The 57,671-nt window shown below is 46.3% G+C and carries 39 protein-coding genes (1 of these 39 running past the window's edge); 22 read left to right on the top strand and 17 right to left on the bottom strand.

Annotated elements, in window-relative coordinates; genetic code table 11:
* The 3 genes from ACNKW2_RS11770 to ACNKW2_RS11760 form a co-directional block, all read left to right on the top strand.
* Positions 1–293: the end of an alpha-amylase gene (locus tag ACNKW2_RS11770; RefSeq protein ID WP_419148741.1), read on the top strand. Its footprint begins 1,711 nt before the window's first position; 293 of the gene's 2,004 nt are visible here — the last part of the coding sequence; its start codon lies off the left edge, out of view; its stop codon occupies positions 291–293.
* A gap of 217 nt (positions 294–510) precedes the next feature.
* Positions 511–1,053 (top strand): type 1 glutamine amidotransferase domain-containing protein, encoded by a 543-nt coding sequence (locus ACNKW2_RS11765; protein ID WP_419148740.1) that lies wholly within the window; start codon positions 511–513, stop codon positions 1,051–1,053.
* Positions 1,054–1,061: 8 nt separating this feature from the next.
* Positions 1,062–1,523, top strand: a complete 462-nt coding sequence (locus ACNKW2_RS11760) for a pyridoxamine 5'-phosphate oxidase family protein (RefSeq protein ID WP_419148739.1) — start codon at positions 1,062–1,064, stop codon at positions 1,521–1,523.
* A gap of 62 nt (positions 1,524–1,585) precedes the next feature.
* Here ACNKW2_RS11760 and cspE read toward each other — a convergent pair whose 3' ends face one another.
* The 7 genes from cspE to ACNKW2_RS11725 form a co-directional block, all read right to left on the bottom strand.
* On the bottom strand, positions 1,586–1,798 hold the full coding sequence (cspE, locus tag ACNKW2_RS11755; RefSeq protein ID WP_336565264.1) for a transcription antiterminator/RNA stability regulator CspE: 213 nt from the start codon (positions 1,796–1,798) through the stop codon (positions 1,586–1,588).
* Between the two features lie 326 nt (positions 1,799–2,124).
* A complete protein-coding gene (locus tag ACNKW2_RS11750; protein ID WP_419148750.1) occupies positions 2,125–2,979 on the bottom strand; it encodes an MBL fold metallo-hydrolase in 855 nt (284 codons plus the stop codon).
* 60 nt (positions 2,980–3,039) lie between these two features.
* Entirely contained in the window at positions 3,040–3,840 is an 801-nt protein-coding gene (locus tag ACNKW2_RS11745; RefSeq protein WP_419148738.1) for a substrate-binding periplasmic protein, read from the bottom strand.
* Positions 3,841–3,978: 138 nt separating this feature from the next.
* Entirely contained in the window at positions 3,979–5,931 is a 1,953-nt protein-coding gene (locus ACNKW2_RS11740) for a methyl-accepting chemotaxis protein (protein ID WP_419148737.1), read from the bottom strand.
* Positions 5,932–6,069: 138 nt separating this feature from the next.
* Positions 6,070–7,398, bottom strand: coding sequence for a sigma-54-dependent transcriptional regulator (locus tag ACNKW2_RS11735; protein WP_419148736.1), 1,329 nt, complete (start codon positions 7,396–7,398; stop codon positions 6,070–6,072).
* Positions 7,399–7,411: 13 nt separating this feature from the next.
* Complete coding sequence (locus ACNKW2_RS11730; RefSeq protein WP_419148735.1) at positions 7,412–7,915, bottom strand: hypothetical protein; 504 nt, start codon at positions 7,913–7,915, stop codon at positions 7,412–7,414.
* Complete coding sequence (locus tag ACNKW2_RS11725; RefSeq protein ID WP_419148734.1) at positions 7,912–9,282, bottom strand: HAMP domain-containing sensor histidine kinase; 1,371 nt, start codon at positions 9,280–9,282, stop codon at positions 7,912–7,914. Before ACNKW2_RS11725 ends, ACNKW2_RS11730 begins: the two co-directional genes overlap by 4 nt.
* A 318-nt stretch (positions 9,283–9,600) precedes the next feature.
* Between ACNKW2_RS11725 and ACNKW2_RS11720 the strand changes: the two genes are divergently transcribed.
* From ACNKW2_RS11720 to ACNKW2_RS11695, 6 genes are all read left to right on the top strand, one after another.
* Positions 9,601–9,960: a hypothetical protein gene (locus tag ACNKW2_RS11720; RefSeq protein ID WP_419148733.1), complete on the top strand. Its 360-nt coding sequence runs from the start codon at positions 9,601–9,603 to the stop codon at positions 9,958–9,960.
* Between the two features lie 164 nt (positions 9,961–10,124).
* Positions 10,125–10,553, top strand: a complete 429-nt coding sequence (locus ACNKW2_RS11715) for a DUF411 domain-containing protein (protein ID WP_419148749.1) — start codon at positions 10,125–10,127, stop codon at positions 10,551–10,553.
* Positions 10,553–11,680: a TolC family protein gene (locus ACNKW2_RS11710; protein ID WP_419148732.1), complete on the top strand. Its 1,128-nt coding sequence runs from the start codon at positions 10,553–10,555 to the stop codon at positions 11,678–11,680. Before ACNKW2_RS11715 ends, ACNKW2_RS11710 begins: the two co-directional genes overlap by 1 nt.
* A gap of 192 nt (positions 11,681–11,872) precedes the next feature.
* On the top strand, positions 11,873–13,603 hold the full coding sequence (locus ACNKW2_RS11705; RefSeq protein WP_419148731.1) for an efflux RND transporter periplasmic adaptor subunit: 1,731 nt from the start codon (positions 11,873–11,875) through the stop codon (positions 13,601–13,603).
* A gap of 13 nt (positions 13,604–13,616) precedes the next feature.
* Positions 13,617–16,733, top strand: coding sequence for an efflux RND transporter permease subunit (locus ACNKW2_RS11700; protein ID WP_419148730.1), 3,117 nt, complete (start codon positions 13,617–13,619; stop codon positions 16,731–16,733).
* A 149-nt stretch (positions 16,734–16,882) separates the two neighbouring features.
* Complete coding sequence (locus tag ACNKW2_RS11695) at positions 16,883–17,530, top strand: hypothetical protein (protein WP_419148729.1); 648 nt, start codon at positions 16,883–16,885, stop codon at positions 17,528–17,530.
* A 12-nt stretch (positions 17,531–17,542) separates the two neighbouring features.
* Here the strand turns inward: ACNKW2_RS11695 and ACNKW2_RS11690 are convergent, their stop codons facing one another.
* Positions 17,543–18,451, bottom strand: a complete 909-nt coding sequence (locus ACNKW2_RS11690) for a phytanoyl-CoA dioxygenase family protein (protein ID WP_419148728.1) — start codon at positions 18,449–18,451, stop codon at positions 17,543–17,545.
* A gap of 162 nt (positions 18,452–18,613) precedes the next feature.
* Here ACNKW2_RS11690 and ACNKW2_RS11685 point away from each other — a divergent pair, with 162 nt between their 5' ends.
* On the top strand, positions 18,614–20,791 hold the full coding sequence (locus tag ACNKW2_RS11685; protein ID WP_419148727.1) for an OsmC domain/YcaO domain-containing protein: 2,178 nt from the start codon (positions 18,614–18,616) through the stop codon (positions 20,789–20,791).
* 89 nt (positions 20,792–20,880) lie between these two features.
* On the opposite strand, the gene ACNKW2_RS11680 is transcribed toward ACNKW2_RS11685, so the two are convergent.
* From ACNKW2_RS11680 to ACNKW2_RS11665, 4 genes are read right to left on the bottom strand one after another with little or no spacing between them, the layout of a single operon-like run.
* Positions 20,881–21,801: a hypothetical protein gene (locus ACNKW2_RS11680; protein ID WP_419148726.1), complete on the bottom strand. Its 921-nt coding sequence runs from the start codon at positions 21,799–21,801 to the stop codon at positions 20,881–20,883.
* A gap of 22 nt (positions 21,802–21,823) precedes the next feature.
* Complete coding sequence (locus tag ACNKW2_RS11675) at positions 21,824–22,069, bottom strand: hypothetical protein (RefSeq protein WP_419148725.1); 246 nt, start codon at positions 22,067–22,069, stop codon at positions 21,824–21,826.
* Positions 22,062–23,543 carry a hypothetical protein gene (locus ACNKW2_RS11670; RefSeq protein ID WP_419148724.1) on the bottom strand — a complete coding sequence of 494 codons (1,482 nt, stop codon included), beginning with the start codon at positions 23,541–23,543 and terminating at the stop codon, positions 22,062–22,064. The genes ACNKW2_RS11675 and ACNKW2_RS11670 overlap by 8 nt, the downstream gene beginning before the upstream one ends.
* The gene (locus ACNKW2_RS11665) at positions 23,536–27,408 is read right to left on the bottom strand and encodes a TOMM system kinase/cyclase fusion protein (RefSeq protein ID WP_419148723.1); all 3,873 of its coding nucleotides are present in this window, start codon (positions 27,406–27,408) and stop codon (positions 23,536–23,538) included. The genes ACNKW2_RS11670 and ACNKW2_RS11665 overlap by 8 nt, the downstream gene beginning before the upstream one ends.
* A 391-nt stretch (positions 27,409–27,799) precedes the next feature.
* Between ACNKW2_RS11665 and ACNKW2_RS11660 the strand changes: the two genes are divergently transcribed.
* From ACNKW2_RS11660 to ACNKW2_RS11635, 6 genes are all read left to right on the top strand, one after another.
* Positions 27,800–28,819, top strand: coding sequence for a phytanoyl-CoA dioxygenase family protein (locus tag ACNKW2_RS11660; protein ID WP_419148748.1), 1,020 nt, complete (start codon positions 27,800–27,802; stop codon positions 28,817–28,819).
* Positions 28,820–29,196: 377 nt separating this feature from the next.
* Complete coding sequence (locus ACNKW2_RS11655) at positions 29,197–30,435, top strand: SAM-dependent methyltransferase (RefSeq protein ID WP_419148722.1); 1,239 nt, start codon at positions 29,197–29,199, stop codon at positions 30,433–30,435.
* Positions 30,436–30,443: 8 nt separating this feature from the next.
* Complete coding sequence (locus ACNKW2_RS11650; RefSeq protein WP_419148721.1) at positions 30,444–31,373, top strand: formyltransferase family protein; 930 nt, start codon at positions 30,444–30,446, stop codon at positions 31,371–31,373.
* Between the two features lie 144 nt (positions 31,374–31,517).
* Positions 31,518–32,012: a hypothetical protein gene (locus tag ACNKW2_RS11645; RefSeq protein ID WP_419148720.1), complete on the top strand. Its 495-nt coding sequence runs from the start codon at positions 31,518–31,520 to the stop codon at positions 32,010–32,012.
* 107 nt (positions 32,013–32,119) lie between these two features.
* Positions 32,120–32,734: a phage tail protein gene (locus ACNKW2_RS11640; RefSeq protein WP_419148719.1), complete on the top strand. Its 615-nt coding sequence runs from the start codon at positions 32,120–32,122 to the stop codon at positions 32,732–32,734.
* 167 nt (positions 32,735–32,901) lie between these two features.
* Positions 32,902–45,372: an Ig-like domain-containing protein gene (locus ACNKW2_RS11635; protein WP_419148718.1), complete on the top strand. Its 12,471-nt coding sequence runs from the start codon at positions 32,902–32,904 to the stop codon at positions 45,370–45,372.
* Positions 45,373–46,036: 664 nt separating this feature from the next.
* On the opposite strand, the gene ACNKW2_RS11630 is transcribed toward ACNKW2_RS11635, so the two are convergent.
* Together ACNKW2_RS11630 and ACNKW2_RS11625 are read right to left on the bottom strand one after the other, a co-directional pair.
* On the bottom strand, positions 46,037–48,100 hold the full coding sequence (locus ACNKW2_RS11630) for a DUF6351 family protein (protein WP_419148717.1): 2,064 nt from the start codon (positions 48,098–48,100) through the stop codon (positions 46,037–46,039).
* 181 nt (positions 48,101–48,281) lie between these two features.
* Entirely contained in the window at positions 48,282–49,031 is a 750-nt protein-coding gene (locus ACNKW2_RS11625; RefSeq protein ID WP_419148716.1) for a substrate-binding periplasmic protein, read from the bottom strand.
* A 485-nt stretch (positions 49,032–49,516) separates the two neighbouring features.
* Here ACNKW2_RS11625 and ACNKW2_RS11620 point away from each other — a divergent pair, with 485 nt between their 5' ends.
* The 3 genes from ACNKW2_RS11620 to ACNKW2_RS11610 are packed head-to-tail and all read left to right on the top strand — an operon-like array spanning position 49,517 to position 52,151.
* Positions 49,517–49,837, top strand: a complete 321-nt coding sequence (locus ACNKW2_RS11620) for a hypothetical protein (protein ID WP_419148715.1) — start codon at positions 49,517–49,519, stop codon at positions 49,835–49,837.
* Positions 49,834–51,474 carry a PepSY-associated TM helix domain-containing protein gene (locus tag ACNKW2_RS11615; protein ID WP_419148714.1) on the top strand — a complete coding sequence of 547 codons (1,641 nt, stop codon included), beginning with the start codon at positions 49,834–49,836 and terminating at the stop codon, positions 51,472–51,474. Before ACNKW2_RS11620 ends, ACNKW2_RS11615 begins: the two co-directional genes overlap by 4 nt.
* Positions 51,475–51,524: 50 nt before the next feature.
* Positions 51,525–52,151: a LysE family translocator gene (locus ACNKW2_RS11610; protein WP_419148713.1), complete on the top strand. Its 627-nt coding sequence runs from the start codon at positions 51,525–51,527 to the stop codon at positions 52,149–52,151.
* Here ACNKW2_RS11610 and ACNKW2_RS11605 read toward each other — a convergent pair.
* Positions 52,146–52,760, bottom strand: a complete 615-nt coding sequence (locus tag ACNKW2_RS11605; protein ID WP_419148712.1) for a hypothetical protein — start codon at positions 52,758–52,760, stop codon at positions 52,146–52,148. The genes ACNKW2_RS11610 and ACNKW2_RS11605 overlap by 6 nt on opposite strands.
* A gap of 275 nt (positions 52,761–53,035) precedes the next feature.
* On the opposite strand from ACNKW2_RS11605, the gene ACNKW2_RS11600 reads away from it, so the two are divergent.
* The 3 genes from ACNKW2_RS11600 to ACNKW2_RS11590 all read left to right on the top strand — a co-directional run bounded on the left by ACNKW2_RS11600 (position 53,036) and on the right by ACNKW2_RS11590 (position 55,191).
* Positions 53,036–53,668: a hypothetical protein gene (locus ACNKW2_RS11600; protein WP_419148711.1), complete on the top strand. Its 633-nt coding sequence runs from the start codon at positions 53,036–53,038 to the stop codon at positions 53,666–53,668.
* Positions 53,669–53,731: 63 nt separating this feature from the next.
* Entirely contained in the window at positions 53,732–54,760 is a 1,029-nt protein-coding gene (locus tag ACNKW2_RS11595; protein WP_419148709.1) for a S66 family peptidase, read from the top strand.
* A complete protein-coding gene (locus tag ACNKW2_RS11590) occupies positions 54,757–55,191 on the top strand; it encodes a GNAT family N-acetyltransferase (protein ID WP_419148708.1) in 435 nt (144 codons plus the stop codon). The genes ACNKW2_RS11595 and ACNKW2_RS11590 overlap by 4 nt, the downstream gene beginning before the upstream one ends.
* On the opposite strand, the gene ACNKW2_RS11585 is transcribed toward ACNKW2_RS11590, so the two are convergent.
* The gene (locus tag ACNKW2_RS11585; protein ID WP_419148707.1) at positions 55,188–56,057 is read right to left on the bottom strand and encodes a DMT family transporter; all 870 of its coding nucleotides are present in this window, start codon (positions 56,055–56,057) and stop codon (positions 55,188–55,190) included. The two genes, ACNKW2_RS11590 and ACNKW2_RS11585, sit on opposite strands and share 4 nt — an antisense overlap.
* A gap of 404 nt (positions 56,058–56,461) precedes the next feature.
* Entirely contained in the window at positions 56,462–57,595 is a 1,134-nt protein-coding gene (locus ACNKW2_RS11580) for a low temperature requirement protein A (RefSeq protein WP_419148706.1), read from the bottom strand.
* Positions 57,596–57,671 lie beyond the last annotated feature (76 nt).

Genomic DNA, 57,671 nt, shown 5'->3' with positions numbered 1-57,671 from the left:
ATCAATGGCCCAGTAGTTGGGGGGAAGTCAAAAGTTATGCCACAGACGGCTTTGGTGTGATGGCGCTGAACACTTGGGGACCACATTACTGGTTACTTGAAATGGACGTGGACTGTAGCCAAACCCATCAGGGCTGGTTTGAAGTGAAAGCCTTTATTAAAAATGGTGTTGGTTGGGAGGGGGACATCGCACAAGCCGATAGACCCTATAACAGTAATAACCACTTTGCGCAGTGTGGCAAAGTGAATGTCTTTGAGTTTGGTGAAAATAGTTACATCAATCAGCCACTTTAACGGTGATGCGCCTAGTACTGCTGCTGGCAGCTAGGCGCAGCGCAAAGCAAGTTATGGTAAATCTTCAGAAGTTACCTTGGCAAAGTTACACAGAAGACATGTAATCCTTACATTCAAAAAAAACAAATCACCATAAAAACAAATAAAAACAATGACCTATATGTGGCATTAATAGTGCTTCATAGCTCATAACAAGCGTTATGAGAGGAGCGTTATTATGACAAACAGCAATCAACAGTCGGTGGCTATTTTGGCCACCGATGGCTTTGAGCAAAGTGAACTCTTAGAGCCAAAACGCGCACTTGAGCAAGCCGGCTATAATGTTGACGTTATCTCCTTGCAAGCCGGAAAAATCATCGGCTGGGATAAAGACGACTGGGGCGAGCAGGTGAGCGTGGATCTGACCCTAGACAATGCATACGCCAGTCAATATCAAGCACTTGTGTTACCCGGTGGCTTAATCAATCCAGATACTCTGCGCCAAGATAAAGCTGCGATTGAGTTTGTTCGCGCCTTTTCTGAGTATGGCGATAAGCGCCCGATCGCCGCAATATGTCATGGCCCTTGGTTATTAGCCGAAGCCAATATTGTTGAAGGTAAACGTCTGACTTCCTTCGCCAGTATTCAAACGGACTTAAAAAACGCAGGGGCTCAGTGGGTTGATGAGCAGGTGGTACAAGACGATAACGTGATCACCAGTCGCACGCCCGCAGACTTAGAAGCCTTCAACAACGCATTAATCCAAGCAATGAGTGCATAGGAGTAAACATGGCAGACATTAAGAAAAATTTTTGGTTGGCACTGAGTGATAGTCCTAACGTCATGATTGGGCTGAGTGAAGATAATCACCATCATGAGCCAATGCGAGCACACCTTGATAAAGGAGCCAATGGCGAGTTCTGGTTTTTCACCACTAAAAGTAACCGTATTGCTAAGTGTGGTAAGGCCTCAGCACAATTTTCTAGTAAGGATCATAAGGTGTTTGCAAGTCTCCACGGACAACTTGTTGAAGAAACGCGGCAAGAGTTAATTGATCAACATTGGTCGCGGCAAGTTGAAAGCTGGTATGAAAAAGGCAAAGACGATCCAGAGCTCATTATGTTGCGCTTTGAACTAGAAGACATCGAATTATGGCACGTTGACCCTGAGGTAAAAGGGTTAGTGAAATTAGCGATGGGTAAAAATGTGAGCCCCGAGGAAATGGGTGAACACAGTAAAGTAGAGTTTTAGAAAAGCGTATTTAACAGGATTTGTAAGAGCTAGAGTAGACTCTAGCTCTTGCGTATTAGTTATTAGCTAACTACTACGTTGCTCGCTTGAGGGCCTTTTTGACCTTCTTCAACGGTAAACGATACAGTTTGACCTTCTGTAAGCGTTTTGAAACCATCAGAAACGATTGAACGGAAGTGTACGAATACATCTTTGCCGCCATTTTCTTGAGTGATGAAACCAAAACCTTTTTCTTCGTTAAACCATTTTACTACGCCAGTAACTGTATTAGACATAATTGAAACCTTTTTAAAAAATAATGTATGTGGTGGAAAACCACCGGTAAAGCGATAGATAAAACTTAGCTAGTAACGCAGGTGTATATCTATAAACGACTTTAAAAAAAGGTGTGTAAAGAGAAACAGTGCAGCAGTAGTAAGTGCTTTAAATATCTAAAGCGTGCACATAGTAACTGGGTTGTAGTGTCTTGTCTATCAATGATTTAGTTTATTTTACCTGTTTGCTTTTAAGTTGATGAAAATCAGTAGGCTAGAGGTCAAACATTTTAAAAGTTAGGCCGGGCATTTAGGCTAAAGCCCTCACCCGGACTAATACAGCGGCGCTACTTTTGTACTAAACTACGATAAAACAGTCGAGTTACGCGCTCTTGTGGTAGCCAATTTGCGTAGTTAAGTGCCAACTTGTCTAGCGGCTTTGCGGCAACGACCGTCTCTAGATCTGCGCCATCTTTCATCGCCTCAAGCATGATCTCCCTTGCTTGATTCAGTAGCGCTAAGTAGGCCATTAACCCTTGTTTATCTGTGATTTTACCATGACCCGGTATCACAGTCGTTTTATCATCGATGCGACTTAGAACGTCTTCAACCGCAGCGATAACGCCATCTAAAGAGCCACCGCTGTCGACATCAACAAACGGTAAGCTGCCAAGGTTGAAGTAAATGTCTCCCATGTGCACAGCATTGGCGTTGTTATAAAAAATGACGGCATCACCGTCGGTATGGGCATGATGATAATGCCATAAATGGGCATGCTCATTGTTGAAATGCAATTTCATACCACTACCAAAAGATAAGGTCGGGAGAAAATCAGACCCTTGCCCATGTTTTTGCTCAAGACGTTGGTAGACATTGTGATGAGCTATAACATGACTGCCAGCCTGGGCAAAGTTCTCGTTGCCACCGGTGTGATCGCCATGGTGATGAGTATTAATAACAAACTCTGGAGTATCAGGTTGGATCTCGCTTATTTTGCTTTTAATTTGTTTACTAAGCTTGGCAAACTGGTCATCGACGATATAAACACCATCTTCACCGGAGCTAATGGCAATATTGCCGCCTCGACCATACAAAACATGCAGGCCATCTGTAACCTTAACGAGTTCGAAATCGACTTCATCCGCCCATGAAGACATGGAAATTGCAGCCAGTGTGATGAGTGAAAAGAGTGCTTTGTTGATGAGTGTGTGCATGTTATAGCCTTATTTTATTTAAACTGTGCTCCGCATTGGGATCGTGGACTATTGATTGTAGTTACTGTCTTCTTGCCTATCGATCACTTGCTGAAGCGCCTTATCCATTTTTTTTATAAAGTCGTGCTTAAATGGGTAGCGGTCGTCATACCCTTTTAAATAACCAATGTGGGCAGTACGTCGCATCAGGACTTTGTCCTCTACAAATTGGCTAGTATCCAAATCTGGCGCTATGTTCACCAATTTATTAATACCCAAAAAGGTAGAGAGGCGATCATTAACGTAGCAATCTATTCTGGCCATCGCCAACTTTTCTATGTTTGAGCGCGTGCTTTTATTCTCCCAAATTTTAATGTAGCCCAGCTTTTGTGACTGCATCAGCTCTTCGTCTAGGATCATATAGCCGGCATTGATGCCAATATTGTAACTGCGCTCAGGTTTAATATGCGGCAAGCTTTTTAGGCTCACCCCTTGATTACAAAAAGCAACCACGACTTCTTCTTGCAGTGCCACAGAGTATGGCCAGATAAACGGGCGCTTTTTAATATGGATATAAGGGGGCATCAGCGCAAAGGCTTCACCTGACTCTAGGGATGACAGTCCGCGTTTCCAAGGCACGGCTTGCAGTGTAATGGCATAATCGGGCTCTAACAGGCGTGCCGCTTGGCGCACAATATCGACATAAATGCCGTACAGTTTACCATTGGCTTGATAGGTGTAAGGTGGGTAGCTGTCATCCACCAAAATGGTCACGCGAGCAGGGCTTTCTAATTGTGGCTTATGCGGACTAGAGTTTGCCACTGCGGAAACAAACAGAATGGTGAGCAATACCAAGCGCACTAAGAGCATGAAATGAAAACCGCTAGTTGACCATACATTTACTATAGCGGGTTACTGGCAAATATCTAATGGCGGCAACATCGAGCAAATAACAGCGAATGACGCGCTGTTATTTGCTAATTTCGTCATTTCAGAACGCTAACGTGATTATTCAATATCAAAGCGGCCAACTAATCTTTCTAAATCTTTAGCTAAGCTCACCAGTTGCTCTGCACCGGCGTTTAAGGCTGCGGTTTCATCGCCCACTTGACGGGCCGAGCTGTCTACCGAAGCGATAAGCTCCCTGGTTTGACCAGCATTATCACCTTGCAATGACGCCTGATCGGCGATGTTGGATATTGCCGATTTTATGCGTGATACGGCATCGGCGATGTCCGAAAACGCCTGCTGTGCGCTTTGCGATTCGGTAATGGTGGATTCGGACTCCGTGACACTTGAAGTCATTTGCTCCGATACTTTGCGTGTTTGTGAAATTAAATTGGTGAGTACTTGCTCAATTTCTTGAGTGGCGTCATGAGAGCGCTGGGCTAAAGTTCGGACTTCGTCGGCTACTACCGCGAAACCACGCCCTTGCTCACCGGCTCGAGCTGCCTCAATGGCGGCATTTAAAGCGAGCAGATTCGTTTGCTCTGCAATGGCACGGATCACGCCGAGTATGTTGGTGATATCTTGGCTTTCTGTTTCCAGTTGACTCATAGCACTGGCCGATTCCGCTAAGGAGTGATTTAACCTCGCAACCTGCTCAACGGTACTCTCAATGGTACTGTTACCGCGCTTGGCGTGGTCATCGGCACTCATTACGTCTTCTAAAGTTTGTTTGCAACTGTCGCTAATTTCCACGGCAAGTTGCTCTACCGTAGCGGTTGTGGTGGCGGCATTGTTGGAATTGTCAGCTTGCGTTGCGCACTGAGCTTGAATATCACCAATACTTCGCTGTGAATCCAACGCGGCACCATTGAGGGTGACTGCGTTGTTCTGGATGTCTTTAACTAAGACATTGATGGAATCGAGAAACTTATTAAACCAAGTTGCTAACTCACCGATTTCGTCTTTTGTTACAACTTGCAAGCGCTTGGATAGATTACCTTCTCCTTGAGCGATTTCTTTTAAGCCTTCGGATACCATTTCTATGGGTTCGACAATTTTGTTGGCCAGCACCACTGCAATCACCACAAACAGAAGTAACATTACAATAGCAATCACTACGATGCTAATGGTCATGTCGTAGGCTGAGGCTAATATTTCTTCTTCATCAATGACCGCAATAAATTGCCAGCCAAGCTCTGAAGAGTGGTATTTCTTTGCATTATAGGTCTTGTCGTCAGTTTTGATGGTGAGAAAAGACTTGCCGTCATCGTTCTTAATCGCTTGATAAAGAGGACTGGCTAACTTGTTTATATTTTTAAAGTTATTATTTTTGTTCTTAGGGTCGGCCAATACGGTGCCATCGCCATCCAGTAAGATCAGATAACCGGACTCGCCAAGCTTAATGCTGCTAACGATGTCGGTGAGTGTTGACAGGGTGACGTCTAATGATTGTACGCCAATGAATTGGCCATTACGTTTTATGCCAGTGGCAACAGAAACCATGGCCTGCCCTGTAACACCTTGATAAGGTTCGGTTAAAATGACTTCATTAGGCTGCTTCGAGGCTTTTTGGTACCAAGGCCGCTTTCTTGGGTCATAGCCTCCCAATGGCTCTGCAGGATATTGAATAAACCCGCCGCTTTCTGTGCCCAAGTATACAAATAGCAGCTCTTCATGGGTTTTACCAAAGGCGCTGTAAAGTTCGAAAATACTCGTCTCTGATGGCCCATTACTGAGTGGGGTCATGGGCTTTTCGCTGCCAAAATAGGTGGTTGTATTGTCAGCGACATTAACCACTGCTTGGCTTTGGGCTAAAAAGCGAGCATTTTTTTGCATTTGATCAAAAAACAACACAAAAGACCGCTCAGCTTGCCTTATCTCATTTCCAGAGGCCTCTAAAAACTTGGCTAAGGAATCGCTTTTGGTCTGTGAGATGCTCACAAAGGAAATTGCAATAATCGGAATAATGACCGTAAGAACAAAGCTGATAATGAGCTTTTTGCGCATTTTCATATAGTTAAACCCCTAGCCAGTGCTTTTATTATTGGTATTATTGTCAGTTACTGCACGCCGTAATGCGGTAGTGCAGAGAAATTAACCAGTATTTGCCAACACAATGTGACTTTGATAAATACTGGTCACTTCTTAGTTTTAGCACTGAATCTCGTGTTTTTTAAGTAATTTATAAAAATCAGAGCGATTTCTTTGCGCCAGCTTCGCTGCTTCAGAGACATTTCCCTGACAAAGTGCTAACACTTTTTGAATATAATCGTACTCAAATTGCCGCTTGGCTTCATTGAGTCCGGTAAAGGCATTACTCGAAGCATCGTTAGGCAGGGCTTTTTGTGCAATATCCGAGGTGATAAGTTTACCTGGCGTAATCGCTATACAGTGCTCAACCACATTATGGAGCTGACGAATATTGCCTGGCCAATGGTAGTTCAGCAGCGCGGTAATGCATTGTTGATTAAACTGCTTTTCTCCCCCACTGAGGGAAGCAAGGAAGCGGTTTGCTAATAGGGGGATATCTTCAACTCGCTCGCGTAAACTGGGGATGGTTACTGAGACAACATTTAACCGATAAAATAAATCCTCGCGAAATAACCTATCTGCTACGGCCGTTTGAATATCCTTATGGCTGGCAGAAACAAAGCGGACATTGACTTTTTCTTCGTTTTGGCTACCAACCGGCCTGACGGTTTTTTCTTGTAGCACGCGTAACAATTTAACTTGTAGGTCAAGGGGCATATCGCCGATTTCATCTAGGAATAAGGTGCCGCCGTCGGCTGCTTTTACCAGCCCCTCCTTATCACTAACCGCGCCTGTGAAAGCTCCTTTTTTATGGCCAAATAATTCAGATTCCAGTAATTGAGCGGGCATAGCACCGCAGTTTATTGCGATAAAAGGGCCATGTGCTTGGTTACTGGCTAAGTGGATCGCCTTGGCGGTAACTTCTTTACCTGTGCCGCTTTCACCTTGGATTAGAATATTGGCATTGCTACTGGCGAGGGCTTGGATTTGCTGTACTAACTGACGCATGGCGCTACTTTGGAATAACAGACCATGGAAGTTGTTGGGATCGGACTGTTGGCTCGCTGCGCTTTTTCCTGCTAAGGCTTCAGTGATGACCTCGAGCATCTTTTGGCTGTCGATGGGCTTGGTTAAAAAGCTGACAAAACCTTGCTGCATGGCATCTACGGCGTCGGGAATAGAACCGTGCGCGGTCATCATGATAACCGGCATGCCAGTGTAATGCTGTTTGATTTTGTCATTCAGTTCAAATCCATCCATGTGCGCCATTTTCAGGTCGGTAATGACCAAGTCGATGGCCGTTTGTTGTAATATATTGAGCGCCTGAGTGCCACGGTGGGCGACCTCAACTTCATAATCATGACTTTCTAAGCGTATAGCGAGCAGTTCAGTTAATGCAGTATCGTCATCCACCAATAACAAACGGGCTTTTGGGCTGTTGTGCGTCATTTTTTCCTCCACCTTAGAGATCGCTTTCTAGGCGTTGTTTTTCAATATTCGCCAACTTTTGTTTTAATTCACTGAGCTGTTTTTGGGTTTTCAGTAACTGTTGCTGATGTTGCTTTGCCGCATTATTGGAATAGTAGTTGTCGATTTTTTGCGCACGCAATTGTTGTGTGTGCCAAGCAAGTGCATCGAGCCACACCAGGTATTCATCTGGCCAAGTATGTTGTTGCTTGGTGTTTGCGATGAGCTTAAGCTGAGCAGTGGTTGAATCGGTACCGCAGTAGCGACGAATAAATTGTTGCAGCTGTTGAGCGCCTTTAAAGTGGGCGCCGATAATGGCTTCGTTACTGTCTTCACAGCGTTTTAGCTGCGCGTTGATCACAGTTGCCAAGGGGGCATAATTCGCTCCTTGATGCGATTTGATGGGACCCACAAACTCGCCACTTAGGTGAGCTTGTTTAGGGCTGGATTGGCAACCCAATAATGCCGTTATCAATAGACCTAAAATCAGTAATTTCATGACGTTTTCCTGGTTGGGAAAGTAACTTGAATACAAGCGCCATGGCGCACGTTGAGCCAAGTTACGGTTCCTTTTAATTGTTTTACGCACTCAGATACGATGGCTAAACCTAGGCCACTGCCGTTAACGGTTTTGTTATTGCTGCCACGTACAAAGGGCTGAAACATGGCTTGCGCTTGACTGCTGTCGATACCCGCACCATCATCATGCACTAGCATGGAAAACTGTTGCTGCGATTGTTTTATTTCAACATCAATTTTGCTGTTGGCGTGCTCAATGGCATTATTGATAAGCTGAGTTAACACCAATTTGCAAGGCAGATAGGGCAGCTTGCAATGATCATCAATATACCAATTAAGATGCACTTGACGTTGTTGGATTTTATCTTCGAGGTGGCTGAGTAACTCGGCTTTAATCTCGCTTAACTGTGCCTCGTGATGCAAGCTGTCCGGGTGACTGGCGGCACTGTAACTGAGTAAGTCGTCAATTAAACTGCCTAGTTTAGTCACGGCATCGGCCATAATGGTGATTATACGCTGCTGCTTTTGATTTACAGGCCCCAATAAGCTACTACCAAGCAAACTACTGCCTTCGTTTAAGGACGCCAGCGGGGTTTTTAATTCATGGGTAACATGGCGTAAAAAAGTTTCTTTTTGCTGTTGCACCCGTTTCAATTCAAGGCGTAACCAATTGAGTCGGTCATTCAGTTGCCCTAGCTCAAAACTTCCCTTGAGCTCTACGGTTTTATCTAGATTGCCTTTTCCCACTTCAGCCACCGCAGCACCGACTTGATTAAGTTGTTGGCAAATACGGTGAATGAGAAAAATACTGATGGCCACCAAAGTGGGGAGCAGCAGTACTAAGCCAAACACAAACACGGTTTGCAACTCCGAGAAACGGTTTTCTTGCTGTGCTAAGCGCGTTTTAAGGCTTTGCTGGAAATTAGGCTCTTGTTGATTGAGTAAGGTAATGAGCTGCTGCAAATTTGTGGCTGTTGCTTGTGCACTGAGATTTTGTGTCATTGATTGCTGTAACTTGGCAACAACGGTGGAGCTTGGCAGGCTTGCTTGCAAAGATTGCAAGCGGGTTTGAGTGTTTTGCCATTTTTGTTCAATACTTCGCTGTAGCGCTTCACTTTGTAACAATTCGTTATTTTGCAGGGCTTTCTCAATGGCAATGACATCTCCCTTGATAGCGTTAAATTCTAGAATAAGCGCTTGATTTTGGTTGTAGGCTGCTTGGGTGTGTTGTTGGTTCTGTGACAGTGCTTGGGCATACCAAAGGGTTAACGTAAGGATCGGTAAAACGCCGATAAACATGGCAATCAGTGCTTGCTTTTGTAATGACTGCGAAAAAATAGTTTTCATTGCACGACTTCCTATCCCTAACGGCCTCGGGGCTCAGTGATGTTGGCGTTTGCGCGAGTGTTGCTATTTAGCAACAGTATGGCTTAATCGGCCCTTAACCATACTGGTTTGCTGATGTTGTCTGAGAAAAGGTAAACCCATCAACCAGTGCGGGTAGAATAATAAAACGCTTCATAAATCTTTTCCTTAAGAGGTCAAATGCTATAACGCCGCTATGTAGCAATGACCATATAAAAATAACCCTGACGATGACTTGCGTGCTTGCATTTGCTGCACGGGCTTTTTATCATTAGCAAAGTTATCGTTTGGGATTAAACCTTGAAAGCAATTATTCGCCTAGTTATCACAGTACTGATTGTAGCGCTGATGAGCGGACCCAGTGTCGCTGCATCTGTGGCTGCCTGTGACACTCATGGTGAAAGTCATCAAACAGCAAGTCATCAAATGCACCAGTCAATGACCGCTGAAATGATTAATATGGATTGCTGCGATCCCGACAACCCCAGTCAATGTGGTGATTGTACTTGCCCAACCCACATGTGTTCTTCAAGTGTGGCGGCGTTTTCACCCGATAACAACATAGTTGCACTGAACCATCAAAGCGAACAATCAAACTTCGCTTCAGGGCCATTGTCACAGCGCCCCAACTCGTTATTTAGACCCCCAATACACAGCTAACCCCAGGACAGATCCGTCCGTTTAAATTGGTTTTTACTACACAGTTTCTGTGTACGTGTTGATTGAAAATTAATTATTGAGCTGCTTTTAATGATATAGGCAGCAATGACGAGGTTAGTGTGAAACAACTAGTTGTTATTACTCTGCTGTGGTTTTCTAGCCACATGGCGCAAGCAAACCAAGATATTAATTTGCAAGTATATAAATCTCCCACTTGCGGCTGTTGTGAGCTGTGGCTAAACCATTTACAGGCACAGAACATTCATTATCAAGCCACCGACCTAGACTATTTAGGTTCGTTAAAGAACAAGTATGGCATCCGCCATAACTACCAGTCGTGCCATACCGCTGTTTCAAAAGCGGGTTTTATCTTTGAAGGTCATGTACCAGCAAAATTCATTAAACAGTTTTTAGCGAACGAAAATCTTACCGCCAATGAAGACATATTGGGATTAAGTGTGCCAGCTATGCCAGTGGGAACACCTGGTATGGAAATAGGTGAGCGCTTTATGCCATACCAAATTTTATTATTGAAAAAAGACGGCAGTCACCAAGTCTTCGCTGAAATTAATCGCTACGAGGAGCAGTTTTGATGCCACTCAAGTCTCTATTTGTCATGGCCGCCGCTGTAATGGCAGCCACTGCACAAGCTAAAGTCACCTCTTTAGAGCAAGCTATCGCCACGGCAATAGCAAACGATCCTTGGTTGCGTTCCAGCCAACACCAATACGCGGCGTTTACAGCGAAAAGTAAAGCGGCGTTGAGTTACTCAGATCCCAAAATGTCGTTAGCGGTTATGAATTTACCAGTGGATAGCTGGGGGTTGAATCAAGAGCCAATGACGCAACTTAAAGTGGGTGTCACGCAAATGCTGCCTCGTGGCGACAGCTTAGCGATTAAAAGCGAGCAGTTGCGTCTTGATGCCAGTAAGCAACCGCTGCTGCAGCAACAACGTGTGGCGCAAATTAAGCGTGAGGTATCGCTGCTGTGGTTAGACATTGTTCACGCCAATAACACCTTAGCGCTGATAGAGCGTGACAGTGTGTTGTTCGAGCAAATGGTGGACATCGCCAATGCCAGTTACTCCAGTGCGGTGGGCACAACACGGCAGCAAGACGTCATCCGTGCTCAGCTTGAGGTGGTGCAACTTGATGATAAAAAAGCCTTTGCCTATCAAAAGTTGAATACAGCAAAAGCGCAATTATCGCAGTGGTTAATGGACGATAATCTCAATCTGCAACAGGCGACTATTGATGACAACGCCTTGATGGCATTACCCATGCTTCGCTCAGCGGCGACGAAACTAATGCAAACTTACCCCATTGATAAGCAAGCCATTACGGCACGTATAAATCAGCATCCAGCGGTGTTATTAGCTGATGTGAATAGTAAAAAAGCTCAGCAAGAAGTGGCACTGCAAGAGCAGGCTTACCAACCCCAGTTTGCGGTTAATGCCAGTTACGCCTATCGCGATGATGCGCCAGTAACCGGCTCCAGAGCGGACTTTTTTAGTGTGGGTGTCACCTTTGATATGCCACTTTTCACAGATAAAAGGCAAGACCCTTTAAAAGCCGCAGCCGTAGCTGAGCTTGAAGCCAGTAAAACGCAGCGCTTTTTGGTGTTAAAGCAGTTATTTTCTGGCCTAAACAGTGAAATACAAACGGTAAAACGGTTACAACAACGCCAATCTCTATATCGCGATAGCATCATAGCATCATAGCGCAGAGCGCGGAACAAGCGGAAGCCGCCCTCAGTGCTTACACCAACGACGACGGTGATTTTGCTGAAGTGGTGAGAGCGCGTATTGCCAAGTTAAATGCTGAGCTATCGGCCCTGGCTATCGATATCGCCTTACTTAAAGCCGTTGCGCGCAGCAATTATTACCTAGCTCAAGTTACAGAGGACAGCCACCATGAATAACCGTTTAGTATTAATGTTAGTTGCTGTGAGTACCTTGGTTGCTGGGGTGATCATTGGCATGAATTTATCGAGCAGCTCTGCTGGTGCTGCAAGTGGCGCAAGCGCGGATGCCCAGGAGCCACTCTACTGGGTTGCCCCAATGGACCCAAATTATCGTCGAGATAAGCCCGGCAAGTCGCCCATGGGGATGGACTTAGTCCCTGTCTATGAAGAGCAAAGCAAAGGCGATGACTACGGCCAAGGGGTAGTGGAGATAAACCCAGCGGTTGAAAACAACATGGGGGTGCGCACCACCACCGCTGAATTAGCTGACATGGAAAAGTACGTTCGCACCGTAGGCTACGTACAATACAACGAAGACAGTTTGGTGCACATTCACCCTCGTGTTGAGGGTTGGATAGAAAAACTCTACGTTAAAGCAGCGGGCGATCCAGTCAAACAAGGGGAACCCCTGTATACTTTGTACTCTCCGCAACTTGTCAACGCGCAAGAAGAGTACTTAATCGCTCGTAAGCGCCAAAATCAAGCCTTAATTAATGCAGCCAAAGAGCGCCTAGTGGCATTGCAACTGAGCGAGAGCTTTATTGAGAAATTAAAGCAAAGCGGCGAAGTGAATCAAACCATTACCTTTTATGCACGACAATCTGGGGTCATCGATGCCTTGCAAATTCGCGAGGGCTTTTACGTTAAACCGGGCACAACCTTAATGAGTATCGCGCAACTCGATGAAATCTGGGTTGAAGCGGACGTATTTGAGCGCGATGCCATGGCCATTACGGAAGGCTTACCGGTGATCATGCAGCTGGACTTTTTACCAGGTAGAAAGTGGCAGGGCAAGGTGGATTACATCTATCCATCATTAAATGAAAAAACGCGAACACTGCGCGTTCGGCTCAGGTTTAACAATAGCGATGGCCAGCTTAAGCCCAATATGTTTGCGCAAGTTTCCATTGCGACCCAGCCCCGTGAAAATGTACTGCAAATACCAACTCAAGCGGTGATCCGAACTGCCAAGCAAAACCGGGTGGTGGTCGAGCTGGAACCTGGGTTGTTTAAATCTGTGGCTGTGGAACTGGGACAGATCAGTGAAGATCGCGTTGAGATCTTAGATGGCATCAATGTCGGAGATACCATCGTTACCTCGGCGCATTTCTTAATTGATTCGCAATCAAGCATTTCGTCCGATTTTATGCGTATGGCCGCCGACGCAGAGCCTAACTCAGTTTGGATTGAGGGGGAAATTACCGCCATGGATTATGACAGTCGTACCGCCACCATTGACCATAAACCCGTGCCTAAATGGCAGTGGCCAGAAATGGTGATGGACTTTGCTGTGGCGGATAAAGTGGACATTGATGCCCTAAAACCTGGGCAAACCTTGCACTTTGAAACCACCAAACAAGACGACGGCAGCATAGTGTTGACCGGTATTCATATTATGTCTGAACCTACTCCTTTTGATGAGTTGCCTAGCGCGACCGTGGCTGGGGTCATTAACACCATTGATAAGCAAACTCGCGTGCTTAATATTTCTCGCGAAGCCATTGCGAAGTGGGATCGCCCAGCAACGACCATGGACTTTGTGGCGGCCGCTGAGCTGGATCTTAGCGCCTTACATGAAGACATGGCGATCACCTTCACCTTTGTGGTTGGCGATGACTTCATCGTCACTGAAATAACACCACAAGCGCAGATGAACCACGATATGCATTCAAGCCACTAGAGGGAGCAAAGTAATGATCCAAGCAATTATACGCTGGTCAGTATACAACCGCTTCTTTGTGGTGCTACTGACATTGATGCTGGTTGGAGCGGGGTTGTTCACCTTAAAGAACACCCCAGTGGATGCCATTCCCGATTTATCGGATGTTCAGGTGATTGTGAAAACACCGTACCCTGGGCAAGCACCTCAGGTGGTGCAAGACCAAGTCACTTTTCCGTTAACCACGGCAATGTTATCTGTGCCGGGGGCAAAAACGGTGAGAGGGTACTCCTTTTTTGGTGACTCGTATGTTTATGTGATATTTGATGACGACACCGATTTATACTGGGCGCGGAGCCGGGTATTAGAGTACCTAAGCCAAGTGGCACCGCAGCTGCCCGATGCCGCTAAGCCTCAGCTTGGGCCCGATGCCACAGGGGTGGGCTGGGTGTACTTATATGCGCTAGTGGATAAAACCGGTCAGCACGACATCAGCCAGCTGCGCAGTTTACAAGATTGGTTTTTAAAGTTTGAACTGCAATCGGTGCCTGGGGTATCAGAAGTGGCCCCCATTGGCGGCATGGTTAAGCAGTATCAGGTGCAGGTCGACCCCAACAAGCTGCGAGCCTATGGTGTTCCCCTTACTCATGTGCAACAAGCGCTGCAGCGCGGTAACCAAGAGTCTGGTGCCTCGGTGATTGAAATGGCTGAAGCAGAATACATGGTCACCAGCACAGGTTATATTCAAAGTGTTGCTGACATCGAAGCTATTCCATTAGGCCAAGCCATCCAAGGCACGCCACTTACCATCGCGGATGTTGCCAGCGTCAATATTGGCCCGCAAATGCGCCGTGGTATTGCTGAGCTCAACGGTGAAGGGGAAGTGGTCGGTGGCGTTGTGGTGATGCGCTTTGGTGAAAACGCACAAAAAACCATTGATGGTGTGAAGCAAAAGCTCAATGAGTTGCAAAAAGGACTGCCTGACGGCGTTGAGGTGGTCACCGTTTACGACCGCTCTGAGCTTATTAGCAACGCCATCGATAATCTGTGGTCGAAGCTCTTAGAGGAGCTGGCCGTAGTCGCGCTGGTGTGTGTGGTGTTCTTATTCCATATTCGCTCTTCTATTGTGGCTGTGGTGACGTTGCCGCTGGGGATTTTGGTCGCTTTTATTATCATGTATTTTCAAGGCGTTAATGCCAATATCATGTCGTTAGGCGGTATCGCCATTGCCATTGGCGCGATGACTGACGGCGCTATTGTGATGATCGAAAACATGCACAAACACATGGAAAAAACGCCGCTGAATAATGAAAACCGCTGGCAGCTGGTGGCCAAGTCCGCCTCTGAAGTGGGCCCGGCATTGTTCTTTAGTTTATTGATCATTACCGTCAGCTTTCTACCTGTATTTATTTTAGAAGCGCAAGAAGGCCGCATGTTTGCGCCATTAGCGTATACCAAAACCTACGCCATGGCGGCCTCGGCTGGATTGGCCATTACCTTGATCCCAGTCCTGATGGGCTATTTTATTCGCGGTAAAGTGCTGCCTGAACACAAAAACCCAGTGAATCGACTGCTGGTTGCCATATACACGCCTATTCTTAGGCAAGTACTGCGCTTCCCGAAATTTACTTTGCTCGGCGCTGTGGTAGTAACGGTGGTGGGCTTTTATCCCGTTGATAAGATTGGCAGTGAGTTTATTCCACCTTTAGATGAGGGCGACTTAATGTATATGCCCACGACTTACCCGAGCATTTCCATCGGTAAGGCGCGGGAGCTATTGCAGCAAACCGATAAACTCATTGCCACGGTGCCAGAGGTAAAAAATGTCTTTGGTAAAATAGGCCGAGCTGAAACGGCAACGGATCCGGCACCGCTGACCATGATAGAAACCTTTATCCAGCTAAAGCCAAAATCTCAATGGCGAGAGGGCATGACTACGGCAAAATTAAAAGCCGAGCTGGATGAGCTGGTACAATTTCCTGGTTTAACCAATGCCTGGGTAATGCCGATTAAAACCCGTATTGATATGTTAGCGACGGGGATAAAAACCCCTGTAGGGATTAAGGTGGCGGGTCCCAACCTGGATACCATTCAAGAGATTGGCCAGCAACTGGAGCAAATCTTAGCGGATGTGGAAGGCACCGCATCGGTGTATTCTGAGCGAGTCGCAGGGGGGCGCTACATTAAAGTTGACATTAATCGCGCCCAAGCGGCGCGTTTTGGCCTCAACATTGCCGACGTACAGCAGGTGGTTGCCACCGCCATCGGGGGCATGGATGTCACACAAACCATTGAAGGACAAGAGCGATATCCGGTAAGTTTGCGCTACCCACAAGATCTTCGTGACTCGCCAGAGGCCTTAAAAGCGCTTCCGATTGTCACTGAGCAGGGGTTGAATATTACCCTTGGTGATGTGGCATCCGTGTACATTGAAAATGGCCCACCTGGGATCAAAAGTGAGAACGCCCGCATCAACGGCTGGACCTTTATTGATTTGGACGGCGTCGATGTTGGCAGCTACGTCGATAACGCCAAGCAAGTATTGGCTGAGCAGCTGGAGTTACCAGCAGGGTACTCAATTACTTGGGCGGGCCAGTACGAATACATGGAGCGGGCCAAAGCCAAGCTCAGTTACGTAGTGCCACTCACTCTTGGTATCATCATCGTGCTGTTATACATGAGCTTTAGAAGCTTTACCGAAGTGGCGGTGATCATGTTGACTTTACCAATGGCGATGATTGGCGGCTTGTGGCTGCTGTATTTAGAAGGCTTTAACTTCTCCGTTGCGGTGGGGGTTGGCTTTATTGCTCTTGCCGGCGTGGCGGTGGAAATCGGTGTGATCATGCTGGTGTATTTAAACCAAGCTATTGATGAGCTCAAACAAAGCCAGCAAAGCATTACCCAAGAGGAAATTAACCACGCCATTTTGACTGGCGCTGGCAAGCGTATTCGTCCGGTCATGATGACCGTGGCCACCATTATTATTGGCTTGTTGCCTATTCTCTATGGCACTGGAACCGGCTCCGAAGTCATGAGCCGCATTGCCGCGCCTATGGTAGGCGGTATGGCCAGTGCACTCGTACTCACCCTAATTGTGTTGCCTGCGCTTTATAGTTTAATTAGCGGTTGGCGTCACAAAGCGGCAAGCTAGTGCAGCTATATTGGTAACCGATTGCCCCAATGACTGAACTCATTGGGGCAATAACAAAGTCTTTTATCGACAAATGGGCCCTGACGAGACAATCTACCTTTGGCCCACTTATTGCTACAAAACTGCTGGTGATAGAACAAGGAACTAGTATGAATATAGCAGCCACTAATCCCTCAGCATTTATCAATGAGAGCGCCGTAGCGCCAGAAAAGCGCGTTAACAACAAAGACTTCTCATTGGCCATAACATCAAGCGAAGGCGCTTACATGAAAGCAGCTAAAGCAGCCCAAGGCGATACTCCCGACAGCCATATCAATTCGTATTTAATGCCATACTATGAAGAGGCAAAAAAGCTTGCTCATGATGCTATGGTGGGCTCGGGCAAGACCGTGGGCACTCGGGAGTATAATATTGAGCTTTATCGAGAAATGATGGGCAACATAATGGAAATGCCCATTGAGGTTGAGATTGAGGCCGATGAAATGAACCAAGCGGTGTTGTTTAATCACCTTGGCTTAGACTTTAAGGAGTATAAAACCTTACAAGCGCGCTCTGAACTATTAGGTATGCTTAAGCAAGAGGTGATTGAAGACGGTAAATTACTGAGATCAGACAAAGACAAGTTAGAATCGCTGATTGCAGATGCTCAAAAGCGCCTGGAAAAAGCACAAGAAGCAGTATTAGCAGGTGAAGACATTACCGAATATATGCAGCAAAGCCGCCGGGCGATTAACGATGGTTTTGAACAATTAGGGCTTGGCAAAGTCCATCCTAGGGATAGAATTGCCTCGCTATAAACACTTGCTCGCTCAACGTAAATCACTCGGTGTGGGGTAATCTGGGTGCTCCACTGGCCGAGGTGCCCACACCGCAGGAATAGGTGGTTCAACGCGTTGTTTTATACTTTCCACTAAGCTGGCTAAGTCTGCGCTGGGCTCACCGTATAGCTGTTGCCAGCCGCTGGGAATATCTTCTGGCGCGGCGGCTTGTAAAACATGGGCCATCCACTCCTTTCGCAGCGCTGCCCATGGGGCAGTTTGTTTGCCACACTGATTAATTCCAGCAATCGGCCTGAGCTCAATATACATGGTTCGGCGTGGACCTGGACTGCGTTTAGGCTCAGAGCAATGCAGTATCATCACATCTTGCACCACAATATCACCCGCTTGGGCTGGTTGCTGCACACAGCCTGGAATATTCCAGCCATGCTGGTTAGACAGTTGATAGATATCTACAAGTTCATGCTGAGAATTGGGAAGGTAGCGTAAACAACCGTCATTTTCGTCAGCGTCATCTAGGTAAACCCCAACATTAAGGTAAGGGTAATTACGAGAGTGTGGTGCATCTTGATGCCAAGCGATATGGGGATGTGGGTGGGGATATTTATAAACCAAGTCCATTTGTAATGGCACACAGCCAGCGCCACAAAGCTTTTCACAAATATCCAGCATCGCGGAACTCGATAGCAGCTCAAGAGCTAACTCGGGGGCATCAAATAACACATCATTGTAGCGAAACAGCCGGGGCTCACCCGAGTCGGTGGCCAGGCAGTATTGGTTTTGTACATTGCCAGCGGCAAAGTCGGATTTTGCTTTCGCTTCTAGCCTTTCTGAAAGCTGCCGTAACCGTTTTAATAAGGCTGGCGAGAGCGCTTGCGGCAAACGAACGAAGCCATTGTTTTGATAAAATTCTAAATGCCTAGCACTGAGGGTCGTCATGATGATGCTTCCTAGCTTATTGATTCGTTTTATTGTGGCTCAGCTTATACCAGTAGGCAATTACAGCGCCTTTCAGCGTCATTATCGAAACTAGCATTGGCGTGGCCATCCATCCTCAAGTACAATTAGCGTTTTCGATTGCAACACACCGGAACTTTTCCAATGGAAATCAAAGTAAATTACCTCGACAATCTCAGAATTGATGCCAAATTTGACGACTTTTCTGTCATTGCAGATCAGCCAATTCGCTATAAAGGCGACGGCTCAGCGCCAAGCCCGTTTGACTATTTCTTAGCTTCTTCAGCACTTTGCGCAGCTTACTTTGTAAAGGTGTACTGTAATGCCCGCGATATTCCAACTGATGGTATTCGTGTGGCACAGAACAACATTGTTGATCCGGAAAACCGTTACAATCAAATCTTCAAAATTCAGGTAGAGTTGCCGGAAAGTATCTCTGACAAAGACCGTCAGGGGATTTTGCGCTCCATCGACCGCTGTACTGTTAAAAAAGTGATCCAAACCGGTCCTGAATTTCAGGTAGAAGCGGTGGAGAGCATTGATGACGACGCTCAAGCGATGTTGATGGTCGACACCAACGAGCACGATAATACCTTTATTTTAGGTAAAGACTTACCGCTCGAGCAAACCATTGCCAACATGACGCAGATCTTGGCCGATTTGGGCATGAAAATCGAAGTGGCTTCTTGGAGAAATATTGTGCCTCACGTTTGGTCGTTGCACATTCGTGATGCCGCCTCACCAATGTGTTTCACTAATGGTAAAGGTGCAACCAAAGAAAGCGCACTTTGCTCAGCATTGGGCGAATTTATCGAACGCTTAAACTGCAACTTCTTTTACAACGATCAGTTCTTTGGTGAAGAAATCGCTAACGCAGAGTTTGTGCATTATCCCAATGAAAAGTGGTTTAAGCCGGGCGCAGACGATGCTTTACCTGCTGACATTTTAGATGACTATACCCGTGAGATTTACGATCCAGAAGGCGAGTTGCGCGGTTCTCATTTGATTGATACCAATTCGGGTAATATTGAGCGTGGTATTTGCTCTATTCCTTACACCCGACACTCTGACGGTGAAACCGTTTATTTCCCATCCAACCTGATTGAGAACTTGTTCCTAAGCAACGGCATGAGCGCCGGTAATAATTTGTTTGAAGCCAAGGTTCAGTGCTTATCGGAAATCTTTGAGCGGGCAGTGAAAAAGCAAATTATCGAACAAGAAATTGTGCTGCCAGATGTACCTGAGTCGGTATTAGCGAAATTCCCGGGCATTGTTGAAGGCATTAAAGGCTTGGAAGAGCAAGGCTTTCCTGTGGTAGTAAAAGACGCCTCGTTGGGTGGTCAATTCCCAGTGATATGTGTGACCTTAATGAACCCGAAAACCGGTGGCGTGTTTGCCTCGTTTGGTGCCCACCCAAGCTTTGAAGTGGCGTTGGAACGCAGTCTAACCGAGCTATTACAAGGCCGCAGCTTCGAAGGCTTAAACGATGTGCCTAAGCCTACTTTTAACAGCATGGCGGTATCGGAACCAGAGAACTTTGTTGAACACTTTATTGATTCAACCGGGGTGATCTCATGGCGCTTTTTCAGTGCTAAACACGACTATGATTTTGTTGAGTGGGACTTTAGCGGCAACAACGAAGAAGAATGTGACAAGCTGTTTGGCATTCTAAAAGACTTAGGAAAAGAAGCCTATGTGGCGGAATTTACTGGTTTAGGCGTGGCGTGCAGAATTTTAGTACCGGGCTATTCAGAAGTGTATCCTGCGGAAGACTTAATTTGGGATAACACCAATAAAGCATTGCAATACCGTGAAGACATTCTCAATATTCACTCACTCGACGACGAAGCACTGTTCAACCTAGTTCAGCGCCTAGAAGACAGCCAGTTAGATAATTATATCGACATTATCACCCTAATTGGCGTGGAGTTTGATGAAAACACCGTGTGGGGTCAGTTAACTATCCTAGAGCTTAAGATCTTGATCTACTTAGCGCTGGGGGACATTGAAGCAGCCATTGAGCTGGTGGAAACCTTCTTGCAGTTTAACGATAACACGGTCGAGCGAGGCTTATTCTATCAAGCTATGCACGCCACCTTAGAAGTGGCTTTAGATGAAGAGCTGGAAATCGAAGACTATATTCATAATTTCACGCGCATGTTTGGGCAAGAGGTAATGGACGCCGTGATAGGCTCAATTAATGGCGATGTGCGCTTTTATGGCCTGACTCCAACCAATATGCAACTTGAAGGGTTAGATAAACACCTGCGCCTAATTGAAAGTTATAAAAAGCTGCATGCGGCGCGTGCCAAGTTAGCTTAACAGACATTGACAGAGGCAGTGTTTGGCTGCCTCATTGCTACTAGTGCATTGCAATAGTTGTAAAAAGTCACAGGGTTAATTAAGGGTTATTAACTCACTTTAAAAAGCGCGGCAAGCTGGCTGGCGATGGCCGTGGTCTCTGCCGCCTTATTATTAATAACCCCAGTATACAGCTTGCTGTACAGCTGGTGCTCGGTGATGACGATTTTAATGTCAACGAAGGCATGTTCGTTATTGCTTAATAGCGGAACTAACGCCGATATGTCGTTATCTGTAAGGTTTAATGCTGCCAAGATGGTTTGAAAATCATTGAGGTAATCTTTGTTATTGGCCTGCTTGTTCGATAAATAAATCCCAACTTTGTGCAGCGGCTGTTGCGCATAAAAGCTTAAATCAAGATACACATATTCAAAAAAGTGGCCTTCTAATTTACCTATCTTATTAATGACCTCTAAAGCTTTTTCTTGTTTTATAAAGGCTGTAAACCCAGCATTGGCGGCAAAATCGTCGAGTTTAAAGGGCTTCAAGTGGAGCTTTAAGGTTTCACCGTGCTCTCGGTACAAATTAGATAGGTGCTGGATCTCAGCCAACGATAACAATTGTGTGAAATCGTCGGCGGCAATTGGAGGCTGACTGTTAAATAGAGTGGTGCAAAGGGAAGTTAAATTCGCTACTGTTTGCTGGTTTACGCTTAGGTGTAACCCCGGCTTAGCGTACTCTGATGCGATGTTATCGTGCTCCAACCAAATGGTTTTGGGCCGAAACTTAGCGTCTAAACCATTAATACGCTCCAGTTTACTGGGATCTAACCTTAGCGATTGCCAATCTCTTGAATAGTGATGGCAGGTGGTTATGTCAACGCGCTCAGGCAAGCCACTTGTGGTTTCGATGAAGACACTTGAAGTGGATCCCGCCATTCCCTCAGCGTGCTTTAAAACAGCGTGAGTAGTTGAGTGGCTTACCTGCAACGCTTGCAGCGCTTTTTCTATATTGGCGATAAAATTCGACATAACGACCTGCAAATTGTTAATGTTACCAGCGCATTGCAGCGGCCAGTTCAGGACCAATAAATTGCTCCGCAAATTCTGCCCACCCTTTCTCAACGGCCTCAGTTTGACCATTGCTCCAGGCTTTACCAATCACTCTGAGCTTTTCTTTGGCGGCTTCTTCTAGCTCAAATTTGGCCATTAAAATTTCAGGCTTTGCCTTAAATTCTTCCGTGGCATTGTCGATGTTGTGAATGACCGCGTAAGCAAAATCAATATTGTTATTACTCATTTATATTTTCCTTTTTTAGGTTTAATGGGGTGATAAAAGTAAAGTCTGACTTCAAACTCTTACCATTTTTAGCCTGATAAGTGGCGTATTTATGACAACCCATGCACCCTGTTTTAAAAGTATGCGCAGGTAAAAAGTAGTCGTTGCTGTTAGCACAACTCGGCAGTTCAGGTAACACAAACGGCTCTAGTACTGCATTGCGGGCGTCGCTAGGCGTTCGCTGTAAAAAGTATTCAGAGAGGTTTGGAGTAACCAAGCTGGTATATTGCGTTCTAACTAACTTATAGTGCTGTAGCACAGAGTTGTGCTGTTTAAGCAGAGATTGCATTGTCTGGTTTAGGGCTTGGGTGTCTGGTGACAGCGGTTCGATTCGGGTAAGTTGAGCAGGCTTAGTTTTGCTTCGAGGCAACAGGTTGTTACAGCAGTTTTTACAATCAGGGTCATAAAAGGTGGGGGTATTAGAGCTGCCTTGCTCGGGTTCATAGAGGTTATCTACGTGCTCAAAGGTAACCCAGCGCCACTGCGCTTGGCGCTGTTCTTTAATGGCGATATGCATGGCCACAAGGCCTAAGTTAACCTCTTTACTGCCCTGAGGTAAGTTAACGTTTTCCATCGTAAAATATTTACGCGCATTGTCTTTATCAGTGAGAATTTTCCAGCCTAATTTCACTGAAACCACAGGTGCAATGTCTTGTTGCTTTCCTACTTCGCCAACGATATTTAAGCCAATATCAATAAAGGTGGTGCATTGCCCTAGCGGAAAGTCCATCGGGACATTGTATTGATAGCCTTCGGCGAGGTTTTGATACAGCAAGCCATTGGCACGGCTTTCATAATAAATCGGATTACCGGCTTGATCGATAAGAATACCGCCGCCCTTAACACTTTGAGCTTGGGAATAAATGTCTAAGTCTAACGTGGTTTTTAGGCAGTCGCCTTGGCATTGCCAGCTTCCTGCTTTTATGGCCTGTTGGTTGAGCTCTAAGGTCTCAGGGTTGATTAACTCTGCGCTACTTTGGGTGTCATGTAGCCAAGCGCCCCACCTAGGAATATAACCGTCAGCTGGCTTCACGGAGCCTGGAAAAGCAGTCTTTTTACTGTTTATATTACTGTTTGCAGCAATAAATAAGTCCCAGGCAGCGATGTTCATTATTTTTTCTTCAAATGATCGCAGTGTTTTGACCATCGCCAGTTGCGTTGTTTTATCCTCAACACCCTCAATTATTTTATTGTTTTTATTAATGATATTGTAGATATCATCGCCTTCCGGGTAGCTGCATATAAATTGTTTAGGCACATCTGGAAAGCGAGATTGGGCATTCGTATTGCTGTAATTGAACAGTCGACCTTGCGGGTTCTGGAGCTGCTGGTTTATCTCATCTTTTAGTGTTTGCAGTGGCTCTGCGGCCAACAGTAAAGCGCTATTCAGGGTGATGCATGCAGCAGCTAGCAGCAAAAAAAGCTGTTTAGTCATTGTCTGTTACCCTGTCCTTAATGGCGTAAATTTGTTGGTCATAGAGCTTTTCATCGCTGTGTGTTAGCGCGTTGACGGTGGTGGCAATGAGCTCCCCTGCAAGCTGCCTTTGGCCGAGGTTATATAACATCTCTGATTTTAATGCCTGTAACCAAAGAGCATGCGATTTTAGCCCCACTGCGGTAAGAAAATCGGCACCTTGTGCAAACATCTCGATGACATCATCTTCTTGGGACTGGCCTTTAAGCACAGCTAATGACCAGGCTTTAAAACACTTGGCGAAAGCAAGCCATAACTGTAAGCCATTTTGCTCAGCAAGGTGCAGTGCAAGCTCTGCGTATTCCAGTGCTTGTTGTGGTTGCTTAAGCAAAATAAACAGCTGGGAGGCGCGAGCATAACTGTGGGCGCTGGTGTGCGGGTTATTTATCTCTTCAGCAAGTTCAAGGGCGTGTTCGAGCCAATTCAGCGCGGTTTGTGGTTGGCTAAGTTGCGCCGCATTTAACGCACCATAAACCCGAATAGCGACTTCAATGTCATAGGCAATCAGTTCATTATAAAACTGACGGTGCTTGGCATCATACACTGACAGGCTTTGGTTTAAATACGCAAAGCCTTGTTCCGGCATGCCTTTGACGGTAGCAAACTGGCCCTGTTGAAATAACACCGGTACTTTAAGGTGTTGGCCTTCTGATTTTTCTGCAATAACCGACAAGTTATCGAGGGCGTGCTGAGTCATGTCATGTTGACAGGTAACGATACCAAAAACAGAAGACACAAAGTGGGCCGCCAGCTCTAACTCAGGGCTGGCTACAGATAAATCCAAGGCATTGATTTTATTGTAATACGCTTCAACTTGAGGGTCTGAGAAGCCAAGCGTAGCCGAGAGGCTGTGTGCTAAAGCAAGGTAGATCCTTAACGCTGGGTCGACCTTACTTTGTTGGTGCTTAATATACAGCTCTTCGGCTTCCAACAGTAAGTTAAGTGCTTCTTGATAGGCGCCTTTTTGATTTTGGTCATTCCCCGCAGTGATGAGCGCGTTAATGCCAGGCTCAATCAGTTCTGCGCCAATAAAATATTTCGCCTGCAGTGGCAAAGAGATGCGAGTGGCGAGAGTACTGTGTTGGTCGTTTAGTAACAGGTTTGCCAATGTTTGATAGAGTTTGGTTTGCAACGCAGCTGGGATACTCTCGATGGCTGCGTCTTTGACTAAAGCGTGCTTAAATATATAACTGTCGTTATCAACACGACGTTGGTGAACGATAAGGTCATTGGCCATCAACGCATTCAAATCATTTTGAACTTGGCTTTCGCTTAACGGTGAGGCGGCTACCAGCAAGTTATATTCAAACTCGCGACCTATGGTTGCGGCAAGCTGCGCCGTTTCTTTGGCGTGGGTTAAGTTGTCTAGTTTTTGCTGCAGTGATTCGCGTAAGCTGCTTGGCACTTGGTCAAGCTTATCTGGCGTTAAAAAGTCAACGATGCCGCCTTTGTCACCCACTAATGCTTTTTGTTTCAGCATGTTGACCAGCTCTTCAATAAACAGCGGAATGCCATCAGTGCGACTGATCAGCAGCTTGAGTAATGGCGCCGAAAGTTGGCGGCCATCAAACAAGTTAACAATAAACTCTTCTGTGGCTTGCTCTGTGAGCTTCTTCAGGCAGACATCCACTAGTGTATGGTCTTGCAGCTGACTCGGTAGGGCTTGCCTTGACGTGCTTAACAACACGTTACCGCGAGTTATCTCGGCTGCAAAATATTTTAAAAAGTCCAGCGTGGTGCTATCTGCCCAATGGATGTCTTCAATAATACAGAGTTTGAACTGGCTTAGGCCATGCTGATTAGACAAAAGTAACGCGGCAAGCCCCTTAAATAAGGCTTGCTTTTGCTCCTCTGGCGGCAACGATGACGGCTCGATGTCATCACTTAGTTCAATATCAAGCCAAACCAGTAGCACGGGAAGGACTTGAGTCATATTGATACTGTGTTGACTGTTTCTAAGTACCTCAGTAAATAAGGAGTGAGCCGAGTGTGCGTTCAATACCTCGGTGTTAAATAGGTATTTAACTAGCGTCAGCATGGGGTAAAGCGCGTTGTTTTGATGCTCGGGTAAGCACTGTGCCACTAAATGTTGATACTGCGAAGCCTTGCTGCGGATCTCCTGTAATAACCGCGACTTACCTATACCAGCTTCACCATGAATGTGGGCAATACGACTAGAGTCAACAGCTTGCTCATTCAACAACGACAGCGTTTGCTCGAGTTCGTTTTGGCGGCCAACGAGTTGATGATGGCTCTTTGTGCCACGCATAAAACCAAAGGCTTCTACCCGGCGCTCGCCTTGTAAGTTATACACTGGGCTCGGCGCAAACATAGGAGGGAATTGCAGTTGACCATATAAGTTAAATTCGGAATAGGGGTCGAGCAATGAGCGCGACTCGGCGCTACATAAGATTTGCCGCTCGCCCGCCTCTCTCGAAAGGGCAGTGGCAACAGTGGCATGATAACCCTCAGGCACCGCATTGGCATAGGTAATAAAGACACCGCTGTGAAGACCAATATGAGCGTTTATGGCCACTCCGTGGGCTTCTTGCATAAGAGCGTTACGCTTGGCCAGTTCGCTGATCATTTCGAGTGCGGTTCGTGCTGATAGTCGGGTGTCGTTATCGCTGCTAAGAGGGTAGCCAAAATAGAATAGGCTAGTATCAGCAAGGTTACCGACATGGTAGGCTCCATAGCGGGTGGCGATATCAATAAAATGATTGCGTTGTGATTTATAAATGGTATCGATAACGTCAAAATCTTTATCGCGGTTATCTAATGCTTTGACGCTCAGCCTAACCGCTAACACCGTCAGCTGTTTGCGCTCGGTGAGTGCCGTATAGTCTTGGATAGTACGGTGCTCTGGGTCATCGCTACGGAGCATCACTGTGGTTTCATCATAGCCCTGTTGGGCTTTAATATCACTGAGCACACCCACTAAGTTGGACACGTTCATTTTTGTTAGTTCGGCAAAGGCCTCGGTTGCGGTGATCACTCGCTCTAAAGCGCTTTTATGAAGCACTCTTCTAAGTAATCCTGCCAAGGGGTGGCCAAGTAGGGCACTGGGAATAGGTATGTGTACATCACTTAACTGTTTGTGATAAATCGATGCCACACTGCTGCCAGTCACTGCCGGTACCCCAGTTAAGCATTCTAATAAGACCAAACCCCACACGTATAAATCGGATTTAGCCGAGGCGGGCTCTCCGCGTAATTGCTCCGGTGCGCTATAGGATGGCGTTCCCAGTGTTTCTTGCGTAAGCGTTAAGGTTTCAAAGTCATGCTGGCGACTTTCTTGGGCAAAGGTGCCAATGCCAAAGTCGAGAATTTTGGCGTAGGTTTTGGCGCCAGAACAGCTGAGCATGATATTGGTGGGTTTTATGTCTCTGTGGATCACTCCTTGTTGATGCGCGTGGATCAGGGCGTCGAGTACTTGCAGCATGAGGTCGGTTGCTTGAACGGCATCCATGGCGCCTTCTTGGCGCAAAACATCTCTTAAGGTTTGACCTTCAACATACTCAAATACACCATACATCAGCTCATCGGTTAATTGCCCTTTATCTAACAATCGCACGATATTTGGGTGATTCAGCCGACTACACAGTAATGTTTCGCGATTAAATCGTTCAACATAACGCTGCTTTTTGCTCGCCTCTAGCTGGGGTTCTAACGCTAAAAACTTTAACGCCACTGCTTGTCCGGTATTTATTTGGCGTGCTTTAAATACTTTACCAAATCCACCTTCACCAATCTTTTCAAGGAGTTGGTACTTATCAGATTGAAAAGACTTGAAGATATACTGGTCTGAAAAATGCGTCAGAGACATACAGTTACTTGTTCTTATTTTTTGTTAATAATATAGGGTAATTGGATTGTAAATGGTTGTCTAGTATAAGATTTTCAATATTTACAAAAAATAAACAGTGGTTGCTGTTTGTTTGAGCAACTTAGCAATTATTACATTATAAGAAGAGACGAAAATGTATTCGGTGAATATTTCGTGACAGCTATTTGTAATGATGTGTAATGTCACTGGTTTGCTCTTGTGCCATAAAAAAACTATAACGTGTGTGATATCTGCAGAAAAAGTCTTGTGGTTTTAACCTCATACCTTGGAATAGTAACTGTGATTTAATGGTCTACAGTTACTGGCGATAGCGAAAAAGAACAAATTAAATGTCAAATAATCTGCTAAAAGGGGTTTTGCTTTGAACAGTGTGGTTAACCATTCAGGCTTTAAAAAGCTCCCCAGTTTTGATGATGTGGGAGATACAGGGATCTATTATCTCAAAAGGATGTTTGCCAGTGCCCAACAGACAAAAAGCCAGCGTGCCAAGGGCACAGATCCTCATCAGGAGTGGCCACTGACTTTATTGGTGTCTGACAAGCTTGGTGTTGGCCTTGAAGCCACCATTAGTAAATTGTATTCGTGTGACAACTTTAGCGAATTTGAAAAGTGGGTAATTGACAGTGTGCCATCGTCAATAATCGCGACGGTGACGCAAAGTATTAACCAAGCGGTGAAGTCTCATTTTCAACAAGCGCCTAATGGTCTTATGGGGAATGCAAATAACTCGTTCACAGCGCTGACTAAGTCGCAATTGCAACATTGGCGAGACTTTGGCTATATTGTGGTGCCCAATGTCATTGATAAATCGCTTTGCCAAGCAGCAAGGCAGTTAGCGTTTGATGTCATTGGCGCCGCTCCGCAACAGCCTGCTTCTTGGTATCAAAGCAATGGCAAGCATAGAGGGATAATGGTGCAGAGCTTTGACCATGTCATCCAAACACAGATAAGGCAATCCCCTAAAATTCATGCGGTGTTCGCAGCGCTTTGGCAAAATCATAAGCTACAATGCAGCAGCGACAGAATGGGCTTTAACCCACCTGAAACTAACACATGGCGTTTTCCTGGGCCCAACCTGCATTGGGATATCAATTTTAATCAGCCGCTGAAATTTGCAACTCAGGGTTTGATTTACCTAAATGACGTTACTGCCGAGGGCGGCGCCTTCAGTTGTGTGCCAGGGTTTCATCACAGGTTCGAATCTTGGTATCAAGACTTGCCCGAGGGCTGTGATCCTCAACAACAAAATTGGTCTGAATGGCCGGTAAAGCCCATTGTGGCAAAGGCTGGTAGCTTAATTGTTTGGCATCACTTTTTACCACATGGTAGCAGCCCTAATCACGCCGCCGAACCCAGAGTGGTGCAATACATCAACATGTATCCTGCATAAAAAGCGGTATAGGCCGAATTTCAATTCTAATAAGTGTAATTGGCTGTAATACCTTTTGTAAAAAAAGCTAGCCATAATACTCAACAGTACTCGCTATCGTTTTAGTGGTTAAAAGTCAAAGCTCTGTTATGGCAGCCCACTCTTGGCAGTAGGATTAAATGAAGGTGTTTGGGCAATAATTTCAGTGTTTCTTTGTGATTAGCAAAAATGAACTTGATGTTCTTTATTTGTTAAATATTTATTTGTGTTAATTTCTTTTGTTCTAGAACAAAAATATAGCGGTAAATTTAGGTTAGGCTATACTTACATTAATTGTTACCTATTAACAATCAAGTTAACAACTTGCTTGTTGTCAAAGGCTTGAGGGGCTTACAATCGTGGAACAACAAAAGGAGTCAGGTGCCTTGGCGCCTGGGTTTATCGATCCGCAGGTAGACGACCTACTTAAACATTCTATTCGCACTCAATTGCAGTCAATGCTTACAGCGAAGCTTTCGGTCTCTCAGCGACAACAGCTGCTACAGCAGAGCTTTGTTGCTGCAATGTCTTTAGTATTATCTGATACTAAAGCGACCCACCCGCAGCTAGTTGCGGCTTTTGATAGCATGTATGACCAAGCAGTGCAGTCGCTGGCGTGTGCAGAGTTGTCACAAGAATTGCTAACCAAACAGTATATTTCGGCAACCGGGCTGATCATGTCCCCACATAACTGCAAACACACCATCAAAGATATTTATCGTATTCAAGGTTACGCCAGAGGGATAGATAAGGCCATTCGGGGTATGCTTAAAAATAAAAAACAAATACGTCTTGTTTACCCAGCCTGCGGCCCATTTGCGCCGCTGTTATTGCCGCTTCTAAGTTACTACCAACATCATCAACTCTTTACCGAGCAGCAAATCCAAGTGGTGTTAGTGGATGCCCATCCTGGCGCAGTTATCGCTTTAAATCAGCTGGTTAACGACCTTAACCTTGAATCGTTTGTGGCGGACATTGCAGAGGCTGATGCTACCCAGTATCAGCCTGAAGGTGCCATTGACCTTTTGGTGCTGGAAGCCATGCAACATGGCTTTACCAAAGAGGGGCAGCTTAGTATCGCAAAACATTTAGTGCAATTTTTAGCGCTAGATGGTTGGTTGATCCCTCAAAACGTCTCTGTAAAGGGCATGATGGTGCTGGGAGAAACAGAGTTTAACCAACAATGGAAGCAGGCAGAATATAGCCATTCAGAACACATGTCGCAAGCTGCTTTGCAAGACAGAGTGGAGCTTGGTGAAATTCTAAACATCAACAAATCTACACTATTAAATATGCAAGAGCTGGAGTTACAAGATGGCATTAAGGTGATCCCAGCGAATCAAATTGTACTGCCTACCGGCATTGCCGATATGAGCCAGCGAATTTTTGCCGTCTATGCCGATGTTGAGACATTTGCACAAGAAAAAGTAGGGCAGTACGACTCCGGCATTACCCACCCAAAGCCCGATACCAGTGTGTACATTGATTTAAAACCAAAAGACATTGAACACACTCACTTTGTCGCTAATAGCGGCGACACGGTGCAGTTTTACTATCAATTAAGTGGTCTGCCTGGCTTTGTGCCAGTGAAAGTGTAGGGGGCGATATGCAAAAGTTTGCTTTATTTACAGGCAGCTGCCAAAGCATCCCTGCCATACAATATCTGTATCAACATAATATGCTTGCTTGTGTTGTTTTGGTCGATGCTGCACCGAACCCAGACTTAGCTCAATTGCAGCACTGGCTGCAGCAAAATAACATTATGGCGATACCATACTGCAAAGAGGATGATGCCCCCCTTATTGCAAAGCTGGATACATTGGCGGTAAATCGCGGCTTAGTCTACATGTTTAGGCATAAGATTAGAGCAAGATTAATCCAGTATTTTAATGGCCACTTGATGAATATTCACCCCAGCCCACTGCCAGAATACCGTGGTCCTTTCCCTTTGTATTGGCAGCTTCGAAATGGTGAAGAAATAAGCAAAGTCACACTGCATCAAGTCTGTGAATTAATGGATTGTGGCGATATCGTGACCCAGATAGAAATACCCATTCACCCATTCGATACCATCAATTGCTTACAACAAAAAGTAGCACAATCACTGCCGCAGCTTGTTGATACCCTGTGCCGGCTCGAACAGCAGCAAACGCTGCGCTTTACCAAGCAGGCAAAGGTTGCAGAGAAAACAGCTCCACTCGTTGAACAACAACAGCTCATCGTTAATTGGCATAAACAGCATGCTAAGCACATTGTCGATATGGCCCGGGCCGGAAATGTTGACTCTGGGTGTGCCATTTTTACCGTTGGCCAAGACATGTTCCAGTTGCTGCAAGCCAGTAAAGTGGAATGCCAGATAGCAGGTATTCAACCAGGTACCGTGTTGGAGCTAGACAGAGGCCGAGGTCTGATAATAAAAACCACTGATGGGGCTGTGCGTCTAGACGTGATTGGGACTCAACAGGGGATCTTTGATGGCTATCGATTTGCCGTCTTATATGGATTAGAGGCGGGCATGGCGCTGTCGAGTCAGTAATAAAGTTAATTAGGTAAATCGGCAAGCTCTGCCGGCTTTCTTTAGGCGAGCAATGTTAAGGAAAAACGGTTAATAGATGTGCGTAGGTATTAGCGTTTTTAGTTACACAGTGCTTTGAAAACTACTTCAGATGCGAGGTAACGAATGAAGATACACGTAAATATTACCAATCAATACGGCTATGATATCGCCATTTATTCATACAACAATGGTGCGCTACCAAGCCATGAAAAGGCAGAGATTGTCGGTAATAGTGAGGGGCAAGGCTCATTGAGTGTTGAGCGATCAGAATCGGGGATTATTGATATTCCAGGTATGGGAAGCGTATTAGTGCAGTTTATGGGAGAGCAAAAACTATCTGAATATCACGATAAGTTTTGTGAGAACCCAGATGAGTTTGATAAGTGTGAGCAAATGGTACTTATCCGCTATAAAACCTCTGAATTGTACTGGCGTTTTGCTAGTGCATCGGTCGACCCTGAAGTGACTTTGAGTGTAAATGACGTGGGCACCGTGTGTTTAGGCAAGGTATCAACTGGAGAAGTTCGACAGGTTGCACTTCCAGAGCTGTTTATTCCGCCAGTATTTTCAGTAAACCCAATGGCTGAGTCACAAAATGAGGCTGAACGGACTGAGTAATTGAAAGCGGTTTTAGTATTTCTAAATTAACTTATGTGGCATACGAGAGTCGTTGAAGTAGTCCGCTTGTCACTGATTTATAACATATAAATATAAGAGGACGAATTATGTCAGCAGATTCATATATCGGTACGATGAGACCCTTTGGCGGCAGTTTTGCCATTCGTGACTGGTCAATATGTTTGGGGCAGTTATTGGCAGTTTCCGAAAATACTGCACTATTTTCTTTACTAGGTGATTTGTATGGAGGCGATGCCCGCACCTCATTTGGCATTCCAGATTTAAGAGGGCGTAGCCCAGTTGGTATGGGGGCCATGCCAGGGGGAAGAGACTATAGATTAGGCTTTCGTTTTGGTGTAGAAGATATAGCTTTAACGTCAACACAATTACCAATGCATACGCACAGTGCAACATTTGTCCCTGCTGGTGGTGGCGTTACTAGCTCCTTTAAAGCTGCAACAGATAACGCAAATACAAATACTCCAGACGCTACAGCCTACTTAGCAGGTAACTCAAATACTCCTATGTATTATAAGCAACAAGGCCTTTCACCCGCGCCTACATTAACCGATATAGCAGGATTAAGCGTAGATGGCGGCGGTGGAGGGGGGAGCGTTGTTGTCGATGATGCCGGCGCCTCACAAAGCTTTAGCATTATCAATCCATTACAAGTTGTAAATTGGCAAATTGTATTAACTGGCATTTACCCATCACGCAGTTGATAACGACATTAACCGGTCCTGTGGGTAATACCGCAGGGCCTGTTCCTGAGAGTATTTAGATTTACGGTATGTGTGACGTCAAAAGCGGTTTGACAACTGTAAATCAAAACACTTTTTGAATTTTAAGTATGGCGGAATAAGGCAAACAAGTTGTCTGGAGTGAAAATATGAAGTTGAATCAAATTGCAGTTGCTATTAGTGGAACAGTGTTTACTGGATTGTCGTTGTCTAGTTTGTCAGCCGCTGCAGCCACTATCGACTATAAAGTAAAGTCAGGTAGTGGTGTTGCCAATATATCTCATACTGACAACTCGGTCACATACTTGCTAGATGCGGGCTCTGCAACTTCCTATACGTCGTCAACAATGACCGTCTATGGAGGTACTGCAGCGGCAGCGGATGATTTCATAAATGCTTCACCTTCTGCTAGCGCTGGTGGGTATGTGTTTTATACCAGTGATACTAGCAACAACTTTAGTTTTGATTCAATTTCTATTTACCCTAACTTACAGATAGCAAATAATAATTATCAGCTCCGTTTAAAAGGGTATGATGGTGGGACTTCAGCAACACCTGTGACCGCCACGGTTACAATTCCCCAAGGGAATGCTGCAGATGTATTTACGATTGCATGGGGCACAGATTTTTCAGGCAGTGACTGGCAAAACGTTGACACTGTTGTATTGGAGTTTTATGACTCGTTTAATAATGTTTACGACAATCGGTTTGCAATAGATTCGATTACTTTCACAGAAGCTGCAAGCGATAGCACTCCCCCCATATTAAACCAGGTCACGGCAGTCACCTCTCCCACCAATGACAACACACCAAACTACGTTTTTTCTACGGATGAGGCGGGCACTTTATCGGTGGGAGGTAGCTGTGGCACATCCACCTCAACCACAATCAGCAGCACTGGCAATCAAACCATAACATTAACTCAAACTGACAACACGAGTGCGTTAGCTGATGGTACTTATAGTAACTGTACGGTCACCGTGACGGACGCCGCAAATAATGCAAGTTCTGCTTTGAGTATTAGCAGTTTTACAGTAGATACTACAGCGCCGACGGTTGCAGAAGTGACTGCTGTAACAACGCCAACCAATGATTCAACACCCAATTACACGTTTAGCACCACAGAAACAGGCACTTTGTCAGTTGGTGGAAGTTGTGGCACATCAAGTTCGACAACAATTAGCTCAACTGGCAACCAAACCATTACCCTAACTCAAACCGATAATTCAACTCCGTTAGCGGATGGCAGTTACAGTGATTGTACGGTTACGGTAACCGATACTGCTGGAAACGCTAACTCAGCTCTAGCGATTACCTCTTTTACTGTGGACACCACAGCTCCTTTATTCGACGGCGCTAACTCCACACCAAATGACAACGCAACCAACGTCACAGCCAGCGATAACATTGTGCTCGACTTTAGTGAAAATATCGCCCTTGGCAGCGGTAATATTACCATCCGCGATGTAACGGGTAGCAGTGACTTTGAAGTATTTGATGTTGCCTCTGAAAGCGATGGCACCACAACGACTCCTTCAGCAGGTCGTATTGGCATTACTAATGACAAAATTTACCTCAACCCAACCAGTAACTTAACCGGTAATCGTAATTACGCCATTCGCATCGCAGCTACTGCAGTCGACGATGGTGCTGGCAATAGCTTTGCTGGCATTAGTGACGATACTACCTTTAACTTTACTACTGCGAATACTGCGCCTGAGGTCGACCTTGATTCTACCTCGGGGAGTGACGACAGCAGCGCCTCTTTTGCTGAAGGCGGCAGTGCGGTAAGTATCGCCAGTAATGCCGCTGTTACAGAAGCAGATGGCGACACCATTTCCACCATAACCATTAGCTTGACCAATGACCAAGATGGCGCATCGGAGGGGTTAAATGTATCAGCTGCGGCGCAAAATGCGCTAAGTGGTATTTCTGGTGCTACAGATATTACGTTAAATGACACCATTTCCATTACAGGGGCAACGGCCACCGCTGCAGAAGTAGCAAGCTTTCTTCAGGCGGTAACCTATAACAATACCTCTAGCTCACCAAATGAAACTGCCAGAACGGTGACAGTGGTAATTAATGATGGCACCGATAACAGCACTTCTCGAACTGCAACGATTGCCGTTAGCAATGTCACCGCTGCAAGCAGTACTGCGGCAAGTTTCAACACCACCAATGGCACGAATTTAACACCGGCCATTACCTTCACCAGTGATGATGAAACCTTGACCATTGCGGATACCAGCCATATCACTGGCTCGACAGCAGATGGCGGCACAGGTACAGATACGTTGAGCGTACCCACAGGGTCGAATTTGGCTAATTTTGTCTCGTTAACTAACTTTGAGACGCTGACGCCAGACAATGATGCTTCGCTTACATTGACTGAATCGCAGCATGAAAGCTTTACTACCATTAATGGCGCGGGTACGAATCAATTTACGATTTCCAATGCGAATGGTGATCAAGCGTTAACCGGTGATAGCGATATTGAAACCTACGTGCTTGGTGCTGCCATGAGCTTTACCTTGGCTTCTGCGGGGCAAAATATAACCGGCAGCAGCGGCAACGACACAATAAATGCCGCTGGATTTACAGTGACTGGTACACTCTCAGGTGGTACTGGCACGGATACCTTGCAAATTGGTAATGGTGCTAACCTCAGTGGTGGCACCATCAGTGGCTTTGAGTCACTGGAACTCACAAGTGGTGCCGCTGTGACCATGACCGAAGCGCAACATGATGGCTTCTCAACAATCACAGCAGCAGCAAATGAAACAATCACAATTAGTGATGCTAGTGATGGCTTAACAGGCAACATTGCGATTGAAAGTTATGTGCTTTCTGCCGCTAATACATTCAATTTAGGGGCTGCTGGGCAAAATCTTACTGGTAGCAGTGGCAACGATACGGTGCATGTCGGCACACTCACTGCAACCGGTACCCTAGCTGGTGGCTCAGGTACTGATACTCTCTCAGTGGATAATGGTGGCAGTATTGCTGGTGCCTCAGTGAGTGGTTTTGAAAACTTATCAGTGGCATCGGGTGGCTCGGCAACGCTTACTGCATCGCAACTTCCTTCTTTTACTGGCACTGTAACTGGTGGTGGCACAGAGACTGTGAATATAGCCGGAGATGGTGACTTTACTACGGTATCGGCGCTTGAAAATTACTCTGTTTCAGACGACTCTACTAATACTAGAACAGTCACCGTCAGTGCCGCCGAGCATTCTGTTTCAGCAACCTCTACTAGCGATGCTGTCACTTTCGCTTTAGGCTCGCTTACTTACACAGGCACCATCACCGGCGAAGGCACAGTGAGCGATACGCTGTCATTAGGCTCTGGCGCAGATATCACCGGCGCAACCATCAGTTCAGTTAATAGCCTCACTCTTACCTCTGGCGCTTCCGTTGCCATGACCACCAGTCAGCATAATAACTTTGGCGGCACTATAACAGCGCCAGGCAGTGAAACCATTACCCTGAGTGGCGATGGCGACTTCAGTACTCTGGCGAGTGTTGAAAGTTATAGCGTTGGCGATGACAGCTCAAACACCAGAACCATTACTGTTACCAATGGCACTACCAGCGTTTCGGCTAACTCCGCAACCGACGCCATTACTTTTGCGATTGGTGGTAGCAGTTATTCAGGCACCTTAACGGGTGAGGCCACCGTAGCCGATAATGTATTGGCCAGTGATGGAGCTGATGTCAGCGGCGGTACCTTCACGAATTTAAGCACACTGAATTTAAGCAGTGGCGCAACGGTTGCCATTGATGCTGCTAACCTGAGCGACTTTGCGACAGCTATCACCGGTGCGGCGGGCAGTGAAACACTTAAGCTCATGGACGGTGGCACGTTTGACTTCTCCACAACGTCTATCTCTGCCATTGAGGGCATCGCCATTGGCACCAACAGCAATGCGACTATTACCTTGACTGATAACTTTAGCTCAGATGGCCAAACGGTTTCAGTAACTAATACTAGCGGCAGTGCCGTTACAGCAGGATTGACTCTGAATGCCTCTGCATTTGTGAGTGATGTACTGCAAATCACAGCTACCGATTTAGATGGCTCTGACACCATTACTGGTGGTAGTGGCGCAGACACCCTCCGCCCGGGTGGTGGAACTGACACCATGACAGGTAATGCTGGAAACGATAACTTTGTTGGTGAGGCAAGTGACTTAAATGGCGATACCATCGCTGATCTGGCTTCAGGTGATAAGATCACTATTGCCAACGTCACAGGACTCACAACCAGTAATGTGCGCTTCAACGGAACCAGCACTTTAGAGGTAGACACTAACGCAACTACGTTTGCAACTTCTGAGGTGTCGATAGCCCTTACTAATGCCCCGGCTAATAATTTAGTATTTACCGTGGCCGACTCCGGCAGTGATACGGTCATTACCTTTGAGCCCGCCAATGAAGTGCCGGTGTTTGCTAGCCTAAATGGCGCAGCAACTTTCACTGAAGGAGGCAGTGCCGTTGCCATCGACAGTGATGTCACGGTTTCAGACACCGAATTAGACGCGTTAAATGGTGGCAATGGTAATTATGATGGTGCAACACTGACCATTACCCGTTCCGTTGGTGCCAATGCGGAAGATGTATTTAGCAATACTGGGCTGCTTAGTACGTTAACCGAAGGCAATACGTTTGACTACAATGGCACGTCAATTGGTACGGTAACCACCAATTCATCGGGTACCCTGGTGCTAACCTTTAATAGTAATGCAACCTCTGCGTTGGTAGATAATACCTTACAGGCTATTGGCTACAGTAATAGCTCAGAAAACCCCAGTACTTCAGTGACCCTAAACTATACCTTTAACGACGGCACAGCAGACAGTACGGGCAGTAACCAAGCAAGCGTGACCATCACTCCGGTAGACGATGCCCCAACAGCCATTAGCTTAAATAATACAACCATCGACCAGTCTGCCGCAGTAGCGGATGCCAATATTGGTATCCTTTCAACTACGGATGTTGACGACTCATCTCACACTTACTCACTGGTTGCCAGTGGCAGCAGTGACGCCGGAAGTTGTAGCTCAAGCGCAGACAACAGCAGCTTCCAAATTAATGGCAGCATCGTCGAGCCAAGCACCACGCTAGCTGCCGGTGACTATAGCATTTGTATTCAATCAGATGATTCAACAAACACGCTACAAGAAGCGTTTACCATTACAGTGAACGATGATGTTGCTCCGAACGCGCCTTCTACACCGGATCTTGATGCGGGTTCAGACAGTGGCGCTTCGAACAGCGATAATATTACTAACGACACCACACCAACCCTTAGTGGTACGGCCGAAAGCGGCGCAACCGTTACACTTTACAGTGATCAGGTTGGTGGCGGAGCCACAGTCATTGGCACAGGTATTGCCACTGGCGGTAACTGGCAGATTACAACCAGTGCGTTGACCGCAGGTCTGGTACATGGGATTTCTGCTAAGGCGACCGATGCGGATAGCAATGAAAGTACCTCTTCAGGTAGCCTAAGTGTCACTATTGACACTACAGCACCAAGCACTCCATCTATTCCAGACCTCAGTGCTAGCAGTGACTCAGGCACATCAAACACAGACAATATCACTAACGACACCACTCCAACGTTTACAGGCACTGGTACTACCGGTGATACGGTAATACTCATTTCAAATGTAGATGGCACTGTAGGCAATGCAGTGGTAAGCGGTGGAACATGGACAATTACTAGCTCAGAGCTGACAACAGGCGCGCAAAAGATTTCTGCTCGCGCAACGGATACTGCAGGCAACACATCTGACAGTGCCGGTTTGTCGGTAACGATTGACAACACGGTGAGTGCGCCAAGCATCACCACGCCAATAGAAAGCGATGGTATGGTTAATGCGGCAGAAGACAACGATGTACTGATCGCGGGCTCCGGGGCAGAAGCAGGAAACAGTGTCACAGTAACCATTAGTGATAGTAACAGTTCAGTGAACCGTACTGTGACCGCAGACAGCTCTGGCAACTGGACACTCAACGGCAGCGAGTTGGATGTCAGCAATCTAAATAACGGTACGCTTAGTGTCTCAGCGACACAAACAGACACCGCAGGCAACACCTCTACTGCGGCGACTCAAAACATTACCCTTGATAACATAGCACCGTCAACTGTCTCGATTACGACGCCAATTGAAACCGATAATATCATCAGTGCAGCGGAAGACAGTGATGTCTTGATCGCGGGCTCCGGTGCTGAAGTGGGTAATAGCGTCACGGTGACCATCACCGATAACAACAGCTCGGTAAGCCGTACCGTGACCGCTGACAACTCTGGCAACTGGACCTTAAATGGCAGTGAGCTAGATATCAGTAATCTGAACAATGGCACGCTCACGGTTTCGGCCACGCAAATCGATACGGCGGGCAATAATTCATCAGCGGCTACACAAAGCATTACGCTTGATAATATAGCGCCGTTTACCATTACAATTACTACGCCAATTGAAATAGATAATATTGTCAATGCCGCAGAAGACAGCGACGTGCTGATCTCGGGAACAGGGGCAGAACCTGATAATAGTGTGACCGTTAATATCACGGATAACAATGCGACAGTGAGCAGTACCGTTACAGCCGACAATTCAGGTAATTGGACGCTGAGCGGCAGTGAGCTGGATGTCAGTAACCTAAATAATGGCACGCTTTCGGTCTCGGCAACACAAACCGATACTGCAGGTAATAGCTCTACTGCGGCAACGCAGAGCATAACCTTAGATAATGAAAAACCAGATGGCATATCTGCAGAAGTAGATCAAAGCTTGATCAATGCAGGGAATGAAGCCGCATTTAGTTTCACCTTAACGGGCCTAGAGTCGAGTGGTACCTTTACCTACCAAATTTCCGATGGTAGCAACTCGGTCTCTAGTAATAGTCCTGTTGCTATCTCTGGTGCTACTCAACAACAAACAGGTATCAATGTGACTTCATTAAATGAAGGTACACTGACACTATCGGTCATCGTCTCTGACGAAGCAGGTAACGCAAGTTCAGCTATCACAGATACGGTGATTAAAAAGTATAACGTTGCGCCAGTACTATCAGGCACACCAGCAACCAGCGTAAATGAAGACAGCGAGTATAGCTTTACCCCAACACTCACCGACCCTGATACCGGTGATACCTTTACCTATAGCATTGTCAATAAACCCAGTTGGGCGAGCTTTGATACTCAAACGGGTAAGTTGTCGGGTACTCCAGATGATTCCCATGTCGGCACTACCAGCAATATTGCGATAACGGTGAACGATGGTACGGATTCCGACACCTTAACGGCGTTTAATATTGAAGTCGTCAACACCAATGATGCGCCAGCGGGCCAAGATACCAGCTTTACCATTGATGAAGGGGCCACACTGTCACGAGATTTCAACAATGGCTTATTGTCACTTGCCAGCGACGATGATCTCGACAGCAATGACAGTTTAACCATAGTGAAAGACACCGATCCGCAATATGGCACCCTAACATTGAATTCGGATGGCAGCTTTTCCTATGTGCATAATGGCAGTGAAAATCACACCGATAGCTTTACCTATCATGTTGAAGATAAAGCCAATGCCAGCTCCTCTAGCTACACTGTCACCATCAACATGAACCCGATTGAAGACGCACCAACGGCAGTCAATGATACCTTGACGACCCTGGAGGACGCTTCTAACACGGTGAATGTGTTGAATAATGACAGCGATCCAGAAGCGAATATGGTGGCGTCATCGGTAACCATCAAAACTCAACCAAGCAAAGGGCGAGTGAGCGTCTCCAATGGTGTGGTGACATTCACCCCAACGGCGAATGAAAATGGCAGCGACTCTTTCACTTATACGGTGAAAGACTCAACTCTGGCAGAGTCGAACGAGGCCACGGTCAATATCACCATTACCGCGGTGAACGATTTACCGGTGGCGGCTAACTTTACGCCCAACATCAACGAAGACACCCCAACCCAAGCGCTGGCAGTGCGAGCCAATGCTACCGATGTGGAAGACACTAACCCAAGCGGTGCGATTGCCATTGAGTCGGCGCCGGCAAAAGGTCAGACAGCGATTGATGCCACTAACGGCACCATCACTTACACCCCGAACGCCAATGAAACCGGCAGCGACAGCTTTACCTATTCAATTTTGGATAGTGAAGGGGGCAAATCCAACATTGCTACGGTTGCAGTGAATATTGGTGCCGTTAACGACCGCCCAGTGGCAGGTGACGACAGTGTCACCACCAACGAAGATACCGCAACCTCACTGGCGGTGTTGGCCAACGACTCCGACATTGAGGACCCTTCGTTTGACGGCTCAGACATCACACTTGAAGATAAAGGCGATGGCGCTGGTAATTACGACTTAGCCAATGTCAGCGTGGCCAGTAATGGCGTGCTGTCTATTAGCCCTAAACAAGATCAGAACGGCACGTTAAGCTTTACCTACACCATAGTAGACAGTGAAGGGTTACGCTCAGATCCTGCTACGGTAACAGTCAACATTAGCGCTGTGAACGATGCACCTGTTGCTAACGACAACACGGCACAGTTACTCGAAGATGGCAATATTGAAATCAACCTGTTAGGCAATGATAGCGATGTTGACAGCCAGCTAAACGCTGCCAGTGTTGCTATTGTTAGTCAACCTCAAGGTGGCACAGTACAAGTGCTCAATTCCGGTAGTGCCATTTACACGCCAAGTGACAACTTCTTTGGTGAAGACAGTTTCAGCTATACCGTGGCCGATGCCGAGGGCCTAGTGTCGAATACGGCCACTGTCAGTATTACGGTTACAGCGGTAAACGATGCGCCTACTATCTCTGGAGCACCAGCTACAAGTGTAGACGAAGACAATGCCTACAGCTTTACGCCAACGGCGAACGACAGCGATGAAGATAACCTCAGCTTTAGTATCGAAAACCTTCCTGTTTGGGCAAGCTTTGATAGCACCACTGGGAGTATCACCGGCACACCGACAGAAGGCCAAGAGGGCACTTACAGAGATATTGTGATCACCGTTTCAGATGGTCAAGCCGAAGCCTCTTTGGCGGCATTTAGCATTGTCGTCAATGCAGTCAATGATGCTCCTACCATTTCAGGGACGCCAACCACTAGCGTGGCACAAGATGAAGTCTATAGCTTTACGCCTAGCGCAGCCGATAGCGACTCTGAAACCTTAACCTTCTCGGTGGCCAATGCACCAAGCTGGTCGAGCTTTGACGCGGCTTCAGGCACCTTATCGGGCACACCAATACGTGATGATGTGGGCAGCTATAGTAACATTGTTATTAGTGTCAGCGATGGTGAACTGAGCGCCAGCCTGCCAGCCTTTACCCTTGAGGTAACTGCAACCAACCAAGCTCCGGTTGCCAACAACATCCAACGTACGGTGGTTGAAGATGGTACCACCAGCTTTACTGCCGATGTCAGTGACGTGGATGGCGATGAACTGACCTTGTCTTTGCAATCACAACCACAAAATGGCGTACTAGAGGTGCAAGGCACGGTGTTTAGCTACACCCCGCTACCTAACTTCAACGGCAGTGATAGTTTTAGCTTTATTGCTTCAGACGGTGAGCTTGAGTCAGACCTTGCCACGGTTAACATCGCGGTTACGGCAGTGAATGACTTGCCGATTGCCCTAGACGACAGCTTTACCTTTGAGCCAGTTGCCAATAATCAGTATGTGTTGCCGGTGTTAGCCAATGATAGCGACCCAGATGGTGACACCTTGCGTATTATCGGGGCTCGCGCTTCATTGGGCAGTGTTACCATTGGCACTGATAGCTTAACCTATCAAGCCACGGCCAACGCTCAAGGTCCGGTTAACGTAACCTATGTGATTGAAGATGCTGGTAAAGCCCGAGCTCGCGCTAACGCTGCAGTAACCATAAATGCTACCAACTCAGGTTCAGCGCCTTCTATTACTGCGCCGGATGACTTAACGGTTGATGCCACCGGGTTATTCACTAAGGTGGACTTAGGTACCGCTGTCGCGAGCGACAGTCAGGGCAATCCATTACCGGTTTCGTTAGTGGATAGAAGGCCTATTTTTGCGCCTGGCCAGCATATTGTTTACTGGCAAACTGAAGACAGCCAAGGTCAGCAGGCCGTTGCGAGCCAAAACCTTGCTGTAAACCCATTAATATCGTTGCAAAAAGACAGCCGAATTGCTGAAGACCGCAGCCACACTGTCAATGTCTTCTTAAATGGTGTGGCACCAAGTTACCCTGTGGTTGTGCCTTACACTGTCAGTGGAACAGCAGACAGCAGCGACCATGACTTGCAAGAGGGTGAAGTGGTCATTAATTCTGGCACCAGTGGCAGCATAAGCTTTAATGTTTTTGCCGATGGCGTCAGTGAAGAGAATGAAACCATTGTTATCTCGCTAGACAGCAGCCTTAACCTCGGTGCTAAATCTTCATCAACGGTGACCATTGTGGAGCAAAATGTTGCGCCTAGTGCCTCAGTTACCGTGGTCCAAGCTGGTGAGGAGCGCGCTCTGGTGACCGCTAACAGTGAGTTGGTGACGATAACTGCAGAGGTATCCGATCCTAACCCCAACGACCAAGTAACGGTTACTTGGCTGCCAGACTCAGAGTTAATTAACCTCTCTAGCGATCCTATGGTGTTTGAGTTTACTCCTCAGGATGTCGCTCCAGGGATCTACAAAGTAGAGTTAGTTGCTGAGGATAACGCCACACCGAGCTTATCAACATCGCGCGATATTTACATCGAAGTAATACAATCCTTAGCGGCGCTTGGCAGCGAAGATTCCGATGGTGATTTAATCCCAGACGACCAAGAAGGCTACTCAGACTCCGACGGCGATGGCATTCCAGATTACCAAGATGCCATCAGCGATTGTAACGTTATGCAAGAACAGGCACTAGAGTCGAGTCAGTTCCTAGTAGAAGGCGACCCTGGCGTTTGCTTACGTAAAGGCGCAACTGTGCCGCAAAACTCAACCGGTGGTGTGCAGCTGTTGCAAAATGAAGTCCCAAGTGACCCAGGAGCCAATAATGCCGGCGGCTTGTTTGACTTCATTGCCTCTGGCTTGCCTCAGGCTGGTGATGTCTACAGCATCGTTATTCCACAAATTAACCCCATTCCACTTAACGCGGTTTACCGTAAGTTGGTTGCTGGCCAGTGGCGAGACTTTGTATCGGATGACAATAATGAGCTCCTTTCTACCCAAGGTGAGCCCGGCTTCTGTCCACCTCCAGGCAGCAATGAATGGACGACAGGGCTGGCCGAAGGGCACTGGTGTGTGCAGCTACGAATTGTTGATGGTGGCCCGAACGACGATGATGGTATAGCCAATGGCAGTATTGTTGACCCCGGTGGTATTGCGGTTCCGGTGAGTGACAATGCGCAGCCTGAAGCCAATCCAGACTCCGTCACCATAGTGTCGGGTCAAGAAGTGGTCATTGATGTACTTGAAAACGACAGCGATGCAGATAATGACACCCTTACTATTACAGGTGCCACGGTTGATTTTGGTGACGTTACCATTGAAAACAATCAGCTCCGTTATCTTCCACCCGCTAACTTTATTGGTGAAACGACGATTCAATACAGTGTCACCGATAGCCAAGGCGGCTCATCAAATAGTACCGCTGTGGTAACTATAGCGGTCAATCAGCCGCCGCAAACGGTGAATGATACGGCTTCCAGTAATGGCTCAGAGCTGGTGATTGATGTCTTAGCCAACGACAGTGACCCTGAAGGTGGTGCGTTGAGCTTGGTGGCTGCGACGGCACAGCAAGGGTCAGCGAGTGTGAATATGGATGGCACCTTAAGCTACAAACCAAACTCAGGTTTTGCGGGAGTCGATACCATAGTGTATACAGTTAAAGATGAATTTGGTGCTACTTCTGAGGGGCTTGTGACTGTCACAGTCACGCTTAAACAAGCGGTCAAGGTTGAAAATAGTTCCTCAGGGAGCATGGGAGGTATGGTGTTATTATTAATGAGTGCGCTGGTTATTCGTCGCCGAAAAGCATTACTGCCGGCCTTTGCCTTAGTGACCACCAGTTGTTTGTTAAGCACTCAAGCCAATGCGGCAAACTGGCAATTGACGGCAACTGCAGGTCAGTCTGAGGCAGATAGCCAGATTGCCAGTGCGGGGCTTGATGTCATGGCAGTAGACGAGCAAAGTAACAGTTGGTCTATTGGGGCCTTTTATGAGTTGTTGCCAAGCTGGCAAGTGGGCTTACGCTACATCGATTTAGGCCAAGGCAGTGTTGAGTTTAGCGGGCTCAGTGATGACCCAGAGCAAACTCAACAGCAGCTATTAAGAGTGGCTCCAGTTCTGCCAGAAGGGCCTGCGTTACAGTTTAACTATCGTAACGCCATAACAGAAAAGTTGAGCGGCAAAGCCTTTTTGGGGGCGTTTAATTGGGATTATAAAATCAATAGCGTTCGCGATGGCCGTTTTTCTAGCCGTTATGAAGACACTGGCACCAGCGGCTTTGTCGGAGCTGGACTTGCGTATCAGGTAACCAACTCGTTGTCATTAGGAGTGGAATACAGCAAGTATTTTATTTCTGCCAATGACGTTGATGACGTTTCGTTGAGCTTAAGTGTGCAATTCTAACTTAGCCTATCTGTTGTAATAAAAAAGCCCTCGCAAGAGGGCTTTGGGCTATGGTAATCCTTGATTAACTGAACCGTTTTACACTGCAACGCGCCGAGGGGAGGTGGTCACAGTTTAGTGTAAAGACTATTAGCAGTTACAGTTGTCTCAAGAGTTACTTCGGACTCTGTTAAGGCAATGGTGACCGATAACCTTACCTATGTTTCCTATTAAATGGGATGATGCACGAGCGCTGCAATCGATGCTAATGTGGCATTGAATAAGCGCTAGGTTGTATCGAGATAAAATTTATTTTCAATTATATCAGTAGTCTAAGTGTGAGCTCACAGTCTACTACTGATTGTTTGTTTCTAAAATGGTGTTTTACAATTTAAAACAATTTTATTGCTGTAAGCTGTAGCAGGCATTATTAAGTGAGCACTTCTCTTAACGTTGGCCATATTTCGCTGCAAAATCAGTAAGCGCGGGGAAAGGGAACATCCATGTTCTATAAAAACCAACGCCATCGTATCGAGTAAATATGGAGTAACCATGGACAAACGATGGCTTTATAAAAAATAGCTAAAATCAGTTAGAGCTGTGTCCAGCTTGAATCACTTCAGTGATTAAGGCTGAAATAAATGGCCATTTACTTTCAAAGCGAACTTCCTGAAAATGTACAAGCTTACAAATCTTGCGGTCGCCCAACATCTGGTTGGCGATAATCACACACGCCCATGGGAAATATTTGTTGTAGTTTAGGAATAGCCGCTGCAATCTCCACCTCGCCATAAAGGCCGATGGTGGCGGCTTCCGCTACGGGAATTAGATGACATTTAAAGGTGTCGCCATGCCACGAACCACCAGCTTGGATACGGCTGGTGGAATACATAGGGTATTGTTTAGTGCATTTGCCCGGAGCTTGGTTATTCCAAAGGCCATCGAAAACGTGGTTACCTTGAGCAATAATGTCGCCGTTTGCGGCAAAACACGTATCTTTAAGTGTTTTTGGTTTGGCCTCAACCACTCCAATGCCTGGGTTGTTGTTAATATTTAATAGCCATTTGTCCATTTCTTTGAAGGCTAAAGCGGTCGGGTTAAACGCTTTATCGGCCACCCAAATCAGTTGGTTTTTAGCATGGCCATTGGCTTGCTGAATACGCAGGCGAGAATAAAATGAAGCGGACATGTGGTGCATATCGAGCTCGTTTTCCAAATAATGACGAGCATCGATAATAGGCAGGTTAACGCGGCCAATGAATACTTGGCCGGAGCGATAGGCGTTTTGCATGGCCTTGAGATCGCCGTGGTGACGCGGTGCAACGCCATCGTCATTCGGGGTGGTAATATTGTGGTTGCCCCAGAGCGTGAGCCAAATTGGGATTTTATGACCCAGCGGTAAGGCTATTTGCTCTTGGCGCATGTGTGATTGCGGTTTCCATGCCCCCACTTTTTGATTGATGTCGATAAACTCAGCTAAGCTGATGTCGTTGGCTTTCAGTGCCTCTAAACCATATTGTACGCCAACATTATCCCAGGTACTCAGACCTAAGCCATGCTCATCGGTGCCCAGAATATGTTGCATATCCTGCCAGTAACTCCAATGTGTTGTGGCATTCAGTTGCTCACTGAATAACGGCCGCAAAAACCCTTGCCTAGGGTTATTAATAAAGGCCGAAAGCCCAAAGTAGCCATTAATGCATTCACTACTGCCATCAGGAAAAGAAGGCACGAAGCCTGCCATGAGCTGGTTAAGGGGCTGTAAAAAACCGCCTTTTTGGGGAAAGTCATTGAGGGCATTCATGCCTTCAATGTGGCGGCGTCGCTGCCAATCTCGCCACGCTTTTTTGTCGTCTGCTCTAAAGGTAAAGTAGTTATTAAGTAAGTCGCAATCCAATGCATAGGTGGTTTGGGTGATCATATCTGGGTAGCTATAAAGCGGAATTAAGCCATCCAAAATGCCCTCGCTGTTTTGCGCAATTAAGTATTGCGCCAACCCGCCTCCTGAGCCGCCAACACCAACCGTATAAAGAGGCTCACCATAGAGGCTGGTAAATTGTTTTTTTACTCTTCTGGCAGTATCTTCTGCCAACAGCATGTTGTAGGTATAGCTGGTTTTATTACCGCTGGAACTGATCACCGCATACCCTAGCTTAAGCTGCTCTAACTGGCGCTCTATCACTCGGCTTGCGCGCTGCCGGCCTTGACGGTAACCAATACCTGAGCCACCATTAAATTGATAAATAAGGCGCTGGTTCCATTGTGATTTTGCCAACCTATCACCGACTTCGGCTGCCGCAATGGGCATCACTATGGTGTAAATAAAGCGGTTAATAGTGCCTTGTTCAACCCGCAGCAACACTGGGTGCTGAAAAGGGGAGTCGATGTCGGTTAGCGCCTCTACTTGATCATTGTTATTAATGGCGTAGTAATTAATTCGGGTAGGGATCATACAGTCTTTACTGTATCCGGCCAGCTGCCCGGCCTTATAAACAGGCACGCCATATTGCTGCTGATTATCCACGCTAGGCTGGCCTAACCCTGAATCCATAGTCATACAGTAAAATGGATATTGATTGGGGCCAGAGTAGAGGTTGGTATCAGGGCCAAAGCCTCCTACAGCAATGGGGAAAGGAAAGGGATCTCTCGGGCGTTCAACTTGTGCAATATGAGGGTGAAAACCTAACCTAAAGTGTGCTTTGGCTGGTGGTGCGGCCACCACTGTGGCGATATGTTCATAACGTTTCATGCTGTGCCAAAGCCACCACGCACTGCAGCTAAGCGCAGTGATCAAAGCTACTATTAGCGCTCTTTTTATGATCATAAGACCCCCTAACAACCACTTCATTTATAAGTGTAGCTGCACAGAGTTGAATGGTGGTTATGGGGTTGTTAGATAATAATTAAACTATTGTGTGAAGGTTACAGGGCTATGGCGTACTACCTAAGTATTTAATTTCTAGGCGCTTTACGGTCTCTTTTGACACTTGCTTAAGTAAGGTTTCAACCTGCGTTGCCAGGGCTTGATTCTCTTTATGATAGCCCATGTATTGCTGTTCAAAATGGAACGCTTGGGGTAATAGATAAACGGGAAGCTTGTGGTGTCGAATGATTTCCATGGCCCAGATTTTATCTACAAGCACGGCATCGACGCGGTTACTTTGCAGCACAGAGAAAAATCTGCGGCCATCGGCATGGTTTTGCTCATAGTAAGAGCGTTTAACAATGGCGGCATTGATTGCGCCTAAGCGCTGATTTACTGCGTCGGGGTAAGTGTATTCATCTGAGATCATGACTTTTGGCGCAGGCAGATTGAGGAGTTCTGCATAATTCGTGAACCGACCTTGTTTTACCGCTAGAGCCAGTTTCCACGTGGTGAAAGAGACATCAACAATTGGTAAGCCATCTGAGCTATCAACATATAAGGTGAAATCAAATACTCTTTGCCTTACGCCCGCTAGGCACCTACGGTAGGGAAGCTCATGAAAAGTGGCGCGAAAGCCGCTGCCACGCAGGGCATGGCGAATTATCTCCACCTCAATACCGGCAGCGAAGCCTGAGTCGTTGGTGAAGCTGTATGACCACCAGCGTTCAAAGCAGATATTCACAATACGCTTATCGGTATTTGCTTGCGTGGAAAAGCAGCAAAAAAAACTAAGTAGAAACAGTACTCTTAACATGAAGCCAAGCCTTGTAGTCACTTTTAAAAGCTTAAGAAGAGAATGGCAAAAGTGCAAATACTCAGCAATGGTAAGACACACATAGTGAGTGCTTCATCAAGCCCGACGGTTAAAGTTTCGTAATAAAAATGATTCTCATATATTTTTATTTTGCTGTTGCTGTATATGACACAAAGGTTATAATCCTGTAACCAGTAATGTTTAGCCGCTCGTAAAATGGAGTTTGCTGTGCTTGGCACTGTCTTCTTATTCACCCTGTTAACAGCCATCTTGCTGTTATATCTCAGTATGAAACATCAACGTCTCCTTAACTCTCCAATAGCCAAGTCGTGGCGACTTGTAAGCGCTGGACTATCTTTGCTTGCTTTGCTTATCGCCATTGACATGTTTGTCGGAGCAGCTGTGGTTTTCAGCTGGTTACTGGCGGTCATGGTATTTACTGCGCTGATCCCTTTTATAATTTTATGGTTATTTAACAAGTCCTCATGAGTGCCTTATCAAAAAAACACACTATAAAGCCGCACTTGTGGGGGAAATCCGCCGCGGGTGGGGTGCTTGGACTGGCGTTAAGTTTTGCCTTAGTTGGCTTATTTGCTTGGCTTGGCAGCGACGGTTTGCAGCAACAAATTAGCGCTGAGCGATTACTCTGGCGTAGTCAGTTTCTGATGTGGATGATCACCCCCATTTGGTTGCTGATACTGAGCTTGGTTTATCTATTTCCAACCGAAAAACAAGCCTTTATTTGGCTAGGTGGCGCAAACATTATAGCTTATGCCGCTCTGTATATGGTTCAGGGGGGCTTATGAAGATACGCGCCGATGTGTTACGCACCTATCAAACAATTCATACCTGGACTGGGATCACCACCGGGTTATTATTGTTTATTGGCTTTTTCGCCGGTGCCATCACCATGTATGCCGGAGTGATTGATGAATGGTCAACGCCACCGACACAGCACTTACCTCAAGTAGAAATAAACCAGTACGATGACTTACTACAGCAAGTCTTTTTTGGCCACCCTGAATCGAGCAAACAAATCACCTTGAGTTTGACCGAAAACACCTCTCCGGTCACCTGGTATCAGCAAGGGAGCCCTCGAGGACTGCGCCTGGACGACCAGCTTTGGCATGCAAGCCTCGATGGAAATGGCGAGCTGATAGCTCATACCAGTAGTAAAAATGAGCTGTCTGCGCTGGTCGATTATCTTCATCGTAGCGCCGGGATAGCAGGAGAGGTGGGTCACGAACAAGCCGGTGTGTATGTGCTTGGTGTGGCCGCCATTTTGTACTTTTTGGCGTTGCTGTCTGGGCTTATCTTTTTATTGCCGACTCTAGCAAAGCACTTTTTAGCTTTAAGACAAGATAAAGGCAGCAAGCGTTTTTGGCTTGATACGCACAACCTTATTGGCATTACCAGTTTGCCATTTCATATCGTGATTGCCATTACCGTAATAGTGTTTGCTTTTCATGATGTACTGTACGATGGTTTAGGGAAAATATATGGCGATAAACCCTTATTTCCGCGCCCGGTTGCCTCTGAAACAACTTTCAACAGTCAAGTGTTGCCCAGTATCACTACACTTATTGCTAAAGCCAACGAATACGCGCCAGAGCATCAGGTTAAGCAAATCAGCCTCAGTGGTTTAAACAGCAGCTCGCCCCGGGCTTCAATTCAGTTAGTGAGTGAGCAGCACTTAATGCGGGGCCCCAAAACAGACTTTTTGTTTATGCACCCTTATACTTTTGAAGTGTCGAGCAGCAGTATAATGAATGGCGATCAGGGTGTTTGGGGGAAAGTGGTCACCACCTTATTCGGACTGCATTTTGGTAGCTTTGGCGGCGAGCTTGGGCGCTTTGGTTACTTTATTATGGGTATTTTAGGTGCTGTGCTGTTTTACACCGGAAATTTACTGTGGTTGCAAAAACGCCACAAATCAAATGCTGCTGAGCAGTCCCGTGCTCCTCGTGTGATGGCCAAGCTTACCATTGGCGTAGCCTTGGGCTCCCTGCTTGGAGTAGCAATGGCGTTTGCTGTTACAAAGTGGTTAGCGCTCACGTCATTGAATGTCAACCTAGCGTATATGTGGTTGTATTACCTTTGTTTCTTTGCGGTTCTTTTGGCAGCATTGCGGTTTGAGCTGTCGCGCACCGCTGTGTACGTTCAGCGCTTAATTGCTGTGTTATGTATCTCGTTGCCACTGACTTCTTTGCTGACTTATTTGTTACCTAACCTGGGAATTTGGCCAGCTAACTCGGCTGCGACGTGGGCACTGGAACTTGTTGCTGGGGTGATTGCAGTGGTTTTTTGGCATTTGGCCAACAAAACTAAGCACAACGCTAGTAAAAGCGATAGCACTTGGGCGCTTAGCCAGTCAAAGGCGTTACCTGAACAAACCTCTTATAGCAATGGCATACACCCAGCTGAGAGCCAAGAGCTGCGTTAGGGTAGCAAAATTTGCTATTCTATGACTTTGTTATTTTGCATGGAATTATTATGGAACTAACTGCATGGCTAAGCTTAGCAGCTATTTGCGCAATGGGGGCAATGTCGCCAGGACCAAGTCTGGCTGTGGTATTACGCTATAGTCTATTTCAAAGCGCGAAACACGGGATTGTTGCCAGCTTATCTCATGGTTTTGGGGTTGGCATTTACGCTTGTCTGGCGCTGTTGGGGTTATCTGGGTTAATTCAGCAATCACCACTGTTATACCAAACTCTCGTCTACGGTGGGGCGGCTTATTTGGCATGGATGGGTATCAAAATACTGCGCAGCCAAAGCCAAGGTTTGCAGGTCGTGAACGATTTGGCGACCACCAGTTACTGGCAGGCTGCAAAAGACGGCTTTGCCATTGCCTTTTTAAACCCCAAGCTGGCGATCTTTTTTGTCGCGCTGTTTTCGCAGTTTATCGAGCCTGAGAAAATGACACTCTCAGTCGGTCTTATTATGTGCGTGACGGTACTGACGATTGATGCTATGTGGTATTTTGTGGTGTCGGTTATTAGTGCCACAGCCCGCGATAAATTTGATCTCACCGCTAAGCGCTCTGGTATCGACAAGTTGCTTGGTGTTGCCTTTATACTATTGGCCATTCGTGTAGTTTATGAAGCGCTCGGTTTATAGGTTTATCCCCTTACCAGCCACATAATGATGGAGAATAAAGGCCTTTAAGGTTTCGCTGTCGGCGGCGTTTAAATTAAATGAAATAGCCAACTGATGCCGGCCACTCAGGACCAGGGCATTGATACTTAACAGTAACGGGGCCATGTTACCTAGGTATAGCTTAGCAATGCGCTTACAAAGGCGCTGTTGCAATGGTGCGGCTAAATAGGGAAAAGTATTGATAAGCCCTCCAGTTTGAGAAATGGATACTAAGGGAAAGGGCATAAGGTTCGCGCTTAGCCGCATAAGTGCCGGTGTTTGTGGGCAAGTACGCCAGCTTCTGGCTAAACCCTGGTGATTGGCGTCGACAATATTCGGTGCGGCGAGGTTGCTTTGCAGTATATCAATGATGGTGCTCAGGTTTTTGATTGGAAACTCGACTTCTTCTCTGCCGCCTCTGGCTACTAAGCTAAATTGAGCACTGTCGGCCATACCATTGAGTAAGCTGCGTATCTCATTGCTAAGTTGCTGCTGCAGTCGTGCATGGGTTGCAAGCTCGGCAAAGTGCGGCGACTCTTTGGTACTCAATGTGGTGTGAATGAATTGCAACTCTTCCTTTGTTAGTCTCATGATGAAGCACATCCATTATTAGGTTGATTTTTATACAGCAAACTTTGTACCAAATAACAAAACGCAAGTGTGGCAGTAACCATGATTGCCGTGACATTGCGGTGCGGCTAAAAACTGCCCCGGTACTGACACTGCAAAGGCTAAGCCTTGCCGTTTTAGCTGACAAAAAGGCATTTTTCTTGGGGTTTGATTAAATTATCGGCAGTTTTGCTTAAAGGTTTACGTGGAATAATGCTTGCAGTGCAACTGTGTTTTATTGTTGTCATAGGCTGGCCATGCAAACACAGTTTTTATCTCATTTTGTTACTACGTCAAACGCCTCTTTGCAGGCAAGTGAAACGCAAGAAAACACGAAGCCCAGTGGTTTTCAAAGTCACTATCAGGATGTCTTATCGGCTAAGCAAACCCGTGCTATAACTGCACAATTACCGGCAAATCAGATGAGTGCATCGGTGCCACAAGAACCATTAGCAACCAACCTAGACCTCAGTGCTTTTTCTCGCGACAGAGCTAAGGCAATTGAGCAGTTGCGGGCGTTAGTTGCCGATATTATGACTCAACCATTACAACCTAAAGCAACGGCAAAAGATCAGGCCCAATTGCAGTTATTTAGCAGTTTAAATCTGGACTTTTTGAGTTATAAAGAGCTGGCGCAGCGGCTGGAGATGTTAGCTCAGCTCGACCGTCACACTGAGCAGAAAAAAGGCATAGAGCAACAAGATAAACAGCGAATTCGCAGTATTATTGCCAGTCTTCATGCGCGTTTAGAGCGCGGCCAAGAAGCCTTATTAGGGGGGAGTACATTAAAGTCATTGGATTTAAACCGTAAAGATATGGAGCTGGAAATAGACAGCTTATTTACTGATGTTGGCTTTGATTCCGACACTCCTGTGGTAGCCATTTCATAATCCGATGTATTTTACTTTGCACTGGTGTAGCATAAAGCTTTGTTATGCGTTTTAAGTTTAGCCATGAAGTATCCTAGCCCTTTGCAACCGGGCAGTAAAATAGCGGTGAGTGCCTTTTCTGCAGGCGTGCCCCAAGCCATGCATGCACGGCTGGATAATGCCTTAGCGTATTTGCATAGCCAAGGGTTCGAAGTGTTACAAGGGCAGTGTCTGCGCCAGAATCACCATTATGTCAGTGCCAGTGCTGATGACAGAGCGCAGGAGCTTATGCAGCTGCTGTTAGATGATGAGATCGATGCCATTATGCCGCCTTGGGGTGGGGCTGTGGCGATGGATATATTGCCTTTATTGGATTGGCAGCGTCTACAACAGGCAAGGCCAAAGTGGTTGATAGGCTTTTCGGATGTTAGCACGCTATTAACGGCATTGACCTGTAAATTGGGCTGGGCGAGTGTCCACGCAACCAACCTGATGCAACTCACAGACAAACAAACCGATCCCCTAACTACGTCACTGTTCAGCCATTTAGGCACTGCGCCTGGCGGCGGTTTCAGGCAGTATCCTTCATCCTCTTTTGAACCGCAGTCGTTAGATTTTGCTGCCCACCCCAATACTGGATTTAACCTAAGTGACTCTACTCAGTGGCGGGTATTAAACTCCAAGGCACCAGAAGGGGCGTTTTCTGGAAGGTTATTAGGCGGCTGTTTGGATATTCACATGTTGCTCGCTGGCACGGAGTACTTTGATCTTGAAGAATTTGCCAAGCTGTATCCGCAGCAAGACATTATTTTGTACTTAGAAAACGCAGAGCTGTCACCGCCGGCGTATTACCGTGCGTTGCAAAGTCTTAAGTTACGAGGTTGGTTTTCGCAGCTGTCGGGAATATTAATAGGCCGCAACCCGGTAACCGTCGCCGAGGACAGCGACTGGACTCATATTGATGCCTTACAAAAAGTGTTTGAAGGGCTCAATTTGCCGGTAATTTACGATGTCGATATTGGCCATCAAGCTCCCAATTTAACCTTAATCAATGGCGCTTTAGCTCGGGTAAATTATGGTGCTCATTTTGTTATTGAGCAGGAGCTGCGATGAAAATAGAGATTAAACCCGCAGGAATTGATGATTTGTTGCAGGTAGAGCAGCAAATTCCAGAGTTCAGCCAGCCGCGACAGCGAGCTCAGATAGCACAAAGGTTAACGGGCAAACAGCATTTGTTGCTGGTGGCGTATGCTGGGGAGCACCCTGTGGCCTATAAACTTGGCTATGCACTTGATGATCAGGAATTCTATAGTTGGTTGGGGGCGGTTATTCCGCAATACCGTGGTCATGGTATTGCTAAGCTATTATTGTTCAAACAAGAGCAGTGGTGCCGGCAGCAAGGTTTTGCTGCCATTCGAGTGAAGTCTCGCAACCGCTTTAACACCATGCTGCTGATGCTCATAAGCCATGGTTATCACATAGTAAAGTGTGAGCCCGTAACAACCCCGCTCGATTATAAAATTCACTTCTACAAGACGCTTTAAATCGCGCTCTTGTTTGCTGAGTTAAGTTTTGCACTGCGCTGACTGTAAATGAGCGCGCAAAAGATAATCAGGCTGCCAGCGCCAAGGCGTAGCAGATCCGCTTCGCGATTCCAAATCAGCAAGTTGACCATGATCCCGGCGGGAATTAAGGCATTGTTCATCACCGCCAGCTCACCCACAGAGACCCGCGTTAGACCCAGGTTCCAAACAAAATAGCCAATTCCAGAGGCCACTAAACCCAGGTAGATAACAATGCCCCATTGCAACTCAGTGGTGGGTAATTGTTGGGCGTTGCCGAACAGCATAAAGCCTAAGCCTAAGATAACCGAGGCACCAATAAAGAAATAGCCAAAGCTTTGATGATGCACCAGCGTTTGCTGCTCACTGAGCTTTTTATAGCCTACTTGGCCAAGGGCAAAGCACAGGTTTGCCCCTTGCACTAACAGCAAACCAAACAGGTAATCACTGGTTAGCTCGGTGTAGCGCATGGTAATGGCACCGACAATGGCAAGTAAAGCTGAAAACAAAAAGTGGTAGTTGATTTTGTGCTCAAGCAGGTCGTTGATCAAGGTAATATACACCGGCGTCATCACCGTAAACAGCAGGACTTCGGGAACGCTTAGGTATAAAAATGAATGGTAATAAAAGCTGTACATTAGGCCAATTTGTATCGCGCCAATGGCCATCAGTTTTAGTGCCAATTGCGCCTTGATTTGCCTAGGCTTAAGAAATGGCACAAACACCAATGCCGCCAACACAGTGCGCGACAGCGCACTAAACCAAGTGTCTACTTGGCCCGCAAGATAAACCCCAATCAGAGAAAATGAAAATGCCCATAAGGCGGTAACTATCCAAAGTAATGGCATAAGTCGATTTATTAATTAGTTGCCGAAGTGGCGCTAGTGTAATATGAATCGCTTTAATTCACTACTGTAGCGCACATTCGCCAAAAAACGCACTATCCCTCTAACTTGGAGTTGTTTTGGCAGCTCTTGCTGTATCGTTAAATAGGGGTTATTGCTAGCCATTAGCTTCAACTTAATGAAAAGCTCTTATTCTTTAATCCCTAGCTCAGCTAATTGATAAGACTCAAGAATGATGGCACTCACATTTAAAATGATAAGTACTACGATAAAGCCGCTAAATAAGCGACTAGCTCTCGAACCTTCGAATCCGTGTTCAAGAATATCGTATACATGCTTTCTTGTTGTTAGTTTCTTGCCCATCAATTTTTCCGCTAATTATTGAATTAACTGTTAGTGCGTAATTTTTAAGCTTTATCTTGTTCTTCTTTGGAAAAGGTAAGATAGGCTCTTGTTACTGGAATGGCTATTTGAGAAATTAACGCCGCCCCCCATAAAAGATTACCTATTAAAGCTGGCACATAGGGTAAGACCAATAATGTTGCTAAAGCCAAAACAACGCCAAACATACGTACTTTTGCGGTGGCGAATCGATGAGCAATTCGTTCTTCGATATTGAATTGAATCCAAAGTAGACACAGTAAATATGAGGCAAGGGCAATACAACCTATAGCACCATATTTGAGCGGATATGGGTCCCAAAATCCTACTTTTACTTCACCAGACAATGCAACACCCACCATCACAGCAGATAGCATTAGGAATAAATGCGCTAACCACCAGTTAACAAGTGTCCATTTTTCTTGATTTTTAGGCTTTCCATTTCCTACAAAGTCGAAATAAATCCAGCATTGAATAAATACCGCTATACCCCCAAACATAAAGTTAAACAGTACTTCTGGAGTGACTTTATACACGCCCTTTTCGGATAGAGTGATCACTAGCTTAAAGAATCCTTCACCAACAACTATGAGAAGTAATAAAGCAAACCGTTCAGACATATGCCCTAATCGAGGTAAAAAGCGCTTACAGTCTAAAACGCCAATTTTGGGCAACATATACAGAAGTTGGATCGAAAGTATGGCAAGTGCAAATACCGCAAAGTTATACGGTTTAGGTAGAAAAGCACTTATTGCGAATACGATAGCAAGAACAAAGAAGTTGCGGCTGACTGTTCGTGAAAGCACGGTTGCTTCAACACCAAGTCTATTCGTTCTGTGGTACAAATAGGCGGTGATCATTCTATTCGCTGCGTAGGCAAGGGCAAAATACATCCAGCCCTTATCTAAAACATGAGGAATTGACGCAGCCATAACCATTGCGGTTACAATCTGGCACGACATAATGAGTCGGTGTTTTACGTCTGTGCTGACATAGAGTGAGTTAAAAACGCTAGAGTCTGCCCATGCAAACCAGACAGCGATAAATAGTCCCGCAAACGCTAGAAAACCATCCACACTTAAGTGGTCGCTTAAAAAGTTTCCAAGTAAGAAAATAATGACCACATGGATCAGATCATAAAATAGCTCGACCCAATGCACATGGTCATGGGCATCTTCGTGAGGTAGTGTTTAGAAATCTGTGTCATTTCACTAGAATACACAAAAGAGGAATGAT

It is taken from the genome of Pseudoalteromonas 'SMAR', from assembly GCF_048515945.1.
Taxonomy (GTDB): Bacteria; Pseudomonadota; Gammaproteobacteria; order Enterobacterales; family Alteromonadaceae; genus Pseudoalteromonas.
Note: the sequence above shows the minus strand (reverse complement) of the source record. Positions and strands in the feature narration are given on the sequence as shown.

What these genes read in the sequence shown, in the direction of transcription:
- ACNKW2_RS11695 (WP_419148729.1), top strand. Translation starts at nt 16,883, where the DNA reads ATGAATATAGCAGCCACTAATCCCTCAGCATTTATCAATGAGAGCGCC.
- ACNKW2_RS11730 (WP_419148735.1), bottom strand. Translation starts at nt 7,915, where the DNA reads ATGAAATTACTGATTTTAGGTCTATTGATAACGGCATTATTGGGTTGC.
- ACNKW2_RS11715 (WP_419148749.1), top strand. Translation starts at nt 10,125, where the DNA reads ATGGCGCAAGCAAACCAAGATATTAATTTGCAAGTATATAAATCTCCC.
- ACNKW2_RS11600 (WP_419148711.1), top strand. Translation starts at nt 53,036, where the DNA reads ATGCAAACACAGTTTTTATCTCATTTTGTTACTACGTCAAACGCCTCT.
- ACNKW2_RS11665 (WP_419148723.1), bottom strand. Translation starts at nt 27,408, where the DNA reads ATGTCTCTGACGCATTTTTCAGACCAGTATATCTTCAAGTCTTTTCAA.
- ACNKW2_RS11595 (WP_419148709.1), top strand. Translation starts at nt 53,732, where the DNA reads ATGAAGTATCCTAGCCCTTTGCAACCGGGCAGTAAAATAGCGGTGAGT.
- ACNKW2_RS11670 (WP_419148724.1), bottom strand. Translation starts at nt 23,543, where the DNA reads ATGACTAAACAGCTTTTTTTGCTGCTAGCTGCTGCATGCATCACCCTG.
- ACNKW2_RS11635 (WP_419148718.1), top strand. Translation starts at nt 32,902, where the DNA reads ATGAAGTTGAATCAAATTGCAGTTGCTATTAGTGGAACAGTGTTTACT.
- ACNKW2_RS11740 (WP_419148737.1), bottom strand. Translation starts at nt 5,931, where the DNA reads ATGAAAATGCGCAAAAAGCTCATTATCAGCTTTGTTCTTACGGTCATT.
- ACNKW2_RS11765 (WP_419148740.1), top strand. Translation starts at nt 511, where the DNA reads ATGACAAACAGCAATCAACAGTCGGTGGCTATTTTGGCCACCGATGGC.
- ACNKW2_RS11700 (WP_419148730.1), top strand. Translation starts at nt 13,617, where the DNA reads ATGATCCAAGCAATTATACGCTGGTCAGTATACAACCGCTTCTTTGTG.
- ACNKW2_RS11620 (WP_419148715.1), top strand. Translation starts at nt 49,517, where the DNA reads ATGAGTGCCTTATCAAAAAAACACACTATAAAGCCGCACTTGTGGGGG.
- ACNKW2_RS11705 (WP_419148731.1), top strand. Translation starts at nt 11,873, where the DNA reads ATGAATAACCGTTTAGTATTAATGTTAGTTGCTGTGAGTACCTTGGTT.
- ACNKW2_RS11645 (WP_419148720.1), top strand. Translation starts at nt 31,518, where the DNA reads ATGAAGATACACGTAAATATTACCAATCAATACGGCTATGATATCGCC.
- ACNKW2_RS11610 (WP_419148713.1), top strand. Translation starts at nt 51,525, where the DNA reads ATGGAACTAACTGCATGGCTAAGCTTAGCAGCTATTTGCGCAATGGGG.
- ACNKW2_RS11675 (WP_419148725.1), bottom strand. Translation starts at nt 22,069, where the DNA reads ATGAGTAATAACAATATTGATTTTGCTTACGCGGTCATTCACAACATC.
- ACNKW2_RS11605 (WP_419148712.1), bottom strand. Translation starts at nt 52,760, where the DNA reads ATGAGACTAACAAAGGAAGAGTTGCAATTCATTCACACCACATTGAGT.
- ACNKW2_RS11625 (WP_419148716.1), bottom strand. Translation starts at nt 49,031, where the DNA reads ATGTTAAGAGTACTGTTTCTACTTAGTTTTTTTTGCTGCTTTTCCACG.
- ACNKW2_RS11710 (WP_419148732.1), top strand. Translation starts at nt 10,553, where the DNA reads ATGCCACTCAAGTCTCTATTTGTCATGGCCGCCGCTGTAATGGCAGCC.
- cspE (WP_336565264.1), bottom strand. Translation starts at nt 1,798, where the DNA reads ATGTCTAATACAGTTACTGGCGTAGTAAAATGGTTTAACGAAGAAAAA.
- ACNKW2_RS11630 (WP_419148717.1), bottom strand. Translation starts at nt 48,100, where the DNA reads ATGAAACGTTATGAACATATCGCCACAGTGGTGGCCGCACCACCAGCC.
- ACNKW2_RS11745 (WP_419148738.1), bottom strand. Translation starts at nt 3,840, where the DNA reads ATGCTCTTAGTGCGCTTGGTATTGCTCACCATTCTGTTTGTTTCCGCA.
- ACNKW2_RS11680 (WP_419148726.1), bottom strand. Translation starts at nt 21,801, where the DNA reads ATGTCGAATTTTATCGCCAATATAGAAAAAGCGCTGCAAGCGTTGCAG.
- ACNKW2_RS11585 (WP_419148707.1), bottom strand. Translation starts at nt 56,057, where the DNA reads ATGCCATTACTTTGGATAGTTACCGCCTTATGGGCATTTTCATTTTCT.
- ACNKW2_RS11615 (WP_419148714.1), top strand. Translation starts at nt 49,834, where the DNA reads ATGAAGATACGCGCCGATGTGTTACGCACCTATCAAACAATTCATACC.
- ACNKW2_RS11725 (WP_419148734.1), bottom strand. Translation starts at nt 9,282, where the DNA reads ATGAAAACTATTTTTTCGCAGTCATTACAAAAGCAAGCACTGATTGCC.
- ACNKW2_RS11690 (WP_419148728.1), bottom strand. Translation starts at nt 18,451, where the DNA reads ATGACGACCCTCAGTGCTAGGCATTTAGAATTTTATCAAAACAATGGC.
- ACNKW2_RS11650 (WP_419148721.1), top strand. Translation starts at nt 30,444, where the DNA reads ATGCAAAAGTTTGCTTTATTTACAGGCAGCTGCCAAAGCATCCCTGCC.
- ACNKW2_RS11735 (WP_419148736.1), bottom strand. Translation starts at nt 7,398, where the DNA reads ATGACGCACAACAGCCCAAAAGCCCGTTTGTTATTGGTGGATGACGAT.
- ACNKW2_RS11685 (WP_419148727.1), top strand. Translation starts at nt 18,614, where the DNA reads ATGGAAATCAAAGTAAATTACCTCGACAATCTCAGAATTGATGCCAAA.
- ACNKW2_RS11760 (WP_419148739.1), top strand. Translation starts at nt 1,062, where the DNA reads ATGGCAGACATTAAGAAAAATTTTTGGTTGGCACTGAGTGATAGTCCT.
- ACNKW2_RS11640 (WP_419148719.1), top strand. Translation starts at nt 32,120, where the DNA reads ATGTCAGCAGATTCATATATCGGTACGATGAGACCCTTTGGCGGCAGT.
- ACNKW2_RS11590 (WP_419148708.1), top strand. Translation starts at nt 54,757, where the DNA reads ATGAAAATAGAGATTAAACCCGCAGGAATTGATGATTTGTTGCAGGTA.